Origin of the sequence: Streptomyces sp. H39-S7 (genome assembly GCF_027158205.1) — a bacterium.
In the GTDB taxonomy this organism is placed as follows: domain Bacteria; phylum Actinomycetota; class Actinomycetes; order Streptomycetales; family Streptomycetaceae; genus Actinacidiphila.
On sequence record NZ_JAPVLU010000003.1, the window covers coordinates 1 to 55793 of the forward strand.

Below are 55793 nucleotides of genomic sequence, written 5' to 3' on the forward strand. Positions count from 1 at the left end.
CGCGGAGCTAGTCACGGACCCAGCATCCCACCCGCCCGCCCTTGGCCCTCAAGCGCGCGGGCGGGCCGGCGTGGGCCGCGGACGCCCGCCGGGCCGGACAGGGGTCTCTGCGCCGCGCGGGCCGGGGCCGGCCCCGGCCGCCGGCCGGGCCGAAAGAAGGGGGTCGACGCTGGTGGAGAACGGGGAAAAGGACCTTCGTGCGAGGGAATCCGACTGCCCGGGGCCCGAACCGGCATGCGACATCCCTACGATGGCCCGGTGACCAGTGACACCGCGACTCAGGCCGAACGGGACGAGGACCTCCTCCTCCCGGAGCCGCAGCCCAGTGCATGGCAGCGGCGGCTGCGCCGCTTCGGCTATACGGAGCGGCCGCACGTCGACGTCCGCGACCGGCTCGTCGTGCCGTTCCCGGAGCCGGGGACCCGGGTGTGGAGCTCGCTGGGCCTGGGCCCGGCCGCCGCGTCGAAGGTGGCGCGGCTGACCGGCTGGGGCGGTCCGCTGCTGGTGGCGCTGCTGGCGGGCCTCATCCGCTTCTGGCACCTGGGCACTCCGCGCGCGGTGATATTCGACGAGACGTACTACGCGAAGGACGCGTGGGCACTGCTCCAGTACGGCTACGAGGGGACCTGGACCGACGGCAAGGTCTCGAACCCCCAGATCCTGGCCGATCCCCAGATCATCCCGCTGTCGCCCGACGCGGGCTACGTGGTGCACCCGCCGGTCGGCAAGTGGGTCATCGCCGTCGGCGAGCAGCTGTTCGGGCTGAACCCGTTCGGCTGGCGGTTCATGGTCGCGCTGCTCGGCACGCTGTCGGTGCTGATGGTGTGCCGGATCGGCCGCCGGCTGTTCCGCTCCACCGCCCTGGGCTGCCTGGCGGGCCTGCTGCTGTCGGTGGACGGCCTGCACTACGTGATGAGCCGTACGGCACTGCTCGATCTGGTCATCATGTTCTTCGCGCTCGCCGCGTTCGGCTGCCTGGTCGTGGACCGCGACTGGTCGCGGGCCCGGCTCGCGGCGGCGCTGCCGGTCGGCGAGGACGGCCTGGCGGCCCCGGACCGCAGGGTCGGTGACCGCGGCGGCATGGGCTGGCGGCCGTGGCGGCTCGCGGCCGGGCTCTTCCTGGGCCTGGCGTGCGCGAGCAAGTGGAACGGCCTGTACTTCCTGGCGGCGTTCGGGCTGATGACGATCCTGTGGGACGCCGGCTCGCGCCGCGTCGCGGGCGCCAGGCGCCCGTACGTGGCGGTGCTGCGCAAGGACACCGGCTGGGCGTTCCTGTCGGTCGTGGTCGTCGCCATCTGCACGTATCTGGTCTCCTGGACCGGCTGGTTCGCGACGAAGGGCGGCTACGGCCGCGACTGGGCCGCGCACCGCAAGGGCCTGTCCCCCGACCACATCAAGCTGCCGGCGATCGGCCGGATCGACCTCCCGCAGTTCGACATGACGTGGATGCCGGACGCGCTGCGCAGCCTGTGGCACTACGAGTTCCAGGTCTACCAGTTCAACATCGGCCTCTCCACGCCGCACATGTACCAGTCGAACCCGTGGAGCTGGATGGTCCTGGGCCGTCCCGTCTCCTACTTCTACGAGTCCCCCAAGAAGGGCGCCGACGGCTGCACCGCGGCCCAGGGCTGCGCCCGCGAGATCCTCGCCATCGGCACCCCGCTGCTCTGGTGGTCGGCGTGCTTCGCGCTGCTGTACCTGCTGTACCGCTGGGGCTTCCGCCGAGACTGGCGCGCGGGCGCGATCCTGTGCGCCGCCTTCGCCGGCTGGCTCCCCTGGATGATGTACCAGGACCGCACGATCTTCCTCTTCTACGCGGTCGCCTTCGTCCCCTACCTCTGCCTGGCCGTCGCGATGATGGTCGGCGCGATCCTCGGCCCCCCGGGCTCCGACGAACGCCGCCGCATGTGGGGAGCGGTCGGCGCGGGCACCCTCGTCCTGCTCATCGTCTGGAACTTCATCTACTTCTTCCCGATCTACACCGGGATGCCCATCTCGATGGACGCCTGGCGGGCCAGAATGTGGTTCGACTCCTGGATCTGACGGGCGTGGCCGGTATCGGACCTTGGTCCGAACCTGGTACTGACGCGTGCCCGTAATGAGACCCCCTGTGTCACTGCTGTCCCGTAAAGTGCGGTGAAGAGCGCTTTCTTTGAACGTGTTCAACTCACGATGGGGGTCGGGAATGCAACGGGGTGCCAAGGTCGGCATAGTCGGCGGGGTCGTCGCCGGGATGTTGGGGGTCGCGGGGTACGGGGTCTACAACGTGCTGGACGCGCTCAACAGCGACAGCGTGTCGTCGAAGTCCGCGTCGTCGGCGAAGAGTACGGGGCCGCCGGAGGCCAAGGAGATCACCGAGACCGCGGCGGACTTCCTCGCCGCCTGGTCCTCGGGCGACGCCGCGAAGGCCGCGAGCCTCACGGACTCCCCGCAGACCGCCACCGCCGCGCTGACCGGGTACAAGGACAAGGCGCACGTCTCGGCCGTGAAGTTCACCCCGGGCCCCGCCGCCGGCGCCAAGGTGCCGTTCGGGGTGGCCGCCACGCTCGCGTTCCAGGGCAAGACCTCGCCGTGGACGTACGACTCCGCCCTCACCGTCATCCGCGGCGCGAGCGGCAAGCCCGTCGTGCAGTGGAAGGCCGCCGTCGTGCACCCCAAGCTCGCGGAGGGCGCGAGTCTGGAGACCGGCACCGCGAAGCAGCCCACCCTGGACTTCACCGACCGGCACGACAAGGTCCTCGAACCGGCCAAGTACCCTTCCCTGGGGCGGTTCTTCACCCAGCTGCGGACCAAGTACGGATCCAAGGCATCGGGCGGCACGCCGGGCATCGAGACCTGGATCAACGGCGCGGACGGCACCGTGACCGAGACGCTGCAGGTCATCGTCAAGGGCACCGGCAGCAAGTTCCCGACCACGCTCGACGCGGGCATCCAGGCGGCGGCCGAGAAGGCCGTCCTGAAGCGGTCCGGCTCCGCCGTGACCGCGCTGGACTCGCGCACCGGTGGGATCCTGGCCGTCGCCAACAACCCCGCGACCGGCCAGAACCTGGCCTTCGGCACGCAGCTCGCGCCAGGATCGACGTTCAAGGTCCTCACCGCGGCGGCGCTGCTGAAGGCGGGCGTCAAGCCCGGCGACCCGGTCTCCTGCGCGGTGCAGTTCGCCGCTCCGCAGGGCAAGCCGTACACGAACGTGGAGAAGGGCTCGAACCCGAAGGCGGACTTCCGCTGGGACTTCGCGAACTCCTGCAACACCGGCTTCGTCAGGCTCTACGAGAAGATCGGGCCCGACACCCTGCCGTCCGTCGCCCGCGACAGTTTCGGTATCGGTCCCACCTGGAACTGCGGTGTGCAGTGCGTCGAGGGCAAGGTGCCCGGCGGCACGGGTGACGAGAAGACCTCGGAGATGATCGGCCAGGGCCAGCTCCAGATGAACCCGCTCACCGTCGCCTCGATCGGGGCCACCGCCTCGACCGGGCGCTTCCATCAGCCGAGGATGGTGCCGCTGGACGTGATCGGCGAACCCGTCGCGAAGGCCGGCGGACTCTCCTCCGGCGTCACCAGCGACCTGCGGTCGCTGATGCACACCACGGCCGTCAGCGGGACCGCCGCCCAGGCGATGAGGGGCCTGCAGGGCAGCGGTTGCGGCGCCAAGACCGGTTCGGCGGAGGCCGGCGCCACGCAGCCCAACGGCTGGTTCCTCGGCTACTGCGGCAACGTGTCGGTGGCGGCCGTCGTCCTCAACGGCGGCCACGGCGGCGACTCCGCCGGGCCCATCGTCGCGGCCGTGCTCAAGGCCTCGTAGCCCGCGTACACGTGACCCGACGTGCCACCCCGCGCTACCGCAGTGCGGCGAGCCACTCCCGTACCGCCCTGAGCAGGGCCTGGGCGCGGGGGTCGGAGGTGACGTTCTTCTGCATGCCGTTGGTGATGTAGCCGAAGCCGATGCCGGCGTCCGGGTCCGCGAAGGCCAGCGGGCCGCCGCGGCCGGGGTGGCCGAACGAGGCGGGGCCGAGGAACGGGGAGGACGGGCCGTGCAGCATGTAGCCGAGGCCGAACCGGGTGTTGACGACGAGCACCTCGTCGGGCCCGTCGGACTCGACGGTGCGGGCGCCGGTGACGGTGGCCGGGGCGAAGAGCATCCGGCTGTCGGCGTCGCTCTCCTGATACCCGTCCACGTCGCCTATCAGGGCCGCGTAGAAGCGGGCCAGTGAGCGGGCGGTGGCGATGCCGTTGGAGGCCGCCAGTTCGCCCGCCCGGTAGGCGGGGGCGTTCTCGTCCGGGAGCGGGGTGATCGCGGCGAAGGCCCTGCGGGTGAGGGAGTCCGGGTTCGCGTAGGCGTCGTGGACGGACTGCTTGGGACGGGCGCGCAGCCCGGTGGCGGCGGCCGGGACCGGCGGCGCGATGTCGGCGATCCGCCCGACGCGGTGCGCCTCGCCGGGCGGCAGGCCCACCCACAGGTCCAGGCCGAGCGGCCGGGTGATCTCCTCGGCGATGTACCGGCCGAGGCTGCGCCCCGAGGCGCGCTGGACGATCTCGCCGAGCAGCCAGCTGTAGGTCTGGGCGTGGTAGCCGTGGGTGGTGCCCGGCGCGAAGAGCGGGGCCTGCGCGGCGACGGCGCGGGGGCCGGACACCCCGTCGAGGGCCTGTTCCGGCGTGAGGGGCACGTCGAGCGCGGGGACCCCGGCCCGGTGGGCGAGGACGTCCCGTACGGTGACGCGGTCCTTGCCCGCGGCCTTGAAGGCGGGCCAGTACGTACCGACCGGATTGTCCAGGTCGAGTTGGCCGCGCTGGTGGAGCAGGAGCAGACAGGCCGCCGCCGGGCCCTTGGTGGCGGAGCGGACGATCTGCGCGGTGTCCTCGCGCCAGGGCTCGTCCCCGTCCGCGTCGGCGGTGCCCGCCCACAGGTCGACGACCTTGCGGCCGTCGCGGTAGAGGGCGAAGGCCGCGCCGCGGTCACCGCGCTGTTCGAAGTTGCGTGCGAACGCCTCACGGACCGGCTCGAAGCCGTCCGTCACCGTCCCGTGGACGTCCACCACCGTTGTCGCTCCCGCTCCGCGCCCGACATGAATCCGCACCCCCATGGTGCACGGCGCGCACGCACATCCCAACCCCGACCTTCTCCGATCGCTTCCCTGATCCCCTCCCCGATCCCCTCCCGGGACGGGAACAGCTCCGCGCCCCGCTCGTGGAGCTCGAGCGGGGCGCGGCCGGCGGGGCCCGACGGACGGGCACCGCCGCTCGGGGCGGGTCAGAGCGCCGGGTAGGCGTTCTTCAGGAGCTCCTGGAACTGGGCGGAGAACCACTGGCCCGCCAGCGGCGAGTTCGCCAGCGCGCCGCTCATGCTGTTGCCGTTGCGACCGTTGCCGGTGTAGGTCGGGTCGCACATCCGGTCGAAGCCCTTGCCCTCGTCGTTCGGGATGAGGGAGCTGGCGCCGTCCGACTCACCCGGAGGCTTCACCCAGACGTAGGCGTCGATACCGGTGGCCGGAGCCGCGGTGGGCCGCTGGCCGATACCCGCGCCGGACTGGTTGCACCAGTTGCCGAGGTGGATGCGACGGTCGGTGCGACCCCCGTTGACGTAGGTGTCCACGCTGGTCGTCGCCCCCGGTCCGGTGGGCCGGGCCGTACCGCCCCAGCCGTTGCGGGAGGTGTCGATCAGCATGCCGAGGTTGGAGTTGAAGCCGGTCGTCACCAGGAGGGTGCGCAGCGCCTGGGCGTAGGACTGCTCGTCCACGTAGTAGTTCCAGTCCACCCACTTCGACTGGCGGACCGACGTGCCGTTCACGTTGTCGGTGATCTTGAAGAACGGCTCGGTCGTCGCGCCGTAGTTGGCGGTGTTGACGATGAAGCCCGTCACGTCATTGACCGTGGCGCCGCCCGTTGTCGCGGCCTTCAAGAACCCCTGGGCGGCCGGACCCATGTTGGTGTCCCAGCCCAGCCAGCCGTGGTGGCCGGCGTCGATGTAGTTGTAGACGTTGGAGATCGCGCCCAGCTTGTGCAGCGCGTAGCCGACGCCGGCCTCGTAGTTGCCGTTGGCCTTCATCGTCGCGCACGCCTCGGTCGAGCCGGCGGTGCCGCCCGCGTTGGTGACCAGGTTCGGCAGCGAGTCCGGCTCGACGATCGTGACGATCCGCAGCGCGGCGTAGGCCGGGTCGGCGATGATCGCGGCGATCGGGTCGATGTACTCGGTCTTGTAGCGGCCGAGCTCGGTCGCGCCGAGTTCACCGTTGGAGGCGAGTGCCGCGCAGTCACGGCCGGGGAGGTCGTAGATGACCAGCTCGATGACGAGCGGCTGTCCCGCGGCCTGGGTGACCGCCTTGTTCAGGTGGGCGCGCAGACCCATGCCGCCGTTCACACCGTTGATCGCCGCGATGCGGTCGAGCCACACGGCGGTCGACTGGTTGGCGATGCGGCTGCCACCGGGCTCGGCCGCGGCCTTCGCGGACCACTCGGGGTTGACGTAGCCCTTGGCGCCCGCGTACGGGTTGTCGACCCGGGTGCCGGGCGGCGGAGTGGTGGGCGGCGTCGTCGGCGGGTCGGTCGGCGGGTCCGTCGGAGGAGAGGTCGGCGGGGTCGTGGGGGGCGTGGTCGGCGTACCGCCGTTGCAGGCGACACCGTTGAGGGTGAAGGCGGTGGGGCTCGTGTTCGTACCGCTGTAGGAGCCGTTGAAGCCGAAGCCCGTGGAAGCGCCGGTTCCCAGGGACCCGTTGTACGACAGGTTCTTGGCGGTGACGGCGGCGCCGGTCTGGGCGATGTCCGCGCTCCAGCCCTGGGTCACCTTCTGGTTGCCGGCGAAGGACCAGCCCACGTTCCAAGCGGTGACCGCGGGACCGGTGTTGGTGATGGTCACTTGCGCGGTGAAGCCGACGTTCCACTGGCTCTGCACCGTATACGCGACCGAACAGCCGGCCGCCGCGTCCGAGGCGGCCGAGGCGTTGGTGGCGGTGAACGCCGCGGCGGTACCGCTGCCGGTGGCGATCAGGACGCCCGCGGCCATCAGGGCCGTGCGGCGTCGTCGTGTTGGAGCTCTCATGTGCGGACTACCTCCGAAGTGGGGTTGACCTTCAAGTGGTCGAGGGAGGTGGTGCGTTGGTGCCTTTTTGGTTACACGCTCTTAACGTGGGAGCGCTCCCATAGTTAAGCGTTGACCAAGTCCTGTCAACGCTTCAAACAGAACCGCCGTCAGGCGGCCGCGACGTGACCCCCGCAGTCGCCGCCGCCCGACCCGCTGTGCGGAACCCGCCCTCCGCTATGCGGTCGCCGCCGCCGCCGATCGGCCCGCAGAGCGCCCGGAGAAGATGCAGCCGCCGAGGAAGGTCCCCTCCAGCGAGCGGTAGCCGTGCATACCTCCGCCGCCGAAGCCGGCCGCCTCGCCCGCCGCGTACAGGCCGCCGAGGGGTTCGCCGCCGGCCCGCAGCACCCGCCCGTCGAGGTCGGTCTCCAGGCCGCCGAGCGACTTGCGGGTCAGGATGTTCAGCCGGACCGCGATCAGCGGGCCGGCCTTCGGGTCCAGGATCCGGTGCGGCGACGCCGTGCGGATCAGCTTGTCGCCCAGGTAGTTGCGCGCCCCGCGCATCGCCATGACCTGGAGATCCTTGGTGAACGTGTTCGCGATCTCCCGGTCGCGCGCCTCGATCTCGTGGCGCAGCGCGGTCTCGTCGATCAGCGCGTCCTTGGTGATCGCGTTCATCCCCCGGACCAGCGCCGACAGGTCCTTCTCCACCACGAAGTCGGGGCCGTGCTCCTTGAAGGCCTCGACGGGTGCGGTCGCGCCCGGCAGCGCGCGCTTGAGCACCTCGCGCACGCTCTTGCCCGTCAGGTCCGGGTTCTGCTCGGATCCCGAGAGCGCGAACTCCTTCTCGATGATCTTCTGGGTGAGGACGAACCAGGTGTAGTCGTAACCCGTCGTCATGATGTGCTCCAGCGTCCCCAGGGTGTCGAACCCGGGGAACAGCGGCACCGGCAGCCGCTCGCCGCGCGCGTTCAGCCACAGCGACGACGGGCCGGGCAGGATGCGGATGCCGTGCCGCGCCCAGATCGGGTTCCAGTTCTCGATGCCCTCGGTGTAGTGCCACATCCGGTCGCCGTTGATCAGGTTCGCGCCCGCGGCACCGGCGTGGCCGAGCATCAGGCCGTCCACGTGCGCGGGAACGCCGGACAGCAGCTTCTCGGGGGGCGTGCCGAGCCGGGCGGGCCAGGCCTTGCGCACCAGGTCGTGGTTGCCGCCGATTCCTCCGGAGGTGACGATCACGGCCTGCGCCGTCAGGCTGAACTCCTCGCGCACCTCGCGCGAACTGGGGGCGCCGCGCTCGGCGCCGTCGGCGACCAGGATCTCGCCGGTCACGCCGTCCACCTGGCCGTCGGTCGCGCTCAGCCCGGTCACCCGGTGCCGGAAGCGCAGTTCGACGCGGCCGGACGCGACGGCTTCGCGCACCCGGCGGACGAACGGCGCGATGATGCCGGGTCCGGTGCCCCAGGTGATGTGGAAGCGCGGCACCGAGTTGCCGGGTCCCGTCGCCAGGAACCCGCCTCGTTCGGCCCAGCCGACCACCGGGAAGAACCGCACGCCGCGCTCGTGCAGCCAGGAGCGCTTCTCGCCTGCGGCGAAGTCCACGTACGCCTCGGCCCACTGGCGCGGCCAGTGGTCCTCCGGACGGTCGAAGCCGGCCGTGCCCATCCAGTCCTGGAGGGCCAGCTCCCGGCTGTCCTTGATGCGCATCCGGCGCTGTTCCGGCGAGTCGACCAGGAACAGCCCGCCGAACGACCAGAACGCCTGTCCGCCGAGCGACGCCTCCGGCTCCTGGTCCACGAGGATGACCTTGCGGCCGGCCGCGGCGAGTTCGGCCGTCGCCACCAGCCCGGAAAGTCCTGCTCCTACGACGATGACGTCCGCGTCCATTGCCATGGGGATGCCTTCCGAGTTCGACGGTGGGGGGCACGTTACCTGGCGGTACGCGGGGGTGCCGGCTGGGGTCGGTGGTGAGACGCGCGGCTGCGGGCGCTGCGCGGCTGCGTGGGCGGGGGCGCACGTGATCGGCTGGGGTCGGCGCCGCGGCGGGGGTATCTCCTCGGGCGGCAAACGCTCGTGCAGTTGGCAAACTTTCGGTCGGCTTCGTTCGCAGCCCTGCGGGGACACCCCCACCCCGACACCTCCGAGGCCGTGTCGCGCCTGCCGGCGGGCGGGGGCTGAGCGCATGCCTCAGGGCAGTCACGTTGGTGCCGCCCCGCAGCCGTCGAGTGAGCGGACGGGTTACCGGGCCGATTGTCGCGGAACCGGCCTTGGGAGGGGGCGTGGTGGGGTGTCCCCGCAGGGCGGCAAACGAGTCCGACCCGCGCTGTGTAGTGGACACGAGCGTTTGCCGCCCGAGGAGATACCCCAGCGCGGCACCGACCCCGAACGGCCACCTTGCGCACCGCCCACCCACCAGCGGAGCGTCCCCGCACCGTGCGCACCCACCCACCCGCGGAGCGTCCCCGTTACGCGACCGGGGCCGTGACGGAGCGGGGGTTGAAGCCGAAGGGGAGTTCGAGGCGGTGGGCCCGCATCAGGTCCTCGTCGCAGAGGAGTTCCTGGGTGCGGCCGTCGGCCGTGATGACGCCCTCGCTGAGCACCACCGCACGGGGGCACAGCTCCAGGGCATACGGCAGGTCGTGGGTGACCATCAGGACGGTGACGTCCAGCGAACGGAGGATGTCGGCGAGCTCGCGGCGGGACGCGGGGTCGAGGTTGGACGAGGGTTCGTCCAGGACCAGGATCTCCGGCCGCATCGCCAGGACGGTGGCCACGGCGACCCGGCGCCTCTGTCCGAAGGACAGGTGGTGCGGGGGGCGGGCCGCGAAGTCGGCCATGCCGACCTGGTCGAGGGCGGTCACGACCCGCGCCTCCAGCTCCGCGCCGCGCATCCCCGTGGTGGCCGGGCCGAAGGCCACGTCCTCCCGGACGGTCGGCATGAAGAGCTGGTCGTCGGGGTCCTGGAAGACGATGCCGACCCGGCGGCGGATCTCGGCGAGGTGCTTCTTGCCGACGGGCAGGCCGCCGACGGTGACCGTGCCGGCGCCGCCGGTCAGGATCCCGTTGAGGTGCAGGACGAGCGTGGTCTTGCCCGCACCGTTGGGCCCGAGCAGCGCCACCCGCTCACCGCGCGCGACGCTCAGGTCGACACCGAAGAGGGCCTGGTGGCCGTCGGGGTAGGCGTAGGCGAGGCCGCGTACGTCGAGCGAGGGAGGCGTCATGCCGGCGACCGGATCACGGGTCAGTTCTGTGGTCATCTCAGCGTCCATCCTGTCAGGCAGACCGCCAGGGCCAGCACGGGGAGCACGGCGGCGTGCGACCACTGGGCCCGGGTGGCGGTGACGTCGTCGATGACGGGCATCGAGCCGGTGTAGCCGCGGCTGACCATCGCCAGGTGGACGCGCTCACCGCGCTCGTAGGAGCGGATGAACAGCGCGCCCGCGGACTTCGCGAGGACCGGCCAGTGCCGGACGCCGCGGGCCCGGAAGCCGCGCGACTCCCGGGCGATCCGCATCCGCCGCATCTCGTCGGTGATGACGTCGCCGTAACGGATCATGAAGGACGCGATCTGCACGAGGAGCGGCGGCATCCGCAGCCGCTGCAGGCCCAGCAGCAGCTCGCGCAGCTCGGTGGTGGCGGCGAGCAGGACGGACGCGGCGACGCCGAGGGTCCCCTTGGCCAGCACGTTCCACGCGCCCCACAGACCGCTCTCGCTCAGGGACAGGCCGAGGAAGTCGACGTGCGGGCCGGTCGCGACGAACGGCAGCAGGACCGCGAAGGCGACGAACGGCACCTCGATGAGGAGCCTGCGGAGCAGGAAGGAGAGCGGGACGCGGGCGCGGAGCGCGACGGCGACGAGCAGGAGCGCGTACAGACCGAACGCCCACACCGCCTCGCGCGGGGTGGAGACCACGACGAGGACGAAGCCGAAGACGGCCGCGATCTTGCAGTGCGGGGGCATGCCGTGCACGGGCGAGTGCCCGTGCCGGTAGAGCCGGTGCGCGTGTCCGGCGCCCATGTCAGGCCTCCTGCCCCTGGACCGGGAGGCCGGTGTGCGTGCGGCGGCGCCGGACGACGAGGAAGACGCCGGAGCCGACGGTCAGGGTCGCGCCGACGCCGATGACACCGGCGAGGCCACCCGACAGCCGGGCGTCGCCGATGTCCTTGACGCTGTAGTCCGCGAGCGGGGAGTCCTCGGACGCGTGCGGCTTGGCCTTCGCGTCGATGCCCTTCTCCTGGGCGACCTTCTCCAGGCCGTCGGGGCTGGCGGAGGCGTAGTAGCTGACGCCGCCCGCGAGGGCCAGCGCCGCGATCAGGCCCGCGATCCAGACCGGGCGGTTGGAGCGGCCGGCGGGCGCGGGGGAGGTCACGGCAGCGGCGGGCGCCGGGGCGGCGGCCGTGACGGTGCTCGTACGGGCCGCGCCGGGCACCAGCGGGGCGCCGGTCGGCGTGGTGCGCAGCTCCAGCGGCTTGCTCAGCCCCCGGGCCCCGTAGACGAGGTCGGGGCGGACGGCGACGACCGCGCCGACGGTGGCCGCGGTGATCGCGGCCTCGCCGATGCCGATCAGCACATGGACGCCGACCATCGCGGTGGCGACCTTGCCGATCGCCACGTCGGTGGTGCCGCCGAGCCAGTAGATGGTGGTGAACGCGACGGCGGCGGCCGGCACCGAGACGACCGCGGCGGCGAACGACGCGACGGTGATGGAGGCGCGGCTGCGCGGCAGCACCTTCACCAGGCCGCGGAAGATCGCGTAGGCGACGACGGTCGTCACGATCGCCATGTCGGTGATGTTGGTGCCGAGCGCGGTGAGCCCGCCGTCCGCGAACAGCACGCCCTGCATCAGCAGGACCACGGACACGCAGAGGACCCCCGTGAAGGGGCCGACGAGTATCGCCGCGAGCGCGCCGCCCAGCAGATGCCCGCTGGTGCCGGCGGCCACCGGGAAGTTCAGCATCTGGACGGCGAAGATGAAGGCGGCGACCAGACCCGCGAGGGGCGCGGTCCGCTCGTCCAGTTCGCGGCGGGCGCCGCGCAGGCTGATCGCGACGGCCGCGATCGCGACGACACCGGTCGCCGCCGACACCGGGGTGTCGATGAATCCGTCGGGCACGTGCATGGGGTTCCCCTCGAGTCCTGCCTCCTGGCCAATCGCTCGATGATACCGGCTTCCTGCAAACGGTGTGCAAGAGCGGTTCTGATGCAGTGGAGGCGCGCACGAGTTGCCCGCACTCCCCATGCCCAGAACCATGGGGAAGGTGATCGATGGCGCGTATCTCCGGTATCCGCACGTCCATGGGGAACTGCTGTGCTTCATCGCCGAGGACGATGTCTGGGTCGCACCGCTGGGGCGGCCCGGCGACGCCCCCGGCCGGGCCTGGCGGGTCACGGCCGACCGCACCCGGGCCGGCTCGCCGCGCTTCTCGCCGGACGGCTCCACCATCGCCTTCACCTCGTGGCGCAGCCTGGACCCGGAGATCCACCTGGCCCCGGTGGACGGCGGCGCGGCCCGCCGTCTGACGTACTGGGGCAGCTTCGACACCCGGGTGTGCTCCTGGACGCCCGACGGGCAGATCCTCGCGGTCTCCTCGCACGGCCAGCCGTTCTCGTACTTCTCCTGGGCCCACAGCGTGCCCACCACCGGCGGTCCGGGCGGCCGGCTGCCGTGGGGCCCGGTCTCGGACATCGCGGTGAGCGACGTCGCCGGGGAGCGCCACACGCTGCTGCTGAGCGGCACCCCGCCGCACGAGCCGCACGCCTGGAAGCGGTACCGGGGCGGTGCGACGGGACGGCTGTGGCTGCACGGCGAGCGGCTGGCGCCGAGGATCGACGGACACCTCAACTCGCCGATGTTCGTGGGTGACCGGATCGGCTTCCTCTCCGACCATGAGGGGATCGGCAATCTGTACTCGTGCGCGCCGGACGGCACGGACCTGCGCCGCCACACCGACCACGCGGACTTCTACGCCCGCAGCGCCGCGACCGACGGCGAGCGCGTCGTCTACCAGTGCGCGGGCGAGCTGTGGATCGTCGACGACCTCTCCCCCGGCGCCCGGCCGCGCAAGCTGGACGTCCGGCTGGGCGGCCCCCGCGCCGGCCGGCGGCCCTACCAGGTGCCGGCCGCCGCACACCTGGACGGCCTGGCCTGCGACCGGACCGGCCGCGCCAGCGCCGTCTGCGTCCGGGGCAGCCTCTACTGGCTGACCCACCGCGACGGCCCGGCCCGCACCATCGCCGACGAGCCGGGCGCGCGGGTCCGGCTGCCCGAGATGCTCGGGGACACCGGCCGGATCGCCTTCGTCACCGACGCGGAGGGCGAGGACGGCATCGAGATCGCCCATCTGCCGGGCCGGGCCAGCCGTCCGGCGGTCCGCGCGGTGCTGGAGGGCCTCGACGAGGACGACGTCACGGACGGCCCGGACGACGAAGCCGCGGATCCTCCGGAAACCCCCGTCTCCACCGGCACCGCCGGCCGCGCCGCCGTGACCGGCACCGGGCCCCGGCTCGGGGTCGGCGAGCTGGGCCGCGTACTGGAAATGGTCTCGTCCCCGGACGGCCGCACCCTCGCCGTCGCCGCGAACGACGGGCGGCTGCTGCTCGTCGCCACCGGCGAGGGGGGCCACGCGGGCGAGAACGGCGCCGGGGCCGGATCCGGCTTCGTGACCGACCCCGACCACGCGGACAAGGCGTCCGGGACCGTGATCGAGCTGATCAGGTCCACCAACGGCCCCGTCCGCGACCTCGCGTTCTCCCCCGACTCGGCCTGGCTGACGTGGTCCCACCCCAACATCGGGCGGTCCCTGCGCTCGGTGAAGATCGCCAAGCTCGCCGACCGCACGATCATCGACGTGACCAACGGCCGCTTCGAGGACGAGCAGCCGGTCTTCACCCTCGACGGCCGCTATCTGGCGTTCCTGTCCTGGCGCGGCTTCGACCCGGTCTACGACGTGCACACCGGCGACCTGTCGTTCCCGCTCGGCTGCCGCCCCTACCTCGTGCCGCTGAACTCCGCGACGCCGTCACCGTTCGCGCTGCCCGTCGACGGCCGCCCGATCGGCGGCGGCCTGGACCCGGCGGAGAGCGGCGGCGACGGTCCGGTGGTGGTCGAGACGGAGGGGCTGGCGAGCCGCGTCACGCCGTTCCCGGTCCCGGCGTCCAAGTACTCGGCGCTGGAGCCGGTGCACAACGGCCTGGTCTGGCTGCGCTGGCCGATCTCCGGCGCGCTCGGCGAGACGTTCACCAACCCCACGGACCCGTCGGCGCGCCCGACCCTGGAGTACTACAACCTGGGCAAATCCAAGCGGACCGAGCTCGTCCGCCACATGGACTGGTACGCGGTCAGCGGTGACGGCCGGCGGCTGGCGGTCTTCGACGAGGGGGAGCTGGCGGTCCTGCCGGCCACCGAGCTCGGGGACGACGACTCGACCGTCTACGTCGACATGCGGCGCATCCTGCACGAGGTCGACCCGCCCTCCGAATGGCAGCAGTCCTACGCCGAGGCCGGCCGGCTCATCCGCGACTACTTCTGGGCCCCCGACATGTGCGGCATCGACTGGCCCGCGATCCTCGACCAGTACCGGCCGCTGGTCGAACGCGTCGCCACCCCGGACGAGTTCGCCGATCTGCTGCGCGAAGTCCTCGGCGAGCTGGGCACGTCGCACGCCTACGTCAGCCCCGCCCGCCGCAACGAGGGGCCGGCGCACTACCAGCGGCCGATCGGGCTGCTGGGCGCCAACTTCCAGCACAACAAGGACGGTACGTGGATGGTGGCGCGGATCCTGCCCGGCGACTCCTCGGACTCCAAGGCCCGCTCCCCGCTGGCCGGCACCGGCATCCGCGAGGGGGCGGTGCTCACCCATGTCGACGGGCGTCCCGTCGACCCGTGCGCGGGACCGTACCCGCTGCTCGCGGGCGCGGGCGGCACGACCGTGGAGCTGACGTTCACCCCGCCCGGCGAGGGGCACCCGCGCCGGGTCGCCGTCGTCCCGCTGATCGACGAACGGCCGCTGCGCTACCAGGACTGGGTCGCCAAGCGGCGCTCCGTCGTGAGGAGCCTGAGCGGCGGCCGGTGCGGCTATCTGCACATCCCCGACATGGGCGGTTCCGGCTGGGCGCAGTTCAACCGCGACCTGCGGATGGAGGTCGCCTACGAGGCACTCATCGTGGACGTGCGGGGCAACGCGGGCGGCCACATCAGCGAACTCGTCGTCGAGAAGCTCACCCGCACCATCCTGGGCTGGGACCTGACCCGCAACGCGCAGCCCGTCTCGTACGCGAGCAACGCGCCGCGCGGTCCGGTCGTCGCGCTCGCCGACGAGGCGACCTCCTCCGACGGCGACATGATCACCGCCGCGTTCAAACTGCTCGGCATCGGGCCGGTGGTGGGGCTGCGGACGTGGGGCGGCGTGGTCGGGATGACCGGCCGGCACACGCTGGGGGACGGCACGGTGATCACGGTGCCGATGAACGCGGGCTGGTTCGACGCGTACGAGTGGAGCGTCGAGAACTACGGCGTCGACCCCGATGTCGAGGCCCTGCGCACCCCGCTGGACTGGGCGGAAGGGCGGCACGCCCAGCTGGGCGTGGCGGTGAAGACGGCCCTCGCGCTGCTGGCCGAGCACCCCGCCGTCGTCCCGCCGGACCTCTCCCGGCGCCCGGACCGCCGCCGGCCGCCGCTGCCGCCGCGCTGAAGCGGCCGTTCCGCAGCGGCTCTTGGGCGGCTCTTGGGCGGATCGGCGCAGCAGGAAGGGGCGCACCCGTCACGGGTGCGCCCCTTCACCGATCATGCCGCGCAAGCAGACTAGCTCCAGTTGTCCTGGGCGTCCTCGGCCGCGTCCCGGGCCTTGTTCTGGCCCTGGTCACGCATGTCGGCGGTCTTGTCGCGCGCCTGGTCCGCGCCCTTGGCGGACTTGTCACGCTTCTCGCCCATGGCCTCCTTGGCCTTGTTCGAGAGGTCGCCGGCCTTGTCCTTGAACTGGTCGAAACCGCCCATGATCTACTCCTCCTGGAGTTAGTGGTGATGGGGCCTCGATCAGATTGACACGAGTGGACACACCTCGCATGTCGGGAGGAAACGACCAGGTCAGCTATCCCTTCGTCACCCTACGGAGCGTGACGACTGCGCTGCCTCGTCCGCCTCTCCACCCCGGCCGACGAGCCCCCGCCGGGTGCCGGCGGTCGCGGCGAACTTCGGCTCCGCCTTGCGCATCTCGCGCTGCCCGAGGGCGCCGCCGATGACCGACGGCAGGTACCCGCGGATCGACTGCATGCCGCGCAGCCACCACTGCGCGTACACATGCGGGGAGCGCCGCTCGATCCCGGCGACGATCCGCTCGACGGCCGGCTCCAGCGGGTAGGTGCGGTTCGTCGGCCACGGCAGTTTGGCGCGCATGTACCGCATCAGCTCGTCCTCGTCGGCGCCGCGCACCATGTCGGTGTCGGTCCAGCTCAGGTAGCCGACGCCGACCTTGACGCCCTTGTGGCCGACTTCGGCCCGCAGGCTGTGCGCGAACGCCTCCACGCCCGACTTGCTCGCGCAGTACGCGGTCATCATCGGGGCCGGGGTGATCGCCGCCAGCGAGGCGATCTGCAGCAGGTAGCCGCGCGAGGTGAGGAGCGCGGGCAGGAAGGCGCGGGCGGTGGTGACGCTGCCCAGCAGGTTGACCTTGATGACCCGCTCGAACGCGACGGGGTCGGAGTCCAGGAACGGTCCGCCGGTCGCGACACCCGCGTTGGCGACCACGACGTCGATCCGTCCGAAGTGCTCCAGGATCTCGGCCGCGGCCCGCTCCATCGCCGCGAGGTCGGTGACATCGGCGACCCAGTGCGCCGCACCGCCGCCGAGCCCCTCCGCCACCAGCTTCAGCTCGTCGGGCTCCAGGCCGACGAGCGCCAGCTTGGCGCCGCGCCGCGCGAGCTTGCGCGCGAGCAGCTCGCCCACCCCGCGGGCGGCACCGGTGACCACAACGACCTGTCCGTTCAACGACTGGCTCATACCGTCTTCTCCTTCACGGAAAGGTGCTGCTGGGCCGGGAGCTGGGCCGGCGGATGGGGCGGCAGGTGGTCCTTGACCAGACCGCGGACGACGCCCGCGACCGCGTCCGTGCCTTCGATGGGTGTCATGTGGCCCAGACCCTCGAGCTCGGTCAGCCCCAGGCAGTTGGGGAGCGCGGCGGCCATGCCGCGCGCGTGCACCGGCGGGGTGAGCTTGTCCGCCGTGCCGACCAGGACTGCGGTCGGCGCGGTGAGCCCGCCGAGCGCCGCGTCCAGGTCGAGCCCGGCCAGCACCCGTCCCCACGCGGAGCGCGGCCGGGTCCCGCAGGCGTGCACGATCCGCGCGGTCGCGGCGACCTGTTCGGGCGTCGAACCCGCCGCCATCACGCCGTACTTGAGCGCGGCGCGCGACATCCCGCTGACCGGACCGAGCGGGGCGCGCGAGCTGAGCAGCAACCGGTGGAAGCCGTCGCGGACCTTCTGCGAACGGAACCGCGGCGGCAGCACCTGGGTCTCGGCGAGCAGCCGTCCGCTCCCGGTGCTGGCCAGCAGGGCGGCGGCGGTGCGGGCCCGTACGACCGCGCGTCCCGAGGCGGCCATCAGCGTCATGCCGCCCATCGAGTGCCCGACCAGCACCGCCCGCTCCCCCTCGGGGACGACGGCTTCCAGCACCGCCGTCAGGTCGTCGGCCAGCGCCCGCGTGCTGTAGCCCTTGCGGTCGGGCGTGCCGCTGCGGCCGTGTCCGCGCTGGTCGTAGGCGACCACCTGGAAGTCGGCCGCCAGGTTTCGGATCAGTGGCGCCCAGAAGATCGTGGAACAGGTCCAGCCGTGGATCAGGACGACGGTCGGCCGGTCGGCGGGACCGTGCTCCTCGACGTGGATCCGGGTGCCGTCCGCCGAGGTCACGGTCAGCTCGCGGCGCGGCGGGGGAAGGGTGAACGGGCTGTCCGCCGCTGTCGCGTTCTTCGCGGTGATCCTGCTCATGACGCGGGCACCTCCACCGGCTCGGCCGTGCGCACGGGCGCCGGCACCAGGTCGTACTCGGCAAGCCGCAGCTCGCGGGTGGCCCGCCGGAACTCGGCCGTCGTACCCGGCCAGGCCGTCGTGTTGCGGCCCTCGGCGTCCAGGTACCAGCTCTTGCAGCCGCCGGTGTTCCACACCGTGCGGGCGGTGCGCCGCTGCATCTCGGCGTTCCACGCCTTGACCGCCCCCGGCTTGGCGTCCAGCGCGGCGGCCCCGGTCTGCTCAAGGGTGCGCAGATAGGCGGCGACGTAGTTGATGGACGACTCGATCATCAGGATCATCGAGCTGTTCCCGAGACCGGTGTTGGGGCCGATGATCAGCAGCAGGTTCGGGAAGCCGTCGATCGTGGTGCCGCGCAGCGCGGCCATCCCGTCCTTCCAGTGCTCGGCCAGCGAACGGCCGCCGACGCCGGTGATGCGGTCGCCGATCGGCATGTCCGTCACGTGGAAGCCGGTGCCGAAGACGATCGCGTCGACCTCGCGCTCGGTGCCGTCCGAGGTGACGATCGTCGAGCCGCGGACCTCCTTGAGCGCTGAGGTCACCACCTCGGTGTTGGGCTGGGCGAGCGCCGGATAGTAGTCGTTGGAGAGCAGGATCCGCTTGCAGCCGATGGTGTAGTCCGGCGTCAGCTTGGCGCGCATCACCGGGTCCTTGATCGCGCGGCGCATGTGGTTCCTGGCGATCTGCTCGGTCGCCTTCATCAGCTGCGGACGCTTGACGAACGCGCCGACCTGGAACTCCCTGATCAGCCAGAGCAGCCCGCGCCGCGCCTTCGCGGTGCCGGGGATCGTGCCGTGCAGCCACCGCTCGGCCTTGTTGATCCCGCGGTCCATCCGCGGCATCACCCACGGCGGGGTGCGCTGGAGCACGGTCAGCGACTTCACCTGCGGCTGGATCGACGGCACGATCTGGATCGCGGAGGCGCCGGTGCCGACCATCGCGACGCGCTTGTCGTTGATGTCGAAGTCGTGGTCCCAGCGCGAGGAGTGGAAGACCGCGCCCGGGAAAGTGTCGAGCCCCGGGATGTCCGGCAGCTTGGGGTCGGAGAGCGGGCCGGTGGCGGAGACGACGACGTCGGCCGTCAGCTCGCCCTGCGAGGTGGTGATGTGCCAGTGCTTGGCCGCTTCGTCCCAGCTCGCCTTCAGCACCTCGGAGTCGAACCGCAGATGCGGCCGCAGCCCGAAGGTGTCGGTGACCCGCTCCAGGTAGGCGCGGATGTGCGGCTGGCCGGAGAACGTCCGGGGCCAGTCCGCGTTCGGCGCGAACGAGAACGAGTACAGGTGGGAGGGGACGTCGCAGGCGCATCCCGGGTAGCTGTTGTCCCGCCAGGTCCCGCCGACCGAGCCGGCGCGCTCCAGGATCACGAAGTCCGTGATGCCCTCACGGCGCAGCCGGACGGCCGCGCCGAGCCCGCCGAACCCTGATCCGATCACCGCCACCCGCACGTGCTCAGTCATGGCGCCGCCTCCCTGCCCTCAATCACGCCAGCAATCACTGGCACGGTTGTACCGTAGACCACCGCGGTTACCGGCGGTAGGGGTCGGGCCGGATCCGCCCTCCGGACGCCCACTCCCGGAGGCGACCGGCCCGGACCGGCCGCCGGCACGGCATAGGCTGGCCGCGTGGCCGAGCAACCGCGGGATTCCGACGAGCAACCCTCCGGGCGGGAGTACCGCATGGAGGCGCTGGCCGAGGCGGCCGGCATTCCCGTGCGCACCCTGCGCTTCTACCGCGAGCGCAAGCTCATCGCGCCACCGCGCCGCGAAGGGCGCATCGCCTGGTACGGCGAGGCCCACCTCGCCCGCCTCCACACGATCGCCGCGCTGCTGGAGCGGGGCCACACCCTCGGCGGCATCGCCGAGCTGATCGGCGCGTGGGAGAACGGCAGGACCCTCGACGGCGTGGCCGAACTCCTCGGCCTGGAAGGCGCGTTGATCACGCCGTGGTCCGAGGAGACGCCGGTCCGGCTGACCCCCGAGGCCCTCGCCGACTACTTCGGCGGGGACGTCACCCCGGAGAACCTGACGACGGCCCTGGACATCGGCTACATCGCCGTCGACGGCGAGGACGTCGTCCACACCAGCCGCCGGCTGCTCGACGCCTCCGCCGCCCTCGTCCGCGAGGGCGTGCCGCTGGCCGCCGTGCTGGAGACGGGCCGATCCGTACGGGTCCACGTCGACGCGCTCGCCGACCTGTTCACCGTGCTCATCCGCAAACACGTGGTGGACGCCGCCGCCGACCACCTGCCCCCCGGCGAGGTGACCCGGCTCGCCGAGGCCCTGGAGCGGCTGCACCCGCTGGCCAAGAACGTGGTCGACGCGGAGCTGGCGCTGGCCATGGACCGGCGCGTCCGGACCGAGCTGGAGAAGTGGCTGCGGAACACCTCGGCCCCCGAGGACCCGCCGGGCGCCCCCACGCCGTGAGAGCTCCGAGCGCGGGCCCCCGCGGGCGCACCAGCGGTGGCGGAACGCGGTGCCGCGTCCAATCCTGAGGGGGACCCGCCCCCGGCACAGGAGGTACCGGCCCGATGACCACGCTCGCCGAGGCCGGTCCCGGTACGGAACCGCCCTCGGGCCCGTCCTCGCTCAGCCGCCGCCAGACCAACGTGGTCTTCGTGACGATCGTCCTGGGCATGCTGCTGGCGGCGCTCGACCAGACCATCGTCTCCACCGCCCTGCCGACCATCGTCGCGGACCTCGGCGGCGCCGGGCACATGGCCTGGGTGGTGACCTCGTACCTCCTCGCCGAGACCGTCTCCACGGTCCTCGTCGGCAAGTTCGGTGACCTGTTCGGCCGAAAGATCGTCTTCCAGGTCAGCGCGGTCGTCTTCGTCGCCGGATCCGTGGTCGCGGGCCTGGCCAACGGCATGGGGATGCTGATCATCGCCCGGGCCGTCCAGGGCATCGGCGGCGGTGGGCTGATGGTCACCGCGATGGCCCTGATCGCGGACGTCATCCCGCTGCGCGAACGCGGGAAGTACCAGGGCGCGCTCGGCGCGGTCTTCGGCGTCACCACCGTGGTCGGCCCGACGCTCGGCGGCCTCCTCACCGACCACGCCTCGTGGCGCTGGTGCTTCTACATCAACGTGCCCATCGCGATCGTCATGGTCGTCATGGCCGCCCGGACGATCCCGGCGGTCAGGACCGCCACCCGCCCCACCATCGACTACCTGGGCATCGTGCTGGTGGCGCTCGGCGCCTCCGGGCTCGTGCTGGCCCTGGAGTGGGGCGGCAACGAGTACGCCTGGGGCTCGGCGACGATCATCGGCCTCTTCGCCTGTTCCGTCGTGGCGCTCGTCGCGTTCGTCCTGGTGGAACTGCGCGCCAGGGAACCGATGCTCCCCATGCACCTGTTCCGCAGCCCTGTCTTCAGGATCTGCTCGGTGCTCAGCTTCATCGTCGGCTTCGCGATGCTCGGCGCGCTGACCTACCTGCCGACGTACCTGCAGTACGTGGACGGGGTCTCCGCGACCGTCTCGGGCGTCCGCACGCTCCCGATGGTCATCGGGCTGCTCGGCACCTCGATGCTGTCCGGCATCGTCGTCAGCCGCACCGGCCGCTACCGGATCTTCCCGATCGTCGGCACCGCCGTCATGGCGCTGGGCCTGTACCTGATGTCCACGATGGGGGTGTCCACCGGCGTCTGGCTGGAATCCCTGTTCATGTTCGTGCTCGGCCTCGGGATCGGGCTGGCCATGCAGGTGCTCACCATCGCCGTGCAGAACACCGTGCCCTACCACGAGTTGGGCTCCGCGACCTCGGGCGTCACGTTCTTCCGCACGCTCGGGAGCGTCTTCGGCACCGCCATCTTCGGCACGCTCTACAGCAACCAGCTCGGCCCCAACCTCGAAGAGGCCTTCGCCCGGTCGCCCGGCATCGACCCCGCCGCCGTACAGAGCCCGGCCGCCCTGCACGCGCTGCCCGCCGACCGGATCACCCACATCATCGACGCCTACGCCGACACCGTGAACTACGTCTTCCAGTGGGTCGTACCGGTCGCGCTCGTCGGTTTCGTCGTCTCCTGGTTCCTCAAGGAGGTGCCGCTGCGCGACAGCGCCAGGGCCGGCGCCTCCGACATGGGCGATGCCTTCGCCGCCCCCAGCTCCGCGGACGCCGACCGTCAGCTGGAGCGCTCCATCGCCCAGGTCATGCGCCGGGCCAAGGCCGAGGAACCGGTCTCGCTGCGGATCCTCGCCGACTCCGGCAGCCCCCTCACACCCGGCCAGGCCTGGGCGCTGGGCCAGGTCCACTGGCGCGGCAGACTCCAGGGCGGAGCCCGGCTCAGCACCGTCGCCAAGGCCCACCGGATGCCGGGAGAGGTCCTCGAACCGGCCTTCTCCACGATCGCCCAGGCCGGATACGCCGACTTCGACGGCGAGCGACTGGCCATGACCGACTCCGGCCGGGCGCAGATCGACCTCCTCGCCGGAGCGTGGCGCCGCTGGCTCGACGAACGCCTGGACGACTGGGACGTCTCGGATCCGGCGGACCGCGCCCGCCTCGACCGGGCCGTCGAGGGCATCGCCGCCCGCCTCCTGGACGAGGAGGAGGCGCACCGGGAGCGCACCGCCTTGTGAACTGCGAAGGTGGAGAAGAGCTCGCCTGCGCCGCCGCATGGACCACGCATCGCCGCATTGAGGAGGCACCCCATGGACCAGCCCGACGACACCAGAGCGGAACAGGCGATCCTCTCCAAGATCAGGACCATGGTCGCGGACGAGAAGGAACTGCGGGAGCAGCTGGCCGAGGGCCGCATCGACGTGCCCACCGAGCAGGCCCGGCTCGCCGCCCTGGAACGCGAACTCGACCAGTGCTGGGACCTGCTGCGCCAGCGCCGCGCCAAGGGCCAGGCCGGTGAGGACCCGGGCCGCGCCCGCGTCCGGTCCGAGTTCACCGTCGAGGGATACGAATCATGACGGGAAGCACCGAAGTGCCGATCCCCGAGGGCGCTCGGGCCTACGCGGGGGACGGCATCACGGTCACCTTCGAGGCCGGCCGCTGCCTGCACGCCGGTGAGTGCGTGCGCGGCCTGCCCGAGGTCTTCGGCACCGCCGGGCGCCCGTGGATCCGGCCCGGCGGCGCCCCCGCCGACCTCGTCGCGCAGGTCGTCCGGCGCTGCCCCTCGGGCGCGCTGCAGTACCGGTTGGAGGGCGGCCATCCGGAGGAGCCGACCCACCCGACCGAGATCAGCCGCTCCTCCTCCGGAGGCATCGCGGTCCGCGGCGACCTCGTCGTCCACACCTCCGGCGAGGTCAGGACCGAGACCCGGGCCGTCCTGTGCGGCTGCGGCACCACGAGGCACGCGCCGTACTGCGATCACACGGGCCCGTGCGGGACGACGGCCGGCTGACGGGCCGCGGCGCTCAGGACGACGACGGGAACAGCGCCTGCAGGTCGCCGTATCCGAGTCCGTCCACCGCCGGGGTGCAGGTGCCGTCGGCCAGGAACTCGCGGGCCTCGTGCCGCACCACCCCGTACGCCGCCTCGGCCATCCGCCCGCCGATGCTGACGCGTGCCGCACCGGCCCCGGCGAGTTCGGCGACGGACGGCCCGCCCGGTCCGGTGAGGATGTTGAGCGGGGCGGTGATGTTCTTCGCCAGTTCGGCGACGACCGCGAGGTCGGTCACCCCGGGGACGAAGATCCCGCTCGCGCCCGCCTCGATGAAGGCGGCGGCACGCTCCAGCGCCGCACCCAGCCGCTCCTCCGGCTCGCCGACGGCCCGCAGGTAGACATCGGTGCGCGCGTTGATGAAGAGCGGGACGTCCGCCTCGTCGGCGGCCCGGCGGGCGGCGGCGATCCGTTCCGCCTGCCCGGCGATGGTGCGCAACGGCTCGGGCCCGTCAGCGAGCGCGTCCTCGATGTTGATGCCGACGGCCCCGGCGGCGATGACCCCGCGGACGGTCTCGGCGACCCCGGCCGCGTCCTCCCCGAAGCCGCTCTCGATGTCGGCGGAGACCGGCACGCCGACCGCCGACGCGATCCGGCCGATCAGCGCGAGCGCGAGCTCGCGGGGCAGCCGGTCGCCGTCGGCGTAGCCGAGGCTCCAGGCGACACCGCAGCTGGTGGTGGCGACGGCCGCCGCCCCGGCCTCCTCGATGATCCGGGCGCTGGCGACGTCCCACCCGTTGGCGAGGGCGAGCGGCCGGTCGGTGGTGTGCAGGGAGTGGAGGAGCAGGGCCTTGTCACGGAGGTTCGGCGTAGTCATGGGGACAGTCCATCAGCACGCCCCCGGCTCCGTCCGGCAATTTCGCGACCTGGACGTCGCGGGCCGGCGGGGCGGGCTCGGGCCGGACGGGCCGCGGTCCTGGGCTGCTTCACCCGGCCGAACTAGATGTCGGATTCTCGCTAGACCGGCGCTGTGACCCGGAGTGATGCTGGAGTCATGCACACCGACTTCGAACGTTGCGTACGAGCCGTGCAGTCGAAGGACGCCCGGTTCGACGGGTGGTTCTTCACCGCGGTGCTGACAACCAGGATCTACTGCCGGCCGAGCTGCCCGGTGGTGCCGCCCAAGGTCAGGAACATGAGTTTCTACCCGAGCGCCGCGGCGGCGCAACAGGCCGGCTTCCGTGCCTGCAAGCGGTGCCGGCCGGACGCGAGCCCGGGCTCGCCCCAGTGGAACGAGCGGGCGGACCTCGTGGCGCGCGCCATGCGGCTGATCGCGGACGGCGTCGTCGACCGGGACGGGGTCCCGGGGCTGGCGTCCCGGCTGGGTTACAGCACCCGCCAGGTGGAGCGGCAGCTCCTCGCCGAACTGGGCGCGGGCCCGCTGGCGTTGGCCAGGGCGCAGCGCGCCCAGACCGCGCGGCTGCTGATCGAGACGACGGCGCTGCCGATGGGGGAAGCCGCCTTCGCGGCGGGCTTCTCCAGCATCCGCACCTTCAACGACACCGTCCGCGAGGTCTTCGGCCTCTCCCCCACCGAACTGCGCGCCCGCGTCGCCAGGGGCCGCCCGGCCGCCACCCCCGGCGAACTGTCGCTGCGGCTGCCGTTCCGGGCCCCGCTGAACCCGGACAACCTCTTCGGGCACCTGGCGGCCACCGCGGTGCCGGGCGTCGAGGAGTGGCGCGACGGCGCGTACCGCCGGACCCTGCGGCTGCCGCACGGCCCCGGCATCGTCTCCCTGAGCCCGCAGCCCGACCACATCGCGTGCCGATTGCGTCTGACGGACCTGCGCGATCTGGCGCACGCCATCAGCCGCTGCCGGTGGCTGCTGGACCTCGACGCGGACCCGGTCGCGGTCGACGCACAGCTCAGCTCCGACCCGGTGCTGGCCCCGCTCGTCGCCAAGGCACCCGGCCGCCGGGTGCCGCGGGTCGCGGACGGGCCCGAGTTCGCGGTGCGCGCCGTGCTCGGCCAGCAGATCTCGACGGCCGCCGCCCGCACGCACGCCGGACGGCTGGTGACGGCGCACGGCGAGCCCCTCGACGATCCGGGCGGCGGGCTGACCCATCTGTTCCCCGACCCGGCGGCGCTGGCCGCCCTCGACCCGGCGGCGCTCGCGATGCCGCAGACCCGCCGCACCACCCTCACCACACTGGTCGCCACCCTGGCCGACGGGGAACTCGACCTCGATGTCGGCAGCGACTGGCAGCGCGCCCGCGCCCAGTTGTCCGCGCTGCCGGGGTTCGGCCCGTGGACCGTCGAGTCGATCGCGATGCGCGCGCTCGGCGACCCGGACGCGTTCCTGCCGGGTGACCTCGGAATCCGCTGGGCCGCCAAGGAGCTGGGCCTGCCCACCACCCCCGCCGCGCTCACCCGCCACGCCGCCGCCTGGGCGCCCTGGCGCGCGTACGCCGTCCAGTACCTGTGGGCGACCGGCGACCATGCCGTCAACACCCTTCCCACCACCGGAGCCGCGTGATGTCCCTCCGCACCCACACCGTGACCGACTCCCCCTGCGGCCCGCTGACCCTCGTCGCCCAGGACGGGACGCTCTGCGGCCTGTACATGACGCAGCAGCGGCACCTCCCCGCCGAGGAGACGTTCGGCGAACGCGACGACTCCGCGTTCGGCGCCGTCGAGGAACAGCTCGCCGCCTACTTCACCGGGGAACTCAGCGACTTCGACCTCCCGATGACGCTGCTGGGCACCCCGTTCCAGCAGCGGGTCTGGACCGCCCTGCGGGACATCCCGTACGGCGAGACCCGCTCCTACGGGCAACTGGCCGACCTGCTCGGCAACGCCGGCGCCTCCCGCGCGGTCGGGCTCGCCAACGGCAAGAACCCCATCGGCATCATCGTGCCCTGCCACCGCGTCGTCGGGGCCGACGGCTCCCTCACCGGCTACGGGGGCGGCCTCGACCGCAAGCGCTACCTGCTCGCCTTCGAGAAGGGGACGCACGAACCGGCGGCGCTCTTCTGATCCGGACCCGGGGCACGGCACAGGGCCCGGTGCAGCCGGCTCCGGGTACGACACAGGGCCCGGCGGTCCGCCGGGCCCTGTCCTGCGCGCCATCCCCCCGTCCCCACGGAGGCAGGCGCGTCATGGAGCCGCCGTCGAGCTCTCCGCCTACCGGCGGCCCCGGCTGATGTGCCGCGTCAGATGCGGCTCGGCTCCTCCACCCGCTCGGGCGCCGGTCCCGCGGCCCCCGTCGATGGTCCGGCCTGCGCCGCAAGGTTCTTCTGGAGCTGTTCGCCCTCGACGTCCACGTTCGGCAGGATCCTGTCGAGCCAGCGCGGCAGCCACCAGGCGGCCTTGCCGAGGAGGGCGAGGACCGCCGGGACGACGGCCATGCGCACCACGAACGCGTCGAACGCGACGGCGATGGCGAGACCGAAGCCCATCATCTTGATCATCGATTCCGACGAGCCGATGAAACCCGCGAAGACGCTGATCATGATGACCGCGGCCGCGGCGACCACCCGGGCGCCGTGCGTGAAGCCGGTGACGATCGCCTGGCCGGGCCGTTCGCCGTGCACGTACGCCTCACGCATCCGGGTGACGAGGAAGACCTCGTAGTCCATCGCGAGACCGAACACCACACCGATCATGAAGATCGGCATCATGCTCATGATCGGTCCGGTCTGCTCGACGCCGAGCAGGCTCGCGAGCCAGCCCCACTGGAAGACCGCGACGACCGCGCCGAGGGCCGCGACCACCGAGAGCAGGAAGCCGAGGGCCGCCTTCAGCGGCACCAGCACCGAGCGGAAGACCACCATCAACAGCAGGAACGCCAGGCCGACGACGAGCGCCAGGTACGGCAGCAGCGCGTCGTTCAGCTTCTGCGACACGTCGATGTTCATGGCCGTCGTGCCGGTGACCAGCGTCACGGCGCCCGTCTCGGCCTTCATGTCGGCCGCCTGGCCACGGATCGTGTGGACCAGGTCCTCGGTCTCCAGGCCGCTGGGCTTGGACTTCGGGACGACCGTCAGCATCGCGGTGTCGCCGGCCTTGTTGAACGCGGGCTCGGTGACCTTCTCGACGTCGTCCATCTTGGTGATGGTCTGCGAGATCCTGTCCAGCGCGACCTTCGGGTCGTCGCTGTGCGCGGCGTCCACCGCGATCATCAGCGGGCCGTTGAAGCCGGGGCCGAAGCCGTCGGACAGCAGGTCGTACGCCTTGCGCTGCGTGGTGCTGACGGGCTGCGAGCCGTCGTCGGGCAGGCCGAGCTCCAGGCTGGCCGCCGGGATGGCGATCGCGCCCAGGCCGAGCACGCCCACCACCAGCACCCAGATCGGGCGGCGCAGAACGAAGCGGGCCCAGCGGGTGCCCATGTTGGGCTTCTTCACGGCGGAGTCCGTGGCGTCCGCAGCGCCCTTGAGGCCGTTGCGCACCTTGCGGCCGAGCACCCGGTGCTTGGCGAAGCCGAGCAGCGCCGGGATCAGGGTGAGCGCGATGAGGACCGCGATGGCGACCGTGCCGGCCGCCGCGAGGCCCATCTTGGTGAGCATCGGGATGTTGACGACGGCGAGGCCCGCGAGCGCGATCAGCACCGTGAGGCCGGCGAAGACCACCGCGGAACCGGCGGTGCCGACGGCCCGGCCGGCCGCGTCCTCGGGTTCCCGCCCCTCGGTGAGTTCGTGCCGGAAGCGGGAGACGATGAAGAGGGCGTAGTCGATGCCGACCGCGAGGCCGATCATCATCGCGAGGGTGGACGTGGAGCTGCCCAGATCCAGGACGTTGGCGAGCGCGGTGATCGACGAGACGCCGATGCCCACGCCGATCAGCGCGGTCAGCAGCGGCAGTCCGGCGGCGACCAGCGACCCGAAGGTCACGAGCAGCACGACCGCGGAGATGCCGATACCGATGATCTCGGTCGCGCCGGTCTCCGGCATCGCCTGCAGCGCGTCACCGCCGATCTCGACGGTCAGCCCGGCGTCCCGGCCGTGCTGCGCGGCGTCCTTGAGCGCCTCGCGGTCCTCCTCGGCCAGCTCCATGGAGGTGACCTTGTACTTCACGGACGCGTAGGCGGTGCCGCCGTCCTTGCTGACGGCCTTCGACTCGAAGGGGTCGGCGACGGAACTGACCTGCTTGCCGTCCTTGAGCTCCTTGACGACGTTCTCGACGGCGGTCTTCTGCGCGCCGACGTCCACCTTCTGCCCGTCGGGGGCCGTGAACACCACCCGCGCGGAGGCACCGTTGGCGCTGGCGTCCGGGAAGCGCTGCTCCATCAGGTCGAAGGCCTTCTGGGCCTCCGTGCCGGGTATCGAGAAGCTGCTCGACGTGGAAGTGGAGGCCGAGGCGGCGCCGACTCCGGCGAGCACGAGCAGGGCCACCCATGCGAGGGCGACGTACCGGCGTCGCCTGAAGGCGAACCGGCCGAGTTTGTAAAGGAATGTAGCCACGAGTCGCGGCGCTCCCGTCGGGTCGAGGGAAAGTCGAGGGAAAAAGGGCGTACGGTGCCTGCCCGACGACGAGAGCGGCGTGTCAGGTGGGGCTTTCCGGGGGACCGGGCGGGGATCAGGCGGCTGATCCAGCCGGTCGGATCAGGTCAGGCGCAGGGCGGGGAGTACCACCGCGTCGATGTATCGGAAGGCGAATTCGGGGTCGGGTTCGACCCCTTCGATCAGCGGCCGCCCCATCGCGGCGCCGATCAGCATGTGCGGTACGAAATTCCTGGCGGGCACGTCGGCCGCCAGTTCGCCACGCTCGACGGCACGTTGCAGCAGGCCGTCGAAGGCGGCCATCTCCGGTTCGATGAGCAGTTGGCGCAGCGCCTGGAACAGGTCCGGATTCTGGTGCGCGGCCTGTCCGAGCGCCCGCATCAGTTCGTTGTCCCGCTTCGAGTCGCCGGTGGCGTCGTGGCACCGCACCAGCTCGCGCAGGTCGCCCCGCACCGATCCGGTGTCGATGTCCTCGATCCGCACCGGCTTGGTGTGCCGCAACGCGGTCGCCACCAGCTCGGGCTTGCCCTTCCACTGCCGGTAGAGCGTCGCCTTGCTGGAGCGGGTGCGGGTGGCGATCGCGTCCATGGTGAGCGCCTCGTACCCCACCTCCCGCAGCATCTCGACCACCGCGGCGTAGAGCTCCTGCTCGCGTTCGGGGGTGAGCCTGGTGCGGCGTGCCGGGACTTCCGTCGACATCCTCGGCCTCCCATCCAAACGAAACGGTTTCGTACAGCTGACCTCACGACAGTAGAACACCACCCATCGAAACGGCAACGTTTCGATGGGTGGTGTGGGTCACGTTGTCCGTCTTTATACCGGCCATACGTCCGGCTTTACGCCCGTCCCCGCACCCGGCCGGGGCTCAGATCCAGCCGTCCAGCGAGCGCAGGAAGCCGTCGAAGTCGTCGCGGTGGATGGTGTGCCCGGCGCCGACGACCGTGCGGATCCCGAAGCCGCGCCCGCTGAGCAGCCCCGCGTCGTCGGGGCCGATCAGGAAGCTCTTCTCCGCGAGCTGCACGAGCGACGGGACCGCGGGCTTCTCCGGCAGGTAGCCGCTGAGCGGCCGTCCGCCCAGGAACGCGGCGGAGTCCGCGTCCCACAGCGCGAGGGTGGCGAGCTCGACCTCCACGTCCGCCGCCTCCCAGCGCGGGTTCAGGGCGGCGATCTGCGGGCGCGTGGCCCGCGCGAAATGGACGAAGAGCGCCGGGTCGACCTGCTGCGCGGGATCCGCCGAGGACCAGGCCGGATCGGAGTAGACGGCCCGCTCGGGCGCGAGGCGCTCGACGGCGAGCGACAGCGCCAGCCCGCCCAGCGAATGCCCGACGGCCAGCTCCGCACCGCCCGGCAGCGTCTCGACCAGGTCCTCGGCGAACAGCTCGGGGGTGTACTCGCCGCGCGGGCTCGCGCCGTGGCCGCGCAGGTCCACGGCGATGACGCGGTAGCCGCGGTCCGCCAGCGCGGGACCGACCCGGCGCCAGGTGCGGTGGTCGGACATGATGCCGTGGACCAGGAGCGCGATCCGGTCGCCGGTGCCCCACTCGCGGGTGTTGAGCTGCATGGTGATGCCTTTCCTGATGCCGAGGCTGCCAAGGGGCTCTGCCGCTCCTGCGGACGTACATGATCACCTTGCTTGATGACACGTGTAACTACATGTCTAGCATCCACCCCGAACCTTCGGCCAGCCCGGATCTCTGAAAAGATGCGGCTCGGAATGATTCACTCACCCGAGCCCACGAATCCCCCGGCCACGCCGACCAGTACCGATGTCGCGCGGCTCGCCGGGGTGTCCCGCGCCACCGTCTCGTACGTCCTGAACGCCCAGGCCTCCGGCCGGGTCAGCGCGCGGACCCAGGACCGGGTGCGCGCGGCCGCGGAAGAGCTCGGCTACGTGCCGCACGCCGCCGCCCGCGCCCTGCGGGCCGGGCACTCCGGCCTCGTCCTGCTGACCACTCCGAGCGGCCCGATCCCGAGGATCGGCGCGCTCTTCGGCGACTTCCTGATGGAGCTGCAGGGCGCCCTCCACGAGCTCGGCTACACCAGCGTCTGGCACGGCCCCGTCGCGGGCGCCGGCGAGCAGGCCGCGCGCGCCTGGGCGGAACTCCGCCCCGCGGCCGTCCTCGCCCTGCCGGGCACCGGCCTGACCCCGTCCGCCGTCGAACTGCTGAAGCGCTCGGGCACCCGCGCCGTCCTGACCCTCGGCATGCGGCCGGTGGCGGGCGCGCACGCCCTCCTCCTCGACCAGGAGACGCTCGGCACCGGCGCCGCCGGCCACCTGCTGGAGCGCGGCCGCCGCCGGATCGGCGTCATCATGCCCACCGAGTCGGGCCTCGACCTCTTCAGCGTCCCCCGCCTCGCCGGCGTCCGGACGGCCGCCGCGACCGCGCCCGGCACCCACGTCGAGCCGCTCACGCTCGACTGCACCGAGGAGTCAGCGGCCGAACTCGCCGCCAGCTGGCCCCGGCTCGGCCTCGACTCCCTGTTCGCCTACAACGACGAGTACGCGATGCTCGTGATGCGCGCCTTCCAGGACGCCGGCCTCACCATCCCCGGCGACGTCGCCGTCGTCGGCGCCGACGACCTCCTGCTGGCCCGCCTGGTGCGCCCCCGCCTGACCAGCGTCACCTTCGACACGATCCCCACCGGCCGCCTCGTCGGCCTCGTGGACCGCGCCATCCGCGAACCGGAAACCGCCCCGGAGACCCACCAGTTGACCCGCGTCGTCGTCACCCCCCGCGACTCCACCTGACGATCGCCGCGCGCCCCGCCGACGGAACCGGCGCCCGCCCCCCGGCGTCCTGAACAACGATCAAGGGGGTGTGGATGGAAGACGACCCATCGCTCTGGGACACCATCACGTTCCTGCTGCTGGTGGTCGGCGGCACGACCATGGTCCTGGGCGCCGCCGTCTGCCTCGTGGTCGCCGTCGTCGCCCTGAGCACGGGCTGGCTGCGCCGCACGTGGCGCCGGCGGCAGGGCTGAACACGCCCCACCGACCGCTCCAGCCGCACGCGCACCAAAAAGCCCCTGGCGGGTTTCCCCGCCAGGGGCTTCGAGCTGCGGTGGACCTGTGGGGATTTGAACCCCAGACCCCCTCGATGCGAACGAGGTGCGCTACCAGACTGCGCCACAGGCCCTTGCAACGAGGAAAACGATAGCACCCTCTCGGGGGTGGTTGTTAACGAGATCCTCGCTGGTCACCGATTGGCTACTCGTTGGCGGCGCGTGGCCGGTCCGGGTCGGCGTACTGGTCGAACAGGGGGGTGCGGGAGCGGTCGCGGGAGCGGCGGCCGGGGGTGGGGCGCGGGAGCTCGCGCTCGGGCTCCGGCTCGGGGGTCGCGGCGGGCGCCGGCGCGTGGCCCGGCGTGGTGCCGGAGCGGGCCGAGCTCCAGTTGCCGGGGGCGGTGAAGTCGATGCCGCCCGGGGTGCGGGGCGCGACCGGCGCGGTGACGTAGGTGGGCAGCGGCACCGGTACGGGGTCCCAGCTGTCGTCGGGGACGGCGTGCTGCTCGCGCTGCTGCTGGTCCACCCACTCCGCGTGGTCGGTCTGCTCGACGAGGGCCCGCCGGTCCGCGGTGCGCGGCGAGGTGGCGGGCTCGGCCTCGTCGGCGGGGTCCGGCTCGTCGGCGTGCTGGGGGCGCGGGCGGTCGCGCAGCCGCACGGCGGCGTCGGCGGCCCGGCGCTGGTCGATCTTGACCTCGAAGCGGCGGCGCTCCTGGCGGCGCAGGTGGCCGATGTAGAAGGTCAGCAGCGCGGCGGGCGCCGCGGGCGCCCACAGGAACGCGAGGCCGCCCACGGCGGCCACGATGGCGCCGACGGTGAACGTCAGGAAGAGGAGCGTCGTGGTGCGGCGGCGGCGCGCGAGGACCTTGGCCCGGGGGTTGTACGCCGGGCCGGGGCGCTGCGCCTTCTGGTGCACCGGGGCGGAGTGGTGCTGCTGCGCCGGAAGGGCCGCCGGGGCGGGTTTGATCTCGGTCGCGGGCACGGCGAGGCCCCGGACGTCCACCACGTCGACGGCGGACACCGGTGCATCATCGGGCTGATCGCTCTCGTCGCGCGCTTTCGCGACGCGACGCTCCATCCCCGCCCGGCCGGACAGCAGCCGGATGGCGGTGCTGAAGCGTTCCGTCGGACGCGCTTCGTTGAGCTCATCCTGCCTACGGAGCCACATCGGCACCAAGTAGGCAGCCCAGGCCCCGACGATGACTGCGTAGATGAGGCCACTACTGCTCACGGATTACACGGTAGGGGCCGCAGAGACACGCCATACGCAATTCCGCACGGTGTGTCGCACGATCTGGCTGATATGCCGAGATTTTTTTGTGATTGGGTTCATTTTCGAACGTATATTTTATTTCTGTGGCGTCCCCGGCCTGGTGTGACGCCATCGGTTGAGCAGTCCCTCCGGCACTTCCTCGGCCGTCAACGCGAACACCAGGTGGTCACGCCACGCACCGTCGATGTGGAGATAGCGCGGCCGCGGACCCTCTTCGCGAAATCCGAGTTTCTCCACGACGCGCCGGCTGGGGATGTTCTCCGGGCGGATGCACACCTCGACCCGGTGCAGCCCGACATGGCGGAAGCAGTGGTCGACGGCGAGCGCCACGGAGGTCGGCATGACACCGCGTCCGGCGACCGCCTGGTCGACCCAGTAGCCGACGTGGGCGGAGCACATCGAGCCCCAGGTGATGCCGGCGACGGTCAACTGACCGGCCAGCCGCCCCTGGTACTCGATGACGAAGGGCAGCATGCGGCCCGCGGTCGCCTCCGAGCGGAGGTGGCGCACCATCTGACGGTACGTGGGGCGCTGGGCGAGGTGGCCGGGGGGCGCGGGCGGCACGGTGGCCTCCCACGGCCGCAGCCATTCGCGGTTGCGGCGGTTGACCTCACGCCAGGAGCGCTGGTCGCGCATCTTGATCGGGCGGAGGGTGATGTCACCGTCCACCAGTTCGGCCGGCCAGGACGCGTTCAGCTCGCTCTCCCGGATTGAGGGTGGTCGCCGCCGCGGATCTGGTCGACGGCGTGGACGAGGAGCGGGGCGAGCACGTCCAGGCCGTCCTTGACGCCACCGGTCGAGCCCGGGAGGTTCACCACCAGGGTGCGGCCCGCGACGCCCGCGATGCCGCGGGAGAGCACCGCGGTGGGCACCTTCTCGCGCCCGGCGGCCCGGATCGCCTCGGCGATGCCGGGGATCTCGTACTCCAGCACCTCGCGGGTGGCCTCGGGGGTGCGGTCGGTGGGCGAGATGCCGGTGCCACCGGTGGTCACGACGACGTCGTAGGAGGCCGCCACGGCGTCCCGCAGGGCCCGCAGCACGGGTTCCCCGTCCGGGACCACCTGCGGCCCGTCGGTCTCGAAGCCCAGCCCCCGCAGCGCCGCGACGATCAGCGGTCCGCCGCGGTCCTCGTAGACGCCCGCGGCGGCGCGGTTCGAGGCGGTGACCGCCAGGGCCTTCATGACCGGGCTCATGACCGCCGCCAGTCGCCGGACTTGCCACCGGTCTTCGTCTCGACGCGGACGTCGGTGATGACGGCGGCCTTGTCGACGGCCTTGACCATGTCGATGACGGTGAGGGCCGCGACGGTGACGGCGGTCAGCGCCTCCATCTCGACCCCGGTGCGGTCGGTGGTCCGCACGGTCGCGGAGATCTCCACGGCCTCGTCGGTGACGGCGAGGTCGAGCGTCACCCCGGAGAGCGCGAGCGGGTGGCAGAGCGGGATCAGGTCCGGCGTCCGCTTGGCGCCCATGATGCCCGCGATGCGCGCGGTGGCGAGGGCGTCGCCCTTGGGAACACCCTCACCGCGCAGCAGCTCGATGACGCGCGGGGCGACGAGCACCCGCCCGGTGGCACGGGCCGTGCGGGCGGTCACGTCCTTGCCGGAGACGTCCACCATCCGGGCCGCACCGGCCTCGTCGATGTGGGTGAGGTGCTCTTGCGCGCTGCTCATCGTTCTCCCGGTCCGGTCCTGTGGGCAGCCACCGTACCGGGAGGGCGGGTCGAAAAGGCCGCAGGGCCTTCACCGGGGGGCGCGGCCGGCGCCGTACGGGCCTAATCCAGCCGGATCACGTCGACTTCCGCGCCCTTGTCCACGGAGGTGGTGTCCTCCGGGACGACGATCAGCGCGTTGGCGTGCGCGAGCGATCTGACCAGGTGCGACGCGGAGCCGCCGACGGGCGTCACCGTGCCGTTCGCGTACTTGCCGCGGAGGAACTGGCGCTTGCCCGCGGGCGAGGACCCGATCGCGGTGTCGCAGACCGCGCGCACGACCTCGCGGTGGACGGCTCCCGCGCCCATCAGCGTGCGGATCGCCGGGCGGACGAAGAGCTCGAAGGAGACGTACGCGCTGACCGGGTTGCCGGGCAGGGCGAGCAGCGGGATGCGGTCGGGGCCGATACGGCCGAAGCCCTGCGGCTTGCCGGGCTGCATGGCGAGCCTGCGGAAGTCGACCCGGCTCTCGTCGTCCTCGATCGAGGCGAGCGCCTCCTTGACCACGTCGTACGCGCCGACGCTCACCCCGCCGCTGGTGACGATGATGTCGGCCCGGATGAGCTGGTCCTCGATGGTGGCACGCAGTGTCTCGACGTCGTCGGCGACGGCGCCGACCCGGTACGCGATGGCGCCCGCGTCCCGCGCGGCGGCGGTCAGCGCGAAGCTGTTGGAGTCGTGGATCCGGCCGGGGCTGAGCTCCTCGCCGGGCTGGACGAGCTCGCTGCCGGTCGACATCACCACGACGCGGGGGCGCGGGCGCACCCGGACGCTGCCGCGGCCGATGGCGGCCAGCAGGCCGATCTGCGGCGGGCCGAGGATCGTGCCGGCGGCGAGCGCCAGCTCCCCTGCGGCGACGTCGCTGCCGCGGGCCCTGACGTACTGGCGCGCCTCGACGGGACGGTGCACCCGGACCTCGCCACTGGCGCCGGCCGGGTCCGAACTGTGCGACCGCATGGTGGTGGCCGGTCCGCCGCCGGTGCCCGCGTCGGTCCACTCCACGGGGACGACGGCCTCCGCGCCGGGCGGCAGCGGGGCGCCGGTCATGATGCGGGCGGCCTGGCCGGGGCCGACGGTGGGCAGGTGGTCGCTGCCCGCCGCGACGTCGCCGATGACGGTCAGGACCGCGGGGTGCGCGTCAGTGGCCCCGTCCGTGTCCGCGGTGCGGACCGCGTAGCCGTCCATCGAGCTGTTGTCGAAGGGCGGCAGCGCGACGGGGACGGTGACGTCCTCGACGAGGACGCAGCCCTGGGCATCGAGGAGTTGCAGCTCGATCGACTCCAGCGGGGACAGCTGCCCGAGGATGTTGTCGAGGTGCTCGGAGACAGACCAGGTCCGGTCGGTCACGGTGCTCAATCTTGCATCTCCTCGGTCACGTACGAGCGGAGCCAGGTCCGGAAGTCCGGGCCCAGGTCTTCACGTTCGCACGCCAGTCTGACAATGGCCCGCAGGTAGTCCGCGCGGTCGCCGGTGTCGTAGCGGCGGCCGGTGAAGACCACGCCGTGGACCGGGCCGCCGTCGTCGTCGCGGTGCGACATCTCCCGCAGCGCGTCGGTGAGCTGGATCTCCCCACCGCGGCCGGGCGGAGTCTTCTTGATCGCGTCGAAGACCGCCGGGTCCAGCACGTACCGGCCGATGATCGCGTACGAGGACGGCGCCTCACCGGCGGCGGGCTTCTCGACCAGGTCCGTCACCCGCACCACGTCGTCCTCGCCGGTGGGCACGATCGCCGCGCAGCCGTAGAGGTGGATCTGCCCGGGGTCGACCTCCATCAGCGCGATGACGCTGCCGCCGAACCGCTCCTGGACGTCGATCATGCGCGACAGCAGCGGGTCGCGCGGGTCGATCAGGTCGTCACCCAGCAGCACCGCGAAGGGCTGGTCGCCCACGTGCGGCTCCGCGCACAGCACCGCGTGCCCCAGACCCTTCGGGTCGCCCTGCCGCACGTAGTGCATGGTGGCCAGGTCGCTGGACTCGCGCACCCGCGCCAGGCGCGACTCGTCGCCCTTGCGGGTCAGCGCCTCCTCCAGCTCGTAGTTCCGGTCGAAGTGGTCCTCCAGGGCCCGCTTGTTCCGCCCTGTGATCATCAACACATCACCGAGGTTGGCGGCGCGCGCCTCCTCCACCACGTACTGGATCGCCGGCTTGTCGACGACGGGCAGCATCTCCTTGGGCGTGGCCTTGGTAGCCGGCAGGAACCGGGTACCGAGCCCCGCCGCCGGGATGACGGCTTTGGTGATCCGAGTACGTGCTTGAGTCATGCCGTGCACCATAACCGCTGGGCGTGAGATGAAGATGAAGTTCCGGTTGATAACGGCTGATAGGCGGCAGTAGTGCGGGGTATGAGCGACGGCCACGGTACCAAGGCGACGCTGCGCGCCGAGTTGCTGCGCCGCCGGCGCGGGCTGACACCGCAGGAGCTCGCGACGGCGGCCCGCGCGCTGGCGGAGCGGGTGGCTGACCTGCCCGAAATCCGGACGGCGGACACCGTCGCGGCCTATGTCTCGATGGGCACGGAACCCGGTACCCGCGAGGTGATCGACGCGCTGCGCGCCGCCGGCACCCGCGTACTGCTTCCCGTACTGATGGCCGATAACGACCTGGACTGGGCGGCGTACGAGGGGCCGGAGGCGCTGGAGCGCACCCACCGGGGGCTGTCGGAGCCGGCCGGCTCGCGGCTGGGGCCCGAGACGGTGACCCGCGCCGGGGTGGTGCTGCTGCCGGGGCTCGCGGTCGACGGGGACGGGCTGCGGCTGGGACGCGGCGGAGGCTCGTACGACCGCGTGCTGGCGCGGCTGGAGCGGGCGGGCCGCCATCCGGCCCTCATGGTGCTGCTGTACGCGAACGAGGTGGTCGCCCGGGTCCCGAGGGAACCGCACGACCACCCCGTGCACCTCGCGGTGACCCCCGAGGGGATCCACCGCTTCACCCCCTGAAAGGGGTCAGGGCGTCAGCGCCATCTTGTCGCTCGTCGCGTCGTCCACCTTGGCTCTGGAGAAGACCCACGGCAGGAGTTCGCCCTTGGCCCACAGCGCCGTCTGGTCGGAGTAGTGCGCGTTGTACGCGTGCCCCGAGGCGCCGGTGAGGTTGATCCAGCGGGACTTGTCGAAGTCGCCGAGGTTGACGATCATGCGCATCGACGGCACCCAGACGACGTCGTAGCCGCCGGCCGCGTTCCAGCCGGTCGCGTTGACCGCCGCCTCACCGCCGCCGAGCTGCCACGGGCCGCGGTTGAGCAGCCATTTCACCACGGCGGGACCGCCGGTGCCGAGCGTCTGGTTCCTGAGCTCCAGCTTGTGCAGCCGGCCCCAGCTCCAGGTGTCGATGTCCTTGCCGAGCTTGGCGGTCAGCTCGTACCGCGCGTCCTGCATCGCCTGCCGGAGGAGCTGGTCGCGGGTGCTGTGCGCGGACGGCGCCGCGGCGCTGTCGAAGAACGCGGTCGGCGACATCGTCCACCAGGCGTTCGTCTCGTCCGGAAGGATCTTGCGGACGACCTCGAACCACCGGTCGCCGCCGTCGGGCTGCGCCTGGTCGGCCTCGCGCTCACCGCACTCGTTGACCGTCTCGCTCTTGCCGTCGAGGTCGTCGACCGGACCCGACTGGTCGACGGCGGGCACACGCAGGCACTGGTCCTCGGGGCGCAGCTCCTTGGGCAGCTTGTTGCCGAAGGCGAGCTTCAGGGTGTTGCGCCAGACGGCGTTGAAGTAGGCGGCGGCCGCGGAGTCGGCGTCCTGGTTGAAGTCCCAGCCCTCCAGCAGCTGCTGGGCGTCGCGGACGTAGGAGTCCTTCACGTCGACCTTGAGCAGGTAGGGCACCAGCAGCTTGGCGATCTCGCTGCTGCTGTCGGACTGCATGGTCTGCATGTCGTCCATGGAGACCTTGCCGCCGTCCTTGATCTTGGACGCGATGAGGTCGTTGATGCGCTGGCTGCGGGCGCCGTAGCCCCAGTCCTTGGTCAGCATCGGGGCGTACTTGCCCTCGTTGATCACGGCCTGGTTGGCGGTGACGATGTAACCGCGGGCCGGGTCTTCCTCCCAGGGCATGGACTTGAACGGGATGTACGTGTCCCAGCGGTAGCGCGAGTCCCAGCCGGGCGCCGGGTAGCGGCCGTCGCCCGTGGCGCGGACCGGGATCTTGCCCGGGGCCTGGTAGCCGATGTGGCCCTGCTTGTCGGCGTAGATCAGGTTCTGCGACGGGACCTCGAAGTCGGCCGCGGCGGCCCGGAACTGCTCGAAGTTCTGTGCCTTGTTGATCTCGAAGACCGCGTCCATGCTCTTGCCGGGGTCGAGCGCGGTCCACCGCAGGGCGACCGCGTAGCCGCCGCTGCGGTCGGGGGCGGCGTCCTGGACGGGCGCCGTCTCGCCGACCTTGAGCAGCTCGTCGGAGCGGTCGGAGATGATCGGGCCGTTGTTGGTGGTGCGCACGACGATCTCGCGGTCGGCGCCGCCCGCGACCTTGATGGTCTCCTTGCGGGTGGCGAACGGCTTCTGCTTGCCGTCGTAGAGGTAGCTGCCCGCGGTGACCTTCTCCAGGTAGAGGTCGGTCACGTCGGCGCCGAGGTTGGTCATCCCCCAGGCGATGTTCTGGTTGTGGCCTATGACGACGCCGGGCATCCCGGAGAACGTGTACCCGGCCACGTCGAACGGGCAGGCCGGGCCGACGCTGCGGCAGTGCAGCCCCATCTGGTACCAGAGCGACGGCATCTGCGGTGCCAGGTGCGGGTCGTTGGCCAGCATCGGCTTGCCGGTCGTCGTGTAGGCGCCGGAGACGACCCAGGAGTTGGAGCCGATGCCGTTGCCGGACGGGCCGAGCAGGTTGGGCATCTTGTCGATGATCTCGGAGAGCCCGGAGAGCTGGGAGTTCAGGGCGCTCGCGCCGACAGGGGTACCGCCGGCTTTGGGCGGCGTGTACTTCTCGGTGATCGGGTCGAGCTTGCCGCCGTCGACGATCGGCTGGTGCCGCTGGTACGGGTAGCCCGGGTAGAGCTGCTCGATCTGGTCGGCCTTGAGCCGGCTCGTCATCAGCGCGCGGTCGATCTCGTCCTGCATGTTGCCGCGCAGGTCCCACGCCATGGCCTTGAGCCAGGCGACGGAGTCGACCGGGGTCCACTGCTCGGGCTTGTAGTCGTTGGAGAACGACAGGGCCGCGTACTCGACGGACAGGGCCGCGCCGCTGTGGTCCTTCAGGTACGCGTTGACGCCCTCGGTGTACGCCTGGAGGTACTTCTTGGTGCTCGCGTCGAGCTTGGAGTCGTACTCCTTCTGCGCGATGTCGCGCCAGCCGAGCGTGCGCAGGAAGGCGTCGGTCTCGACCTGGCCGGAGCCGAACATCTCCGACAGCCGGCCCGAGGTGAGGTGGCGTCGGACGTCCATCTCGTAGAACCGGTCCTGCGCCTGGACGAAGCCCTGGGCCCTGAAGAGGTCCTCGGAGGTGTCCGCGTAGATCTGCGGGATGCCCTTGCTGTCGCGTTCCACGTCGACGGGCGCGGTGAGGCCCTTGAGTTTCAGCGATCCGGTGGTCTCGGGGAACGAGGCGCGCACGGTGCTGACGCTCCAGTACGACCCGTATCCGATGCCCCCCACCAGCAGGACCACGAACGCGATCACAAAGAGGCGAAGGCGGCGGGACTTCTTCTTGGCGGGCATCTCTGTCCTTCGAGGGGCAGGGTGGACCGGGTGCTCTTGGTGCTGGATTGGTGCTGGAGCAACCATAGGCGCAGCGATCGGGACGCCCCTACGCGGAGTCATCGTTGACCGCGGAAGTTCAAGTACCGGTAAAATGTTAGGCAAGGCAATGAACTTCTCCCAGGCCTTCGAGGAAGGACCGCGCCCTGACTGTCCACCGTCTCAATGAACTCCTGTTGATCGGCGCCCTCGTGCTGCTCATCGCGGTGGTCGCCGTGCGACTGGCGTCGCGCAGCGGCCTGCCCACTCTGCTCATCTACCTCGGCATCGGCGTCGCGATCGGCCAGGACGGCCCGTTCGGCTTTACCTTCGACGACGTCCAGCTGACCCAGGTCCTGGGATATGCGGCACTTGTGGTGATTCTTGCCGAAGGCGGACTCGGCACGAAGTGGCAGGAGATCAAACCGGTGGTGCCCGCCGCCGCGGTGCTCTCGACGTTCGGCCTCATGCTGAGCGTCTTCATCACGGCGGGCGCGGCCCACTACCTGGTGGGGCTGGACTGGCGGCAGGCGCTCATCATCGGCGCGGTGGTCTCGTCCACGGACGCGGCGGCGGTCTTCTCGGTCCTGCGCAACGTGCCGCTGCCGAAACGCATCACCGGGGTGCTCGAAGCCGAGTCCGGCTTCAACGACGCCCCTGTCGTCATCCTCGTGGTGGCGTTCTCGACGGCGGGACCGGTCGAGCACTGGTACCTGCTCCTCGGGGAGATCGCGATGGAGCTGGCGATCGGTGCCGCGATCGGCATGGCCGTCGGCTGGCTGGGCGCCTACGCGCTGCGGCACATCGCCCTGCCCGCCTCCGGCCTCTACCCGATCGCGGTGATGGCCATCGCGGTCTTCGCCTACGCCGCCGGCGCGACGGCCCACGGCTCCGGATTCCTGGCCGTCTACATCGCCTCCCTGATACTCGGCAACGCCAAACTGCCGCACCGGCCGGCCACCAGGGGGTTCGCCGAAGGGCTCGGCTGGATCGCGCAGATCGGCCTCTTCGTCCTGCTCGGGCTGCTCGTCACCCCGCACGAACTCGGCGACGACATCCTGCCCGCGCTCGTCATCGGCCTGATCCTGACCGCGGTGGCCCGACCGCTGTCGGTCACCGCGAGCCTGGCGCCGTTCCGCATCCCCTGGCGGGAGCAGGCGCTGATGTCCTGGGCCGGGCTGCGCGGCGCCGTGCCCATCGTGCTGGCCACGATCCCGATGGTGGCGGGCGTGCCCGACAGCCGCCGGATATTCAACATCGTCTTCATCCTGGTGATCGTCTACACCCTGGTGCAGGGCCCGACCCTGCCCTGGCTCGCCCGGCGGCTGCGCCTCGGTGTCCGCGACGGGGCGGCCGACCTCGGCATCGAGTCGGCGCCGCTGGAACGGCTGCGCGGCCACCTGCTCTCCGTCTCCATCCCGGAAGAGTCCCGGATGCACGGCGTGGAGGTCAGCGAGCTGCGGCTGCCGGCCGGAGCGGCCGTCACCCTCGTCGTACGGGACGGGACCAGCTTCGTGCCGCTGCCGAACACGGTGCTGCGGCGCGGCGACGAGTTGCTGGTCGTCGCCACCGACCCGGTGCGGGACGCCGCGGAACGGCGGCTGCGCGCGATCGGGAAGGGCGGCAAGCTCGCGAACTGGCTGGGCGAAGGGTGAGCTCGGGGTGATGACGGGGGGCGAGCTCGGGGTGAGCTCGGGTGAGCGAGGTCTCAGGGGAAGCGGGTGACGTACCGGCCTGCACGGCACTGAGTGCCGGTAAGCTGGGCCGGTACGTCGTGAATACGTACGTGTTGAGTACACAGACCTCTGTCTGACGCAGAGCTGGCGCGACGGGGACCACCCCGTGTCTTGCGCGAGCGGACAGCTCTCGGCGCCATCCGTGACGGATGGGCTACCAGACAGCACAAAGGACCAAGCCGTGGCATCCACGGTGAACAAGCCGGACAGCCCCGCCACCAAGCGGCCCGGATACGGACAACTCCTGCGCACACCCCGCGCCTGGACGTTCCTGCTGCCCGGATTCGCGGCCCGGCAGCCCTTCGCGATGCTCACCATCGGCATCGTGCTGCTCGTCCAGCACACCACCGGCTCGTACGGCACGGCCGGCGTCGTGGCCGCCGTGACCGGCGTCTCCATGGCGGTCTTCGCCCCCCAGAACGGCAAGCTCGCCGACCGGTTCGGACAGAGCGCCGTCCTGCTGCCGGGCGTCCTCGTGCACACGGCCTCCGTGGTGCTGCTGACCGCCCTGGCCCTGTCGCACGCCCCACTGTGGGCGCTGTTCGCGGCAGCCGTGCCGGCCGGCGCCTCGGTGCCGCAGATCGGCCCGATGGTCCGGGCGCGCTGGGCGGCCAAGCTGGAGGGCTCGCCTCTGATGTCGACCGCCGCGGCGTTCGAGTCCGTGACGGACGAGTTCACCTTCGTCATCGGCCCGGTGCTGGCCACCGCGCTGTGCACGGGCGTGCACCCGGCGGCCGGACTGATCGCCGAGGCCACCCTCACCCTGGTCGGCGGTCTGCTCTTCGCCGCGCAGCGCGGCAGCGCCCCCGCGCCCAGCAGGACCGTCGACGGCGTCCGCGAGAAGCACGTCTCGGCGCTGACCATCCCGGGCGTCAGGGCGCTGGCCGTGGCCTTCCTCGGTATCGGCGCGGTCTTCGGCGGCATGCAGGTCGGTCTGACGTCCTTCACCGAGGAGATCGGCCGCCAGGGCATCGCCGGGCTGCTCTACGGCACCTTCGCGGCGGGCAACATGCTGGCCGGAGTCGTCTGCGGCGCCATCGCCTGGCGCCGCAGCCCGCAGGGCCGGCTGCTGATCGCGTACGCGGCGCTGGCGCTGGCCTGCTCCGCGCTGTGGGCCGTCCACTCGGTGCCGCTGCTCGGCGCGCTCGGCCTGCTCATCGGGTTGTGCATCGCCCCCGCCCTGATCACCGGGTACACCCTGGTCGAGTCCCTGGTGCCGGCGACGTCCCGCACCGAGGCCTTCACCTGGCTGACCGGATCGGTGGCGCTCGGCCAGGCCATCGCGGTGACGGCCGCCGGACAGCTGGCCGACCGGGTCGGCGCGAGCGCCGCCTTCGTGGTGCCGCTGGCCGGTACGGCGCTCGCTCTAGCCACCCTCGTGGTGCTGCGCAAGCGGCTCAAACCACACTCGGAGGGGCGGATCGTCCAGGGATCGACACGTGGGATGAGTCACCGCGTGCCGGTCACGGTGGACTGACGCGGCGGAATGCTGCACTATTGAACGTCGTTAGCACTCATCGAGTGAGAGTGCCAGGAGGATCAAGTGCCGACGTACCAGTACCAGTGCACCGAGTGCGGCGAGGGCCTCGAGGCGGTGCAGAAGTTCAGCGATGACGCTCTGACCGTTTGCCCGACCTGCAGCGGACGCCTGCGCAAGATCTTCTCGGCGGTCGGGGTCGTGTTCAAGGGTTCCGGTTTCTACCGGACCGACAGCCGTGGCTCGTCCTCGGCGAGCACCCCCGCGGCCAAGAGCGGCTCGGATGCGAAGCCTTCGACGACGTCCGCGCCGTCCTCGGCCTCCTCGTCGAGCAGCTCCTCATCCGGTTCGAGCAGCTCTTCCAGCGGGTCTTCCGCAGCCTGATCGATCCCGATCGCTGTGCACGGGTGAGCCGCCCAAGGCTTACGCGTCGATGACGGACCCCGCCGATCCAGTCGGCGGGGTCCCTCGTCGTATCCAGCCGCCGTTAGGGTGATCCGCATGGTGGAGAGCAGCGGTACGCGGGCCGATATCGGCGTCATCGGCGGGTCCGGTTTCTACTCGTTCCTCGAGGATGTGACCGAGATCACGGTCGAGACCCCCTACGGTCCGCCGAGCGACTCGCTCTTCCTCGGCGAAGTGGCCGGCCGGCGGGTGGCCTTCCTGCCGCGGCACGGCCGCGGGCACCATCTGCCGCCGCACCGGATCAACTACCGGGCCAACCTGTGGGCGCTGCGCTCGGTCGGCGTGCGCCAGGTGCTCGGCCCGTGCGCGGTGGGCGGCCTGCGCGCGGAGTTCGGCCCCGGCACCCTGCTCGTGCCCGACCAGCTCGTGGACCGCACGAAGTCGCGTGTCCAGACGTACTTCGACGGGGAGGCGCTGCCGGACGGCAGCCGGCCGAACGTCGTGCACGTCTCGCTGGCCGACCCGTACTGCCCGGTGGGACGCCGGGTCGCGGTGGACACCGCGCGGGCGGGCGGCTGGGAGGCCGTCGACGGCGGGACGCTCGTCGTCGTCGAGGGGCCCCGGTTCTCCACCCGCGCGGAGTCGCGGTGGCATGCGGCGCAGGGCTGGTCGGTGGTCGGCATGACCGGGCACCCCGAGGCGATCCTCGCCCGGGAACTCGGGCTCTGCTACACGTCCCTGACACTGGTGACGGACCTGGACGCGGGCGCCGAGACGGGCGAGGGGGTCTCCCACGAGGAGGTCCTGGAGGTCTTCGCGGCGAACGTCGGCCGGATGCGGACCGTGCTGTTCGACGTGGTCGGCGGACTGCCGCCGATCGCGGAGCGGGAGTGCCTGTGCGTGGACCCGTGGGGCGGGCAGCAGCCGGGGATCGCGCTGCCGTAAGGGGTCGGCCGGCCGGGAGGCACGGCTGCTTCACCCTCTCGGGTGACGGGGTTTTCCACAACCGGTGAGTTGTCCACAGGCCTGGAAGGGCCGACGGCGGTGTGCGGGATCGTAGAGATCTCAGCCGCGGGGATCCGTTCGGATATCCCCGCGGAGATTCCTCCGAGGCGGTGACACCTCCATGCCCGTTCTTCCCGACCCCCGTCCCGACCCCTCCGCGCCCTCCTCCGCACCCCCTGATTCCTACGCGCTGCCGCGCTGCGTGGTGCCGTCCTTCCCGCCGATCCGGGCCGGCCGGGGGCGCGGGCGGATCCGGCGGTGGACGGCGCCGCACCGCGGCCGGCGGACGGTGTCCGCGGGGCTGGCGATGGCCGCGGCCGTGTTGGCGGCCACCCCTCCGCACTGTCAACTGCCCTGGCGGTGAAGCGGTGTTGACTCACCCTTTCGTGTGTACGGATTGGACACACCTCTCCCGGAATGCCGTAGGTTGCGGCACTTGCTGTGTCGTCGACCGTGCGTGCGGAAAGAGAGAATCCAGTGAGCGACGAGAAGCAGGGCGGGGTCCTGAGCGGCTTCAGGGAATTCCTGATGCGGGGGAACGTGGTCGACCTGGCCGTCGCCGTCGTCATCGGTGCCGCGTTCACCTCTGTGGTGAATTCCGTGGTCAGGGGCGTCATCAACCCGCTGGTCGGCGCGTTCGGCACCAAGGACCTGGAGCGCTACCGCTCGTGCCTCAAGGGCCCGTGCTCGGTGAACGACGCGGGCGACGCGGTGACCGGCATCCCGATCCTCTGGGGCCTGGTGCTCAGCGCGGTCCTCACGTTCGTGATCACCGCCGCGGTGGTCTATTTCCTGATGGTGCTGCCGATGTCCCGCTACCTGGCCAGGAGGGCCGCGCGGGAGCGGAAGGCCGCTGTCGTGCACGCGGAGGCCGAGGCCGCCGAGGTGGCGCTGCTGCGCGAGATCCGCGACGTGCTGGTGGCGCAGCGCGGCTGAGTCAGATGTGGTGCGGGGGCTTCTCGTCGAGGAAGCGGGCGAGATCGTCGCCCCCGCCGCCGGACGGGCGCTCGCCCCAGCCCCGGTCCGTGTCGTCGGACGACTGCCGGCTGAGCGGGTCGTCGAAAACCAGCGCGGCGGCGGGGTCGCGCCGCGGCTTCTCGGGCCGTGCCGCGGGCTGGGGGTCGGACTGGGGTTCGGGAGCGGTGCTCATGCCTCCAGGGTACGGCGGCGGGCCCGCGACCCGGCTCGTCGCGTCACGGCTCGTCGCGTCAGCGGTCCTTCGGGTCGAGCAGCCAAAGGGCAAGCACCACCAGGAAGGACACCACGAGGAAGCCGGCACACCACCAGGCGATCGCCGTCTCGCCCTGCATCCACTCGTTGACGGCGATCGACAGCGCCCACAGCTGGCCGATGACGACCGTGATCGCCAGCATCAGCCGGGCGGAGAGTTTGGCGGAGCGTTCCGGGTCCTGGTCGGTGCCCGCGCCGGGGCCGGGGCCGGTGTGGCGCACCCGGGGGTCGCCGTAGCCGCTGGTCGCGCGGATCTGCGGGTAGCGCTCGTGCACCGGCCGGTTCAGCCGGGGCTGGTCGCTGCCCGGGTGATACGGCGGCGGGGTGTCCGTCATACGCGTCGGCCTCCCTCGGTCGTGGGGCCCTGCGCCCGGGCGCCCGGGCAGCCGAGCCGGCCCGCCACCTCGGGGCGGGAATCCTGGAGCTGGCGGCAGAGCCCTTCCTCGGCGCTCTCCCCGGAGCGGGCGGTGCCGATCGCCCAGACGCTGCCGTCCGCGCGCTCGACGAGGACCACCTTGGGCAGCCCGCGCGGTGGCGGTCCGGCGGTGACGTCGCCGGTGCGGGCGTCGAAGACTCCCTCGTGGCACGGGCAGTACAGCTCGCCCTCGCTGCCCCGCTCCTTCCGCCACAGCACCGCGCAGGCCAGGTGGGTGCAGATCGCGGAGTAGCCGACGAGGGTGCCGTCGGTCATCCGCACCGCGACCGCCCGGTCGTCCTCGCCCGGGTAGCGGAAGGCGAGGGACTGGCCGCGTTCGATGCGGTCGGCGATCTTCTTCGGGTCGGCCGTGCCGTCACCGTGCCGGTGCAGCACTCCCGCCGCGACGGCCACCCCGCCGACGGCGAGACCGCCGGAGACGGTGGCGACGATCCGCAGGTAGTCGCGGCGGGTGGTCAGCGAGTCGGCGCTGATCCGGTCGCGCAGCGCGTCCTGCTCGGGATCGTGGTGCGCGTCCGGCTGCTCAGTGGTGGTTGTCATCGGACATCGACCCCGTTCACCTCGACGATCGGCAGCCCGCCGGGCACCGGCCACCGCACCTTGTCCGCCGGGACGACCATCGCCACCCCGGTCTTCACCATCACGTCGCCGAACACGAAGGAGTCGGCGACCTCGACACCGGGCCGCTCGGCCTGCAGTTCCTCGAGCGTTCCGTAGAACAGCGCGCCGGTCGGGCAGACGGTGGCGCACATGGGGGCGAGGCCGTACTCGGTGCGGTCGTAACAGAGGTTGCACTTCATCTGGAGTTTCGCCTCCAGATCGATCTTCGGGATGCCGAAGGGGCAGGCGTTGACGCAGTTGGCGCAGCCGATGCAGCGGGTCAGGTCCGCCTCCTGCACCACCCCGTCGGGCGTGATGAGGATCGCGTCGGCCGGGCAGACCTCGGCGCAGGGCGCGACGGGGTCCTCGCAGTGCATGCAGACGCTGGGAAGGGAGGCCACGCTGAGCCCCTGGTCGGGGTAGTCGAGGTGGATCATCGACTTGCCCCGGTGCGAGTCGCATTCGCGGCAGGCGGAGACGCAGGCCTGGCAGCCGATGCAGCGGCCCGGGTCGATGAAGATCGTCCGTCCCATCATGGCCGGATCAGCTCCTTTCCGACGTGCCCCGGCCCTGGGGGGCCGTGGGCGGGAAGGGTTCGGTGCGGGAGACCTGGGTCTCCGGATAGGCCTCGCGGCCCGGCGGCACCGGCGGCGCGGGGACCTGGTCGAGGGCTTCCGCGGCCTCGACCCGGGCGGCGCAGACCTTGTACTCCGGGATCTTGGAGCGGGGGTCGAGGGCGTCCATCGTCAGCACGTTCGCCGCCGTGGGGGCGGGCCAGTGATAGGGGATGAAGACCGTGTCGGGACGGATCGAGTCGACGACCAGCGCCGGGTACACGGTGCTGCCCCGGCGGGTCACCACCCTCACCGGGTCACCGTTGCGGAAGCCGTGCGAGGGGTGCACCTCGACCCAGGGGCGCGGGGTCTGCTCGACGAGGGCGCCGAGCCTGCGGGTCTGGTTGCCGGACAGGAAGTGTGCGACGGTACGGCCGGTGGTGAGCGACAGCGGGAACTCGTCGCTGTACGGGTCCATCGGCGGGTGCCACTCCACCACCTGCAGATGGATCATGCCGTCCTCGTGGTACGTCCGCCCGTTCTCGAAGAGCCGCGGGGTGCCGGGATGATCGGTGGAAGGACAGGGCCACGCGATGCCGCCGGTCTCCTCCAGCCGCTCGTAGGTGATGCCGTAGTAGTCGTTGACGGTGCCGGCGGACGCGATCCGCAGCTCGTCGAAGACCTCGCGGGAGCCGGCGAAGGCGAACTTGTCGCCCTCGCCCAGCCGGCGGGCCAGCTCGCACATCACCCAGGTGTCGGTCCGCACCCCGGGCGGCGGGTCCTGCGCCTTGTTGTGCTTGACGACGCGCGCCTCGGCGTTGGCCATCACGCCCTCGTCCTCGGCCCAGGTCGTGACGGGGAAGACGACGTGCGCGTTCTCGGCCGTCTCGGAGAGGAAGAAGTCCAGCTGGGCGTGGAACTCCAGCTTGTCGTAACCGTCCTTGACGACCTTGTAGTTCGGGAGGGAGACGAACGGGTTGTTGCAGGTGCCGATGAGGCCGCGGATCTCACCGCGCTGCATCTGGTAGACCATCTCCATCATCGAGGTGCCGGCCTGCGGCAGCTCGGACTCCTCGATCCCCCAGATCTCACAGATCTGCCGACGGTGCTCCGGGTTCATGATCGAGCGCCCGCCGGGCAGCATGTCGGACTTCTGACCGTGCTCGCGGCCGCCCTGCCCGTTGCCCTGGCCGGTGATCGTCCCGTAGCCGGCGCCGGGCTTGCCGATGTTCCCGGTGGCGACGCACAGGTTGATGATGCTGAGGCAGTTCTCGACGCCCTGGCTGTGGTGCTCGACGCCGCGCGCGTGCCAGGCCATCGCGTTCCGCGCACCGCCGAACAGCCGCGCCACCTGCTCGACGTGGTCGACCGTCACCCCGCAGGTCTCGGCGGCCCGCTCCGGCGGGTAGGCGGCGACGGCCGCCCGGACCTCGTCCCAGCCGGTGGCGTGCGCGGCGAGGTACTCCTCGTCGACGAGCCCCTCGCGGATCACCACGTGCAGCACCGCGTTGAAGAACGCCGAGTCGGTGCCCGGCTTGATCGGCACGTGCAGGTCGGCGGTGCGGGCGATCGGGGTCTCGCGCGGATCGATGACGATCAGCTTCGCGCCCCGGTCCCGCGCGCCCCAGATGTACTGGGTCATGACGGGGAAGCACTCGCCGACGTTCGATCCGGCGATGAGCAGGCAGTCGCTCAGCAGGATGTCGGAGAACGGGTTGCCGGCCCGGTCGATCCCGAAGGCCAGCTTGTTGGCCCCGGCGGCGCTGACCATGCAGAGCCGGCCGTTGTAGTCGACGTGCTTGGACTTCAGCGCGACCCGGGCGAACTTGCCGACCAGATACGTCTTCTCCGAGAACAGGCTCGCGCCGCCGAGCATCCCGAAGGAGTCGTTGCCGTTCTCCCGCTGGATCCGGCGGATCTCCGAGACGGTGAAGTCCAGCGCCTCCTCCCAGCTCGCCTCCCGCAACGGTTCGTCGCGCGAGCGCCGCATCAGCGGAGCGGTCAGCCGGTCGGGGTGGTTGACCTGCTGGTACGCGCTGATGCCCTTGGGGCAGAGCCGCATCCGGTTGATGTCGTGGTTGCGCGGCTCGACGCCGAAGACCTTGCCGTGCCTGTCCACCCGCAGATACATCCCGCACTGCACTCCGCAGAAGCAGCAGTGCGTGGGCACGAGCGTCTCGCCGTTCTGGTCGGCGTGCCACTTGTCGGCCGGGATGCCGCCCGCGTCCCGGAAACCGCGGGTGCCGGGCGGGGCGATGGCCGGGTCGATCGGTAGGGGCGGCCTGGTCGGCGTGTCCGTCACTTGAAGCCCCGCTTCACATGGGAGAGGTAGGCGCTGCCGCGCAGCGCCCGCTTGCAGCGCGGGCAGTACTCGGCCCACTCGTCGAAACCGAGGTTCAGATCACGCATCGTGCCGCGCAGGTTCTCCACGTACGGCGCGGTGTCGATCGGCTCCTGGCAGCGGCGGCAGTGGAAGACCTTCTCGTCCTGCCGGGCGGTGTACTTGAAGAGCTGCATGCCGACCGCGGCGGGGCGCTGCACGAGGTGGAAGAACTTCCCGAACGGGATGTAGATGAGGGTGAAGACCACGGACACCATGTGCAGCAGCGCCAGGAACTCGTAGCCGCCGCCGTGCAGCAGCACGCTGGAGAAGGTCAGCAGCAGCCCGGTGACGGAGATGGTGATCAGCGCGATGAGCGGGACGAAGTCGTACGCGAAGCGCTGCCCGGTGATCGCCCCCCGGTCCTTCATCCGGCGCCAGAGGAAGTAGCCGGCGCCGGGGATGACCAGCACCGCGGCGAGGTCGAGGCCGTGGAACATCGCCCAGCCGAAGAAGGACGAGGAGTCGTAACCGAGCACCTTGACGCCCCAGATCCGCATTTCGTAGCCGGGTCCTGAACTGCTGCCGGAGGTGAAGGTGAACCAGCCCCAGGTGAGCGGGAAGGTGATCGCCGCGGCGAGAAGGCAGCCCCAGAACATCAGTTGGTGCGCGAGCCAGCGGCCGTGCGAGCGCGCGCCGAGGAACTTCTGGAAGCCGAGGTAGGTGATGATCATCTTCGGCAGCGCGGTGGGCGCCTTGCGGAAGTTCGCGACGGAGAAGAAGCTGCGCCAGCCCTGCTTGAACAGCCGCCGGGACGCGGGGGCCGACACCCAGACCGTGTAGCGGTAGGCGACGCCGAAGGCGAGGAAGATCGTGGCGACCGTGTAGGGGATCAGCGCGGAGTCGAAGTCCTTGAGCCCCCGGCTGCCGAGCACGATGGCGGCGAGCAGCAGGACCGCGACGGCCGTGGCGACGAGCGAGGCCCGGGTGGTGGGCGACCGGCCGGCCGTCCGGGGAGCGGCGGGCGGCGGCCCGGCCGAATCTCCGGCCACGGCGGTGGCCGTGCCGCCGGCCGCTGGGGGCTCAGCCAGGGGAGGTTCCGGCGGAGGTTGCTGCACGGGCTGGCTCCGTTCGACTGCGCACCTTCCGGACGGCGGGGCCCGGCAGTAGGCAATCTACGGACAAACTGTGCATAACGCAGTGATTGGCGCCCTGATGGACTACAGGGCGCCTGTCATCGCCCTGGCGGGGACGCGGCCCCCCCAACGGCCCCCAAGCGTCGGCGGGGAGAAACCCCAAGCGCCGGTTTGGGAGACCCCTGCCGCTATACCTGGGGCCATGGAACTCGACATCGACCGGCGTGACCCGGTGTACCGGAACTGGCTCAAGGACGCCGTCGGCAAGGTGCAGGCCGACGCCAACCGGTCCGCCGACACCCACCTGCTGTCGGTGCCGCTGCCGCCCGCGTGGGGCATCGACCTGTACCTGAAGGACGAGTCGACGCACCCGACCGGCTCGCTCAAGCACCGGCTGGCCCGCTCGCTGTTCCTGTACGGGCTGTGCAACGGCTGGATCCGCCCGGGGGCGCCGGTGATCGAGGCCTCCAGCGGCTCGACGGCGGTCTCCGAGGCGTACTTCGCGAAGCTGATCGGCGTGCCGTTCATCGCCGTCATGGCGAAGAGCACCGTGCGCTCCAAGATCGACCTGATCGAGTTCCACGGCGGCCGATGTCATCTCGTCGACGACCCCTGCGAGGTCTACGAGGTGGCGGTGCGGCTCGCGGCCGAATCCGGCGGCCACTACATGGACCAGTTCACGTACGCCGAGCGCGCCACCGACTGGCGCGGCAACAACAACATCGCGGACTCGATCTTCCGGCAGCTGGCACTGGAGCGGCACCCCGTCCCGGCCTGGATCGTCGCGACGGCCGGCACCGGCGGAACGTCCGCCACGATCGCCCGCTACGTCCACTACACGCAGCAGGACACCGGGGTCTGCGTCGCCGACCCGGAGAACTCCGCGTTCTTCCCCAGCTGGCGGGCGGACGACCCGACCGTCGTCACCGACCGCGGCTCCCGCATCGAGGGCATCGGCCGCCAGCGGGTGGAGCCGAGCTTCGTCCCCGGGGCGATCGACCGCATGATGCGGGTGCCGGACGCCGCCTCCGTCGCCTGCGTCCGCGTGCTGGAACGGCTGCTGGGCCGCAAGGCCGGCGCCTCCACCGGCACCGGCCTGTGGGCCGCCTTCCGGATCATCTCCGACATGCGGGCGGCCGGCGAACAGGGCAGCGTGGTGGGCCTGTTGTGCGACCCGGGCGAGCGGTACCTGGAGAAGTACTACTCGGACGACTGGCTGGCCGCGCAGGGCATCGACATCACCCCGTTCACCGCGCGCATCGAGCACTTCCTGGCGACCGGCGAACTGAGCACCGTCCCGGCCGCCTGACCCGTCGGGGCCGCCTGACCCGTCAGGGACGAGGGCGCCGTCAGGTGCCTGTGCGGAGCCGCAGGGCGGCGAGCGGTACGAAGCCGAGACCGGTGGAGCCGTCGGTGTCGTCGGACCCCGACAGCCGGCGCAGCATCGCCAGCGCGATCCGTTCGCCCTGCACCTTCGCGTGGTCCGCGCGGGGACCCGCGTACAGCCCGTCGACGGATGCGCGCCACAGCTGGACCCAGCGGCCGAAGTGCTCGGCGGTCATCGGACGGGTGTCGTGCAGGGCCGCGTGCGGGGCGAAGGCGTTGCCGCTGTACTCGGCCGTACGGAGGAGGGCGCGTTCCCAGAAGTCGGTGATCCTGGGCAGGTGCGCCTCCAGGTCGAGGCCCGCGATCTCGGTGAAGTACGGGCCGATCAGCCGGTCGGCGAGCGCCGCCTCGTAGAAGCGGCGCAGCAGCCTGACGAGGTCGGCGCGGTCGCTGATGTCGGTGGTGCCGGGTGGTGGATTGACCATGGTCCTTCCAGGGTCCGGGTGGGGCGGACCGGCCGCCAGGGCCGAAAGGCCCGGCTACGGCAGCGTGCCATGGTGTTCCCCCCGCGCGTTCTGGCGCAAGGTGGCCTCCATGAGCATCCCCGCCGGCGCCGCGTTCCGCCGTATGACCGCCCGCAGCCGTGACGAGACGCACCGTGCCTCGACACCGCTGGAGCTCTTCTTCGACCTCTGCTTCGTGGTCGCCGTCGCGCAGGCGGGCGCCCGGCTGGTGCACGCGCTGGCCGCCGGCCACCCCGGCGACGGGGTCGTCGGCTATCTGCTGGTCTTCTTCGGCATCTGGTGGGCCTGGATGAACTTCTCCTGGTTCGCCTCGGCCTACGACACGGACGACGTGCTCTACCGGATCACCACGCTGGTGCAGATCACCGGTGTTCTCGTGTACGCGGCGGGCGTGCCGCGCGCCTTCGACGCCAACGACTGGACGATCTCGGTGATCGGCTACTCGGTGATGCGGCTGGCGCTGGCCTCCCAGTGGCTGCGTGCCGCGCACGGCGAGACCGGCGCCGCGCGCGCCTGCGCGATCCGGTACGCGTTCGGCGTCACCGTCTGCCAGGTCGGGTGGATCGGGCTGCTCTTCCTGCCCGACGGCGCGAAGGTGTGGGCGTTCCTCTGCCTGATCGTCGTCGAGCTGTCCGTGCCGCTCTTCGCCGAACACAGCCACCGGACGCCCTGGCACCCGCGGCACATCGCCGAGCGGTACGGCCTGTTCACCATCATCGTGCTCGGCGAGTCGATCGCGGCGGCGACCGTCGCCGTGCAGTCCGCGCTCGACGAGCACGAGGCGGTGGCCGAGCTGCTGCCCATCGCGGGCGGCGGTCTGCTGATCGTCTTCGCGGCCTGGTGGATCTACTTCGCCGTGCCCATCGAGGAGCACCTGACCTCGAACCGCGAGGCGATCCCCTGGGGGTACGGCCACTACATCGTGTTCGTCTCCGCCGCGGCGATCGGCGCGGGCATCGAAGTGGCCGTGGAGCAGAGCGTCGGGAAGGCGGAGATCTCGGTGCGGGCCGCCTCGGCGGCGGTGACCGTGCCGACCGCCGTCCTGTTCTTCACCGTCTGGCTGCTGCACTCCCGGCACTCCAAGCGCGGCCTCGCGCAGCAACTGATCCTGCCGGTGGCCTCGTTGCTGGTCCTGGCCTGCACGTTCTGCGGGGAAGCCGCGGTGCTGCTGGCCGGGGTCGTGTCGACGCTGGCCGTCGCGGCCGGGGTCGCGCTGGTGCGGCGCGGCGCCTCGGCGGCGGCCTGAGCCGCGTCACAGTCCCGTGGCGCCGAGCAGTGATCCCGCCGCGTACGTGACGGCCATCGCCGCCGCCCCGCCCGCCATGTTCCGCAGGACGGCGGGGCGGGGCGGGGCGCTGCCGAGCCGCGCGCTCCCCCATCCGCACAGCGCGAGCGCGATCAGCACCGCCACCGCCGTGACGGACAGCCGCAGCGGCGGGGGCAGCAGCACGATCGCCAGCAGCGGCAGCAGCGCTCCGGCGGTGAACGCGGCGAAGCTGGCGCCCGCCGCGTGCCACGGGTTGGTCAGCTCGTCGGGGTTGATCCCGAGCTCGACCCGGGCGTGGGCGCCGAGCGCGTCGCGTTCGGTGAGCTGCTCCGCGACCTCGCGGGCCAGTTCCCTGGTCAGCCCCCGGTCCTCCAGCAGACCGGTGAGCTCGTCGAGTTCCGCCTTCGGCTCGGTGGCCAGCTCCTCGCGCTCCATGGCCAGCGCGGCCTGTTCGGAGTCGCGCTGCGTGCTGACCGAGACGTACTCCCCCGCCGCCATCGAGAGGGAGCCGGCCAGCAGCCCGGCCAGCCCGGCGGTCAGGATCGCCGACCGGGAGTCGGTGGCGCCGGCCACGCCGACGACCAGCCCGGCCGTCGACACCACTCCGTCGTTGGCGCCGAGCACCCCGGCCCGCAGCCAGTTCAGCCGGCTCGCGAGCCCGCCCTCGTGGTGCGGCTCACCGTGCTCCGCCGGGGTGCCGCCGCCCCGCTCACCGCTCTGCCCGCCGTCGCTCATGCCGCGAGGATCTCATTCGCGGCGGCCGTGCGCGGTCAGGCTCAGGCCGCGACCGGTGTCCTGACGTCGCCCGGCACGGGCAGCGCCGCCTCGGCCCCGGCGGACCCGCGCACCCCCTTGAGGAGGACGACGAGTGCCGCCGTGACGACCGTGCCCGCCGCGACGGCGACCAGGTACAGCCACGGGTTGCCGATCAGCGGCACCACGAAGATGCCGCCGTGCGGGGCGCGCAGGGTGCAGCCGAAGGCCATCGACAGGGCGCCGGTGACCGCGCCGCCCGCCATCGCCGACGGGATGACCCGCAGCGGGTCGGCGGCGGCGAACGGAATCGCGCCCTCGGTGATGAACGACGCGCCCAGCACCCAGGCCGCCTTGCCGTTCTCGCGTTCCGTACGGGTGAAGAGCCGCCCACGAACGGTCGTCGCCAGCGCCAGTCCCAGCGGCGGCACCATGCCGGCCGCCATCACGCACGCCATGACTTTCAGGCTGCCGTCGTTGGGGTCGGCCAGCCCGCCGACGGCGAAGGCGTACGCGACCT

50 protein-coding genes and 1 tRNA gene (1 of these 51 running past the window's edge) are annotated in these 55793 nt (G+C 71.7%); 19 read left to right on the forward strand and 32 right to left on the reverse strand.

Translation table 11 applies throughout. The annotated features are described in order from the left end of the window. Positions 1 to 234 precede the first annotated feature (234 nt). Positions 235 to 2043 (forward strand): dolichyl-phosphate-mannose--protein mannosyltransferase, encoded by a 1809-nt coding sequence (locus O3X23_RS03405; protein WP_443047720.1) that lies wholly within the window; start codon positions 235 to 237, stop codon positions 2041 to 2043. Between the two features lie 142 nt (positions 2044 to 2185). Continuing rightward, the gene (locus tag O3X23_RS03410) at positions 2186 to 3802 is read left to right on the forward strand and encodes a penicillin-binding transpeptidase domain-containing protein (RefSeq protein ID WP_269269578.1); all 1617 of its coding nucleotides are present in this window, start codon (positions 2186 to 2188) and stop codon (positions 3800 to 3802) included. Positions 3803 to 3836: 34 nt separating this feature from the next. Here O3X23_RS03410 and O3X23_RS03415 read toward each other — a convergent pair whose 3' ends face one another. From O3X23_RS03415 to O3X23_RS03440, 6 genes are all read right to left on the reverse strand, one after another. Continuing rightward, positions 3837 to 5036 (reverse strand): serine hydrolase domain-containing protein, encoded by a 1200-nt coding sequence (locus O3X23_RS03415; RefSeq protein ID WP_269269579.1) that lies wholly within the window; start codon positions 5034 to 5036, stop codon positions 3837 to 3839. 212 nt (positions 5037 to 5248) lie between these two features. After that, positions 5249 to 7033: a glycoside hydrolase family 6 protein gene (locus O3X23_RS03420; RefSeq protein ID WP_269269580.1), complete on the reverse strand. Its 1785-nt coding sequence runs from the start codon at positions 7031 to 7033 to the stop codon at positions 5249 to 5251. 216 nt (positions 7034 to 7249) lie between these two features. Then, complete coding sequence (locus tag O3X23_RS03425) at positions 7250 to 8905, reverse strand: FAD-binding dehydrogenase (RefSeq protein WP_269269581.1); 1656 nt, start codon at positions 8903 to 8905, stop codon at positions 7250 to 7252. 572 nt (positions 8906 to 9477) lie between these two features. After that, on the reverse strand, positions 9478 to 10269 hold the full coding sequence (locus O3X23_RS03430) for an energy-coupling factor ABC transporter ATP-binding protein (protein WP_443047721.1): 792 nt from the start codon (positions 10267 to 10269) through the stop codon (positions 9478 to 9480). Next, positions 10266 to 11030 (reverse strand): cobalt ECF transporter T component CbiQ, encoded by a 765-nt coding sequence (gene cbiQ / locus O3X23_RS03435; protein ID WP_269269582.1) that lies wholly within the window; start codon positions 11028 to 11030, stop codon positions 10266 to 10268. The genes O3X23_RS03430 and cbiQ overlap by 4 nt, the downstream gene beginning before the upstream one ends. A 1-nt stretch (position 11031) precedes the next feature. After that, positions 11032 to 12132: an energy-coupling factor ABC transporter permease gene (locus tag O3X23_RS03440; protein ID WP_269269584.1), complete on the reverse strand. Its 1101-nt coding sequence runs from the start codon at positions 12130 to 12132 to the stop codon at positions 11032 to 11034. 139 nt (positions 12133 to 12271) lie between these two features. Here O3X23_RS03440 and O3X23_RS03445 point away from each other — a divergent pair, with 139 nt between their 5' ends. Further along, positions 12272 to 15703 carry a S41 family peptidase gene (locus O3X23_RS03445; RefSeq protein ID WP_269269586.1) on the forward strand — a complete coding sequence of 1144 codons (3432 nt, stop codon included), beginning with the start codon at positions 12272 to 12274 and terminating at the stop codon, positions 15701 to 15703. Positions 15704 to 15813: 110 nt separating this feature from the next. Here the strand turns inward: O3X23_RS03445 and O3X23_RS03450 are convergent, their stop codons facing one another. From O3X23_RS03450 to O3X23_RS03465, 4 genes are all read right to left on the reverse strand, one after another. Further along, complete coding sequence (locus O3X23_RS03450; protein WP_269269587.1) at positions 15814 to 16005, reverse strand: hypothetical protein; 192 nt, start codon at positions 16003 to 16005, stop codon at positions 15814 to 15816. Between the two features lie 105 nt (positions 16006 to 16110). Continuing rightward, positions 16111 to 17007 (reverse strand): SDR family oxidoreductase, encoded by an 897-nt coding sequence (locus O3X23_RS03455; protein ID WP_269269589.1) that lies wholly within the window; start codon positions 17005 to 17007, stop codon positions 16111 to 16113. Next, positions 17004 to 17990: an alpha/beta fold hydrolase gene (locus O3X23_RS03460; protein ID WP_269269591.1), complete on the reverse strand. Its 987-nt coding sequence runs from the start codon at positions 17988 to 17990 to the stop codon at positions 17004 to 17006. The genes O3X23_RS03455 and O3X23_RS03460 overlap by 4 nt, the downstream gene beginning before the upstream one ends. Further along, positions 17987 to 19486, reverse strand: coding sequence for a flavin-containing monooxygenase (locus O3X23_RS03465; RefSeq protein ID WP_269269592.1), 1500 nt, complete (start codon positions 19484 to 19486; stop codon positions 17987 to 17989). The genes O3X23_RS03460 and O3X23_RS03465 overlap by 4 nt, the downstream gene beginning before the upstream one ends. 219 nt (positions 19487 to 19705) lie before the next feature. Here O3X23_RS03465 and O3X23_RS03470 point away from each other — a divergent pair, with 219 nt between their 5' ends. The 4 genes from O3X23_RS03470 to O3X23_RS03485 all read left to right on the forward strand — a co-directional run bounded on the left by O3X23_RS03470 (position 19706) and on the right by O3X23_RS03485 (position 23378). Then, a complete protein-coding gene (locus O3X23_RS03470; RefSeq protein ID WP_269269855.1) occupies positions 19706 to 20452 on the forward strand; it encodes a MerR family transcriptional regulator in 747 nt (248 codons plus the stop codon). Positions 20453 to 20556: 104 nt separating this feature from the next. Beyond that, on the forward strand, positions 20557 to 22605 hold the full coding sequence (locus tag O3X23_RS03475) for an MDR family MFS transporter (RefSeq protein ID WP_269269594.1): 2049 nt from the start codon (positions 20557 to 20559) through the stop codon (positions 22603 to 22605). Between the two features lie 72 nt (positions 22606 to 22677). Then, positions 22678 to 22944: a DUF2630 family protein gene (locus O3X23_RS03480; protein ID WP_269269595.1), complete on the forward strand. Its 267-nt coding sequence runs from the start codon at positions 22678 to 22680 to the stop codon at positions 22942 to 22944. Beyond that, positions 22941 to 23378 (forward strand): (4Fe-4S)-binding protein, encoded by a 438-nt coding sequence (locus O3X23_RS03485; protein ID WP_269269596.1) that lies wholly within the window; start codon positions 22941 to 22943, stop codon positions 23376 to 23378. The genes O3X23_RS03480 and O3X23_RS03485 overlap by 4 nt, the downstream gene beginning before the upstream one ends. Positions 23379 to 23391: 13 nt before the next feature. On the opposite strand, the gene O3X23_RS03490 is transcribed toward O3X23_RS03485, so the two are convergent. Further along, positions 23392 to 24234: an isocitrate lyase/PEP mutase family protein gene (locus tag O3X23_RS03490; protein WP_269269597.1), complete on the reverse strand. Its 843-nt coding sequence runs from the start codon at positions 24232 to 24234 to the stop codon at positions 23392 to 23394. 177 nt (positions 24235 to 24411) lie between these two features. Between O3X23_RS03490 and O3X23_RS03495 the strand changes: the two genes are divergently transcribed. Next, a complete protein-coding gene (locus O3X23_RS03495; protein WP_269269598.1) occupies positions 24412 to 25893 on the forward strand; it encodes an AlkA N-terminal domain-containing protein in 1482 nt (493 codons plus the stop codon). After that, a complete protein-coding gene (locus O3X23_RS03500) occupies positions 25893 to 26393 on the forward strand; it encodes a methylated-DNA--[protein]-cysteine S-methyltransferase (RefSeq protein WP_269269599.1) in 501 nt (166 codons plus the stop codon). The genes O3X23_RS03495 and O3X23_RS03500 overlap by 1 nt, the downstream gene beginning before the upstream one ends. 176 nt (positions 26394 to 26569) lie before the next feature. On the opposite strand, the gene O3X23_RS03505 is transcribed toward O3X23_RS03500, so the two are convergent. The 3 genes from O3X23_RS03505 to O3X23_RS03515 form a co-directional block, all read right to left on the reverse strand. After that, positions 26570 to 28816, reverse strand: a complete 2247-nt coding sequence (locus tag O3X23_RS03505; RefSeq protein WP_269269600.1) for an MMPL family transporter — start codon at positions 28814 to 28816, stop codon at positions 26570 to 26572. A gap of 141 nt (positions 28817 to 28957) precedes the next feature. Next, the gene (locus tag O3X23_RS03510) at positions 28958 to 29554 is read right to left on the reverse strand and encodes a TetR/AcrR family transcriptional regulator (protein WP_269269601.1); all 597 of its coding nucleotides are present in this window, start codon (positions 29552 to 29554) and stop codon (positions 28958 to 28960) included. A 166-nt stretch (positions 29555 to 29720) separates the two neighbouring features. Further along, a complete protein-coding gene (locus O3X23_RS03515) occupies positions 29721 to 30416 on the reverse strand; it encodes an alpha/beta fold hydrolase (RefSeq protein WP_269269602.1) in 696 nt (231 codons plus the stop codon). 153 nt (positions 30417 to 30569) lie between these two features. On the opposite strand from O3X23_RS03515, the gene O3X23_RS03520 reads away from it, so the two are divergent. Together O3X23_RS03520 and O3X23_RS03525 are read left to right on the forward strand one after the other, a co-directional pair. Continuing rightward, the gene (locus O3X23_RS03520; protein WP_269269603.1) at positions 30570 to 31604 is read left to right on the forward strand and encodes a LacI family DNA-binding transcriptional regulator; all 1035 of its coding nucleotides are present in this window, start codon (positions 30570 to 30572) and stop codon (positions 31602 to 31604) included. A gap of 74 nt (positions 31605 to 31678) precedes the next feature. Then, complete coding sequence (locus tag O3X23_RS03525) at positions 31679 to 31837, forward strand: hypothetical protein (protein ID WP_269269604.1); 159 nt, start codon at positions 31679 to 31681, stop codon at positions 31835 to 31837. A gap of 81 nt (positions 31838 to 31918) precedes the next feature. On the opposite strand, the gene O3X23_RS03530 is transcribed toward O3X23_RS03525, so the two are convergent. From O3X23_RS03530 to galU, 7 genes are all read right to left on the reverse strand, one after another. Next, positions 31919 to 31992, reverse strand: a tRNA-Ala gene (locus tag O3X23_RS03530). Positions 31993 to 32063: 71 nt separating this feature from the next. Beyond that, positions 32064 to 33089, reverse strand: a complete 1026-nt coding sequence (gene sepX / locus O3X23_RS03535; RefSeq protein ID WP_269269605.1) for a divisome protein SepX/GlpR — start codon at positions 33087 to 33089, stop codon at positions 32064 to 32066. A 117-nt stretch (positions 33090 to 33206) separates the two neighbouring features. Next, positions 33207 to 33827, reverse strand: a complete 621-nt coding sequence (locus tag O3X23_RS03540; RefSeq protein WP_269269856.1) for a GNAT family N-acetyltransferase — start codon at positions 33825 to 33827, stop codon at positions 33207 to 33209. Beyond that, a complete protein-coding gene (locus tag O3X23_RS03545; protein WP_269269606.1) occupies positions 33824 to 34324 on the reverse strand; it encodes a MogA/MoaB family molybdenum cofactor biosynthesis protein in 501 nt (166 codons plus the stop codon). Before O3X23_RS03545 ends, O3X23_RS03540 begins: the two co-directional genes overlap by 4 nt. After that, on the reverse strand, positions 34321 to 34803 hold the full coding sequence (gene moaC, locus O3X23_RS03550; RefSeq protein ID WP_269269607.1) for a cyclic pyranopterin monophosphate synthase MoaC: 483 nt from the start codon (positions 34801 to 34803) through the stop codon (positions 34321 to 34323). Before moaC ends, O3X23_RS03545 begins: the two co-directional genes overlap by 4 nt. A gap of 101 nt (positions 34804 to 34904) precedes the next feature. Further along, positions 34905 to 36197 (reverse strand): molybdotransferase-like divisome protein Glp, encoded by a 1293-nt coding sequence (gene glp, locus O3X23_RS03555; RefSeq protein WP_443047724.1) that lies wholly within the window; start codon positions 36195 to 36197, stop codon positions 34905 to 34907. Further along, positions 36194 to 37102: a UTP--glucose-1-phosphate uridylyltransferase GalU gene (gene galU / locus O3X23_RS03560; protein ID WP_269269608.1), complete on the reverse strand. Its 909-nt coding sequence runs from the start codon at positions 37100 to 37102 to the stop codon at positions 36194 to 36196. Before galU ends, glp begins: the two co-directional genes overlap by 4 nt. Before the next feature lie 81 nt (positions 37103 to 37183). Here galU and O3X23_RS03565 point away from each other — a divergent pair, with 81 nt between their 5' ends. Then, a complete protein-coding gene (locus O3X23_RS03565) occupies positions 37184 to 37777 on the forward strand; it encodes a 5-formyltetrahydrofolate cyclo-ligase (RefSeq protein WP_269269609.1) in 594 nt (197 codons plus the stop codon). A gap of 6 nt (positions 37778 to 37783) precedes the next feature. Here the strand turns inward: O3X23_RS03565 and O3X23_RS03570 are convergent, their stop codons facing one another. Beyond that, positions 37784 to 40486: a penicillin acylase family protein gene (locus tag O3X23_RS03570; protein ID WP_269269610.1), complete on the reverse strand. Its 2703-nt coding sequence runs from the start codon at positions 40484 to 40486 to the stop codon at positions 37784 to 37786. Between the two features lie 215 nt (positions 40487 to 40701). Between O3X23_RS03570 and O3X23_RS03575 the strand changes: the two genes are divergently transcribed. From O3X23_RS03575 to O3X23_RS03590, 4 genes are all read left to right on the forward strand, one after another. After that, positions 40702 to 42159: a potassium/proton antiporter gene (locus tag O3X23_RS03575; protein ID WP_269269611.1), complete on the forward strand. Its 1458-nt coding sequence runs from the start codon at positions 40702 to 40704 to the stop codon at positions 42157 to 42159. Positions 42160 to 42421: 262 nt separating this feature from the next. Beyond that, the gene (locus O3X23_RS03580) at positions 42422 to 43717 is read left to right on the forward strand and encodes an MFS transporter (protein ID WP_269269612.1); all 1296 of its coding nucleotides are present in this window, start codon (positions 42422 to 42424) and stop codon (positions 43715 to 43717) included. A gap of 66 nt (positions 43718 to 43783) precedes the next feature. Continuing rightward, the gene (locus O3X23_RS03585) at positions 43784 to 44101 is read left to right on the forward strand and encodes an FmdB family zinc ribbon protein (RefSeq protein WP_269269613.1); all 318 of its coding nucleotides are present in this window, start codon (positions 43784 to 43786) and stop codon (positions 44099 to 44101) included. Positions 44102 to 44218: 117 nt separating this feature from the next. Further along, complete coding sequence (locus O3X23_RS03590; protein ID WP_269269614.1) at positions 44219 to 45067, forward strand: S-methyl-5'-thioadenosine phosphorylase; 849 nt, start codon at positions 44219 to 44221, stop codon at positions 45065 to 45067. A 243-nt stretch (positions 45068 to 45310) separates the two neighbouring features. Here the strand turns inward: O3X23_RS03590 and O3X23_RS03595 are convergent, their stop codons facing one another. Then, positions 45311 to 45460 carry a hypothetical protein gene (locus O3X23_RS03595; protein ID WP_269269615.1) on the reverse strand — a complete coding sequence of 50 codons (150 nt, stop codon included), beginning with the start codon at positions 45458 to 45460 and terminating at the stop codon, positions 45311 to 45313. Between the two features lie 144 nt (positions 45461 to 45604). Between O3X23_RS03595 and mscL the strand changes: the two genes are divergently transcribed. Continuing rightward, the gene (mscL, locus tag O3X23_RS03600; RefSeq protein WP_269269616.1) at positions 45605 to 46063 is read left to right on the forward strand and encodes a large conductance mechanosensitive channel protein MscL; all 459 of its coding nucleotides are present in this window, start codon (positions 45605 to 45607) and stop codon (positions 46061 to 46063) included. A 1-nt stretch (position 46064) separates the two neighbouring features. Here the strand turns inward: mscL and O3X23_RS03605 are convergent, their stop codons facing one another. The 6 genes from O3X23_RS03605 to O3X23_RS03630 are packed head-to-tail and all read right to left on the reverse strand — an operon-like array spanning position 46065 to position 51385. After that, the gene (locus O3X23_RS03605; protein ID WP_269269617.1) at positions 46065 to 46277 is read right to left on the reverse strand and encodes a hypothetical protein; all 213 of its coding nucleotides are present in this window, start codon (positions 46275 to 46277) and stop codon (positions 46065 to 46067) included. 58 nt (positions 46278 to 46335) lie between these two features. Then, positions 46336 to 46692 (reverse strand): hypothetical protein, encoded by a 357-nt coding sequence (locus tag O3X23_RS03610; protein WP_269269618.1) that lies wholly within the window; start codon positions 46690 to 46692, stop codon positions 46336 to 46338. Further along, on the reverse strand, positions 46689 to 47333 hold the full coding sequence (locus O3X23_RS03615; RefSeq protein ID WP_269269619.1) for a Rieske (2Fe-2S) protein: 645 nt from the start codon (positions 47331 to 47333) through the stop codon (positions 46689 to 46691). Before O3X23_RS03615 ends, O3X23_RS03610 begins: the two co-directional genes overlap by 4 nt. Next, complete coding sequence (locus tag O3X23_RS03620) at positions 47330 to 47929, reverse strand: 4Fe-4S dicluster domain-containing protein (protein WP_269269620.1); 600 nt, start codon at positions 47927 to 47929, stop codon at positions 47330 to 47332. Before O3X23_RS03620 ends, O3X23_RS03615 begins: the two co-directional genes overlap by 4 nt. Positions 47930 to 47936: 7 nt before the next feature. Continuing rightward, on the reverse strand, positions 47937 to 50249 hold the full coding sequence (locus tag O3X23_RS03625; protein ID WP_269269621.1) for a molybdopterin oxidoreductase family protein: 2313 nt from the start codon (positions 50247 to 50249) through the stop codon (positions 47937 to 47939). After that, positions 50246 to 51385 carry an MFS transporter gene (locus O3X23_RS03630; RefSeq protein WP_443047728.1) on the reverse strand — a complete coding sequence of 380 codons (1140 nt, stop codon included), beginning with the start codon at positions 51383 to 51385 and terminating at the stop codon, positions 50246 to 50248. The genes O3X23_RS03625 and O3X23_RS03630 overlap by 4 nt, the downstream gene beginning before the upstream one ends. 220 nt (positions 51386 to 51605) lie before the next feature. Between O3X23_RS03630 and O3X23_RS03635 the strand changes: the two genes are divergently transcribed. Next, positions 51606 to 52712, forward strand: coding sequence for a PLP-dependent cysteine synthase family protein (locus O3X23_RS03635; protein ID WP_269269622.1), 1107 nt, complete (start codon positions 51606 to 51608; stop codon positions 52710 to 52712). 40 nt (positions 52713 to 52752) lie between these two features. Here O3X23_RS03635 and O3X23_RS03640 read toward each other — a convergent pair whose 3' ends face one another. After that, entirely contained in the window at positions 52753 to 53214 is a 462-nt protein-coding gene (locus tag O3X23_RS03640) for a group III truncated hemoglobin (protein WP_269269623.1), read from the reverse strand. A 109-nt stretch (positions 53215 to 53323) separates the two neighbouring features. Here O3X23_RS03640 and O3X23_RS03645 point away from each other — a divergent pair, with 109 nt between their 5' ends. Beyond that, on the forward strand, positions 53324 to 54499 hold the full coding sequence (locus tag O3X23_RS03645; RefSeq protein WP_269269624.1) for a low temperature requirement protein A: 1176 nt from the start codon (positions 53324 to 53326) through the stop codon (positions 54497 to 54499). 6 nt (positions 54500 to 54505) lie between these two features. On the opposite strand, the gene O3X23_RS03650 is transcribed toward O3X23_RS03645, so the two are convergent. Both O3X23_RS03650 and O3X23_RS03655 read right to left on the reverse strand, forming a co-directional pair. Next, positions 54506 to 55255, reverse strand: a complete 750-nt coding sequence (locus O3X23_RS03650) for a VIT1/CCC1 transporter family protein (RefSeq protein WP_269269625.1) — start codon at positions 55253 to 55255, stop codon at positions 54506 to 54508. Positions 55256 to 55296: 41 nt separating this feature from the next. Further along, on the reverse strand, positions 55297 to 55793 hold the 3' portion of the coding sequence (locus tag O3X23_RS03655) for a PTS fructose transporter subunit IIABC (protein WP_269269626.1). The gene runs 1468 nt beyond the window's last position; the window shows 497 of its 1965 coding nt (coding positions 1469-1965); its start codon lies beyond the right edge, outside the window — the gene reads right to left on this strand; its stop codon occupies positions 55297 to 55299.

What these genes read in the sequence shown, in the direction of transcription:
- O3X23_RS03405 (WP_443047720.1), top strand. Translation starts at nt 235, where the DNA reads ATGCGACATCCCTACGATGGCCCGGTGACCAGTGACACCGCGACTCAG.
- O3X23_RS03410 (WP_269269578.1), top strand. Translation starts at nt 2,186, where the DNA reads ATGCAACGGGGTGCCAAGGTCGGCATAGTCGGCGGGGTCGTCGCCGGG.
- O3X23_RS03420 (WP_269269580.1), bottom strand. Translation starts at nt 7,033, where the DNA reads ATGAGAGCTCCAACACGACGACGCCGCACGGCCCTGATGGCCGCGGGC.
- O3X23_RS03425 (WP_269269581.1), bottom strand. Translation starts at nt 8,905, where the DNA reads ATGGCAATGGACGCGGACGTCATCGTCGTAGGAGCAGGACTTTCCGGG.
- O3X23_RS03430 (WP_443047721.1), bottom strand. Translation starts at nt 10,269, where the DNA reads ATGACCACAGAACTGACCCGTGATCCGGTCGCCGGCATGACGCCTCCC.
- cbiQ (WP_269269582.1), bottom strand. Translation starts at nt 11,030, where the DNA reads ATGGGCGCCGGACACGCGCACCGGCTCTACCGGCACGGGCACTCGCCC.
- O3X23_RS03440 (WP_269269584.1), bottom strand. Translation starts at nt 12,132, where the DNA reads ATGCACGTGCCCGACGGATTCATCGACACCCCGGTGTCGGCGGCGACC.
- O3X23_RS03450 (WP_269269587.1), bottom strand. Translation starts at nt 16,005, where the DNA reads ATGGGCGGTTTCGACCAGTTCAAGGACAAGGCCGGCGACCTCTCGAAC.
- O3X23_RS03455 (WP_269269589.1), bottom strand. Translation starts at nt 17,007, where the DNA reads ATGAGCCAGTCGTTGAACGGACAGGTCGTTGTGGTCACCGGTGCCGCC.
- O3X23_RS03460 (WP_269269591.1), bottom strand. Translation starts at nt 17,990, where the DNA reads ATGAGCAGGATCACCGCGAAGAACGCGACAGCGGCGGACAGCCCGTTC.
- O3X23_RS03465 (WP_269269592.1), bottom strand. Translation starts at nt 19,486, where the DNA reads ATGACTGAGCACGTGCGGGTGGCGGTGATCGGATCAGGGTTCGGCGGG.
- O3X23_RS03470 (WP_269269855.1), top strand. Translation starts at nt 19,706, where the DNA reads ATGGAGGCGCTGGCCGAGGCGGCCGGCATTCCCGTGCGCACCCTGCGC.
- O3X23_RS03475 (WP_269269594.1), top strand. Translation starts at nt 20,557, where the DNA reads ATGACCACGCTCGCCGAGGCCGGTCCCGGTACGGAACCGCCCTCGGGC.
- O3X23_RS03480 (WP_269269595.1), top strand. Translation starts at nt 22,678, where the DNA reads ATGGACCAGCCCGACGACACCAGAGCGGAACAGGCGATCCTCTCCAAG.
- O3X23_RS03485 (WP_269269596.1), top strand. Translation starts at nt 22,941, where the DNA reads ATGACGGGAAGCACCGAAGTGCCGATCCCCGAGGGCGCTCGGGCCTAC.
- O3X23_RS03490 (WP_269269597.1), bottom strand. Translation starts at nt 24,234, where the DNA reads ATGACTACGCCGAACCTCCGTGACAAGGCCCTGCTCCTCCACTCCCTG.
- O3X23_RS03495 (WP_269269598.1), top strand. Translation starts at nt 24,412, where the DNA reads ATGCACACCGACTTCGAACGTTGCGTACGAGCCGTGCAGTCGAAGGAC.
- O3X23_RS03500 (WP_269269599.1), top strand. Translation starts at nt 25,893, where the DNA reads ATGTCCCTCCGCACCCACACCGTGACCGACTCCCCCTGCGGCCCGCTG.
- O3X23_RS03510 (WP_269269601.1), bottom strand. Translation starts at nt 29,554, where the DNA reads ATGTCGACGGAAGTCCCGGCACGCCGCACCAGGCTCACCCCCGAACGC.
- O3X23_RS03515 (WP_269269602.1), bottom strand. Translation starts at nt 30,416, where the DNA reads ATGCAGCTCAACACCCGCGAGTGGGGCACCGGCGACCGGATCGCGCTC.
- O3X23_RS03520 (WP_269269603.1), top strand. Translation starts at nt 30,570, where the DNA reads ATGATTCACTCACCCGAGCCCACGAATCCCCCGGCCACGCCGACCAGT.
- O3X23_RS03525 (WP_269269604.1), top strand. Translation starts at nt 31,679, where the DNA reads ATGGAAGACGACCCATCGCTCTGGGACACCATCACGTTCCTGCTGCTG.
- O3X23_RS03545 (WP_269269606.1), bottom strand. Translation starts at nt 34,324, where the DNA reads ATGAGCCCGGTCATGAAGGCCCTGGCGGTCACCGCCTCGAACCGCGCC.
- moaC (WP_269269607.1), bottom strand. Translation starts at nt 34,803, where the DNA reads ATGAGCAGCGCGCAAGAGCACCTCACCCACATCGACGAGGCCGGTGCG.
- galU (WP_269269608.1), bottom strand. Translation starts at nt 37,102, where the DNA reads ATGACTCAAGCACGTACTCGGATCACCAAAGCCGTCATCCCGGCGGCG.
- O3X23_RS03565 (WP_269269609.1), top strand. Translation starts at nt 37,184, where the DNA reads ATGAGCGACGGCCACGGTACCAAGGCGACGCTGCGCGCCGAGTTGCTG.
- O3X23_RS03570 (WP_269269610.1), bottom strand. Translation starts at nt 40,486, where the DNA reads ATGCCCGCCAAGAAGAAGTCCCGCCGCCTTCGCCTCTTTGTGATCGCG.
- O3X23_RS03590 (WP_269269614.1), top strand. Translation starts at nt 44,219, where the DNA reads ATGGTGGAGAGCAGCGGTACGCGGGCCGATATCGGCGTCATCGGCGGG.
- O3X23_RS03605 (WP_269269617.1), bottom strand. Translation starts at nt 46,277, where the DNA reads ATGAGCACCGCTCCCGAACCCCAGTCCGACCCCCAGCCCGCGGCACGG.
- O3X23_RS03610 (WP_269269618.1), bottom strand. Translation starts at nt 46,692, where the DNA reads ATGACGGACACCCCGCCGCCGTATCACCCGGGCAGCGACCAGCCCCGG.
- O3X23_RS03615 (WP_269269619.1), bottom strand. Translation starts at nt 47,333, where the DNA reads ATGACAACCACCACTGAGCAGCCGGACGCGCACCACGATCCCGAGCAG.
- O3X23_RS03620 (WP_269269620.1), bottom strand. Translation starts at nt 47,929, where the DNA reads ATGATGGGACGGACGATCTTCATCGACCCGGGCCGCTGCATCGGCTGC.
- O3X23_RS03635 (WP_269269622.1), top strand. Translation starts at nt 51,606, where the DNA reads ATGGAACTCGACATCGACCGGCGTGACCCGGTGTACCGGAACTGGCTC.
- O3X23_RS03640 (WP_269269623.1), bottom strand. Translation starts at nt 53,214, where the DNA reads ATGGTCAATCCACCACCCGGCACCACCGACATCAGCGACCGCGCCGAC.
- O3X23_RS03645 (WP_269269624.1), top strand. Translation starts at nt 53,324, where the DNA reads ATGAGCATCCCCGCCGGCGCCGCGTTCCGCCGTATGACCGCCCGCAGC.
- O3X23_RS03650 (WP_269269625.1), bottom strand. Translation starts at nt 55,255, where the DNA reads ATGAGCGACGGCGGGCAGAGCGGTGAGCGGGGCGGCGGCACCCCGGCG.